Genomic DNA, 41,670 nt, shown 5'->3' on the forward strand with positions numbered 1-41,670 from the left:
CTCGTACCTCCCAAGGCCGAATAGTCAATTTCAGCGCGCGCGCCGCGGCGGGGAAAACCTCTTTCACGTCGAATGCATCGAACGGAGAGGCCGGATCGTAGAGAACCGCGACACGGGCAACTTTGGGAACGGCTTCTTTGAGCAGCTCCACTCAGGGAGGCGATCGAGTTTTCCCTCCGCATATCGGTACTCGAAATTAATGTTTTTTCCATCTATGTAGCCAAGCTCGCGCAGAGCCAGCCGAATTGGCTCGGAACGGATGGACTCACCGGCTGGATCGGACCCCGATAGATATCCTATCCGAGGGACCTTCTTCGCCTGCTGCGCGTGGGCGGGGACGCAAAGCGCAAAGGCATGGCACAGAGAGCAAGGCGAAAAATTTTGTTCCTCATGTGTCGGCCCTCACCCTAACCCTCTCCCAGAGGGCGAGGGAATCGGCTTTGAATCCAAAATCTAGAACCGCAATCCAAAATTCTCTGTCGCCTCATTGTCCGCCCGGTACAGCATCGACTGCGGTATCGTGACGCCGATCTGCTTCGCCGTTTTGAGGTTAATCACCAGCTCGAACTTCGTCGGCTGCTCCACCGGCAGGTCGGCGGGCTTGGCGCCTTTCAGGATCTTATCGACGTAAGTAGCGGCGCGGCGGAACAAATCCGGGAGGTTCGGTCCATAGGACACGAGGCCGCCGGCATTGACGAAATCGCTGTACGGGTACATCGCGGGCAGCCGGTTACTTGTCGCAAAGGAAATGATCCGGCTTCGGTTGGCGATGTTGTTGAACATCGGGGAGGCTATAACGAGCAGGGCGTCAGTACGCCCTTTCTTTATCGCAGAAAACGCGCCATCAAATTCGTTGGGGTCTCGCACATTCTGGGGTTGAAGTTGAACTCCGAGCGAGCGGGCCGCCAGTTTGGCCTCCGTTAAAAAGCCCGAAGTAGGTATATTCGCCGTATCGGCGAGCGCTGCCACAGACCTAAGTTTGGGCAGCGACTCCTTGAGCAACTCTAACTGTTTGCCGATAATCTCGAGGCCTGGAACCAGACTTAGCCCCGTAATGTTTCCCCCAGGTCGCGCAAGACTAGCCACTAGCCCCGACCCCAAAGGATCGGAAGCTCCCGCAAAGACAATAGGTATTGTTTGGGTCGCTTTCTTGGCCGCCAAGGCTGGCGGTGTCGATCCCGCGAAGATGACGTCAACCTCGAGCTGCACCAGCTCAGCGGCAAGCTCCGCGAGCCGATCCGGCTTCCCCTCCGCGTATCGATACTCGACGAAAATATTTTTTCCTTGCACGTACCCCAGCTCGCGCAACCCCTGGATAAAGGGTTCGTAGACCGCCGCCGTCGAGCCTGTTGATGGGATCCCAATTGTCGGGACTTTCTTCGCCTGCTGCGCCTCGGCGGGATGGAGAGAGGCGAGAATTAGAGTCGCCAGGACGAAGGCAAAGGTCTTTTTAATCATGTGCTCTTTTCGCAACCCAAAATCGCTTTACCCTTTAACCCTTCGACCCTCACCTTGAACCCTCTCCCTTCGAGGGAGAGGGAAGGGTGAGGGCGCGTTGACAAGACAGAACTCATTCGGTAGTTTCCGCTCATGGCCGACCATATCAAAATGACGCCCGAGGAAGCAAAAGCAAAAGTCGCCGCGCTCAGACAGATCGTTCTCGACACGTACGAGAAGGAGATCAAGAACCATCCGTACTTCCGGGAGCTGAGAGCCGGGACACTCGAGAAGGACCATTTGAAATTCTGGATCAAGAACTGGCACGCCTTCGCCGTCGAGGTCAACACCGGGATGGCGACGGTCTATCATCAGTTCGTCGGCTTCTTCAAAAGACATCCCGAGCTGGAAGACATGGTCGCGCAGAAGATCGGCGAAGAATTCACCACGCCGGGTCTCGGCGGCCACGCGCGCGTGCTGCTGAAACTGGGAAAGGCGTTGGGCGTGGAGCCCAAAGAGATGATCGAGGCCGAGCTGATTCCCGAAGCGCGCGGCCTGGTCGATTTCTTCGTGCGCTCCTGGATCGACGTGCCGCTGGCGGAATGTTACGCGATTCATTTGGAGGAGGAGATCTTCGGATACATCGCCCAGGATTACCGCCTCGCGCTGCCCAAGTACGGCTTGTCGAAGGAAGACATGGCCTACTTCAGGATTCACGAAGAGGCCGACCTGAGCGAGGAGCACGGCGGCACCAACCAGCGGATTCTCGAAGCGGCGCTGATGGAGGGCTACGGCCAGGAGCGCGCCGGCTGGCCGCTGGAATATTGCGCCAAGGTCGCCGTCCAGATGATGACGACTTTTTACGACGGGATTTATCGCAGGTACAAAAATATACCGCTGGGATGAGCGCGTTTTTCATCCTTCACACGTCCGCCTTCATCCTTTATACTAGAGGTGTCTTATGAAAGCGGAATCCAAAACCGAATCCCATTCTCCTCAAAACAATGCACGCGAAGCCAATCAAATAGACGAGCTGGACCGGCTGCTGGCAAAAAAGTGGCTCTCGGGAATCTGGCGCCTCAATCGCGAAGAGCGTCCGAAGGATCCCAAGACCGCCGTGCAGCCGCATCTGTGGAAGTGGGCGGATGTCTACGACAGCCTGCTTCAGGCGCGCGACCGCATCGGCATCACCCAAGGAAACGTCGAGCGGCGAACCATCCGCCTGGTAAACCCGGGATTGGAGAAGAGCGAGCTGACGACTCACACGATGCTGTTTTCCTTCCAGCTCATCCAGCCGGGAGAGATCGCGCCGGCGCATCGCCACACGATGGCCGCGATCCGCTTTATCCTGCAGGGCAAAGGCGCCTACACCACGGTCGACGGACACAAGATGGTGATGGAGGCGGGCGATCTGATTCTCACGCCGCAGTGGACCTGGCACGAGCACGCGCACGAGGGCAGCGAGCCGATGGTCTGGATCGACGGTTTGGACGTGCCGTTCGTCCAGGCGCTGCAGGTGATCTCCTTCGAGCCTTATAAGACAAATCCCCGCCTCCCGGTCACGAGCACTTCCGATGCTGCGCCCGATTACGGCATGACGCGTCCGGTGGCTTCCGGAGAGAGCGAGACTCCGCGTCCGCTGCACTACCGCTGGCGCGATACTTACCCGGCGCTGAAGCGTCTCGCGCAATCGAAACCTGACGTCTATGACGGCGTCGCGCTCGACTATATCAATCCGCTGACCAACGGCTCGACCTTGCCGACGCTCTCGCTCCGGCTCCAGACGCTTCTTCCCGCCATGCGGACGCGCGCGCACCGCCACACGAGCACGAGCATCTACCACGTTTTTCGCGGCAGCGGGACCACCGTCATCGACGGCAAGCCGTTCAACTGGGAGAAGGGCGACACGTTCGTCGTGCCGCTGTGGAACTGGCACGAGCACGCCAACCGCTCGGCCAAAGACGACGCGATTCTTTTTTCCATGCACGACGCGCCGATCCTGCAGGCGTTCGGACTCTACCGCGAAGAAGGACAGGGCGGGTTGTAAGGAGGAACACGATGGACAATCTCGCCGGCACGGTCATACCCCTTCCCACTCCTTTCGACGAGCGCGGCGAAGTGGACGAAAAAGTTTTTCGCCAGGTCATCGACTTCGAGATCGATGCCGGCGCCGACGGCGTCATGGCCTGTGGCTCTTACGGACAGGGTCCGGTGATGAGAGCGGACCAGAGACGACGCGTGGCCGAGATCGCGCGCGATCAAGTGAAGGGACGCGTGCCGGTCGTCGTTCACGTCGGCGCGCCGGATATCCAGACCGTGCTGGAACTGGCGGAACACAGCGGAGGAATCGGCGTGGACGCGCTGCTGATCGTGCCGCCATACTATTATACGGACCACAACGAATACGAAATCACCGAGCACTACAAAGCGGTGGCGAAAAAAGTTTCGCTGCCGGTCTACATCTACAACAACAAGCGCTACGCCGGCATCGACATCACGCCGGACTACGCCCGTCGTCTGGTCGAGGCCGTTCCGACGATCCGCGGGGTCAAGCTCGCCTGGGGCACGCTGCAGGAGTCGACAAGCTATATCGAGGCGCTGAAGGGACACGACTTCGGAGTTTTTCCCGGCACGCCGACGGAAACCGTCGCGGGCGTCGGCGCCGGCGTGCGCGGCACGATCGCGCCGCTGGCGAGCGTCTTTCCCGAAGTGTGCGTAGAAACCTGGCGCGCCGCGCAAACAAAAGATCAAGCGAAGGCTTTGTCGCTCCAGGACAAAGTCAAGAAAATCTACGCCGTTGTCGCCGACCTGACGAAAAAAGTCGGTCGAACGGCTTACAAAGAGCTCTACCGCATGCGCGGCATTCAGATGAAGATGTATCCGCGCTGGCCCGCGAAGCAGTTGAATGACGTGGACCGCGACGAGCTGCGCGCGAAGCTCGCCGAGGCCGGCTGGCCTCCGGAACGCTGATCCGCTCACCCATGTAAAAATCGCAGGAAGCCCTCAAGCGCGAGCCGCTCCGGGCAAGCTCGATATTTTTCTGCCTAGAGGGCCGCCTCGCCTTCCACCCCTACGGTGCTTACTCCGCTGATCAGGGCCTGCCGTGTCGCAGTACGTCTCTGCGACCTCGCCCTCCGAACTCGCACTCTCGGGCTTCTTGCCTCCACGCGGGCAGGTTTCCGCAGGGGGCGAGATTGAAAGCCGCAGGCACAGGGACGCGGAGGGTCAATGACCCGTTCGGTCCTTGGCATTCCGTGACATGTAATATCGGCGTTTGCTTCCCAGCGAATGGTTAAATGGAAATATCGAGCCACCGAAACTATTGCCTGCGGCTGGAAGGCTCGCCCCCGAGGAACCGCGGAAATGACGCTCCGCCGATGTGATCGGCGTGAAATGCATGACGCAACCTACGGCTTCCAGCCTTTGGACCTGAGCTCGTTGTTCACCTTCCGCGCAACTGCAAAATCAAAAACCCTTTCCAGCGGCGGCGGCTCTTTGACGCCCACCCTTTCGATGACGTGCTCGATCGATTTTCTCTGTAGCGCTTCGTTGATCGTCCCGTCCGGCGTCATTCCGGGCTTGAAGAGATCGTAGATCTTCGCCACCATGTCTTCCTTGAGTCTGAGAAATTTCATTAAGACCTGGACCGTCGCGGCGCGATTGTCGCGAAACGTGAGGAATCCCTTGAGCGAACCGCGAACGAAGTTTTCCGTCAGCGCTGGCTCGGACTCCAGAAGTTGGTTGGTCGTCAAAATGCTTCCCTGCAGCTCCACGAGGTCCTGCTCGACAAATGACACCAGCTCGCGAAACCCCGCGTCCTGCGCCATGAAAATGGCCGGGATCGAAAGCATGGCGGCGTCCACGGAGCCGGCCTGCAACGCGTAGAAGCGCGCGGTGCCCGAGCCCACCGGCAGGATCGCCACGTCACGTCCTCCATCGAGCCCGTGTTTTTTGAGCAGGTCGCGCAGGATCGAATCCGGACCGCTGCCGAAACTGGATATTCCGACCTTCTTTCCTTTGAGATCCCCGATCGAGCGAATCTCCGGCTTGGCAAAGAGCCAGAACATGGGACGGCTGAACGTCGTGAACAGAAACCGCATCGGCGCGCCACGCAGTATCGGCGGCAGGCTGGCGCCGCCTAGAGTGGAGAATTTCACGTTGCCGCCGATCAGCGCCTGCGTGCCCACTCCGGAAGGCATCGCGACGAGCTCGACGTCGAGTCCTTCCTCGCGGTAGTAACCTTTGTCTTTGGCAATCGCGAACGTCGCCACCGCGGGCGTCACCGCGGGAATCGCGACGTGAACTTTTCTCAGCTCCTGCGCTTCGGTGCGCGCCAAGAACGCGAAGAAGGCAAACCACAAAATCAGGCGACAAAGAATAGCCAACGCTCTTCCTTCTATGGTAGTACTCGCAGACACCGTATCCATGTAAGATTCGATGGTCAAGATGTGATGCGCGGGGCTTTCCCTCACTCCTTCCCTCTCCCAGAGGGAGAGGGAAGGGGTGAGGGTCCAAGAAGAGGTAAACCCACATGAAGTTCGGAGTTTTTTTACCCATCTCCGGCCGCGCCGCCGGGCCGGAAACTTTGATGGACGCGGCGCGCCAGGCCGAAACTCTCGGCTACGATTCCGTCTGGTGCGCGGACCGGATCATCATCCCGTGGGAAATCAAAACCCCTTACCCGTACAGCGAAGGACGAAGCTTTATCGTTCCTCCCGACCGGCCTTTCTTCGAGCCGCTCACCTGCCTGGCATTTCTGGCAGGTTGCACGGAAAATATCAGCCTCGGCATCAGCGTGCTGGTACTCCCCTACCGCCAGCCGCTTTACTGGGCGAAGATCGCAACCACGATCGATCATCTGTCGAAAGGCCGGTTGATTCTCGGCGTCGGCGTGGGCTGGATGGTCGAAGAGTTCGAGGCGCTCGGCGCCAATTTCGCCGAGCGCGGCGAGCTGTCGGATGAACAGCTCGATCTGCTCGCTGTGTTATGGAGAGATGAGCGCGCTAAATTCTCCGGCCGTCACTACCGTTTCGACGACATCGCCTTTTATCCCAAGCCGCTGCAAAAACCGCGCATCCCGATCTGGGTCGGCGGCGAAGGCGCCCGCGCGCAGCGCCGCGCCGGCGAGCACGGCGACGCCTGGTTTCCCTACTTCGTGCGCATGACGCCGGCAGAATTGGCCAGGCGCTTCGACAACGTTCGGCGCGCGGCGGAAAAGGCCGGCAGAGATCCCGATCGGATACGGCTCAACTGCTGCCTGCCGATCGACCTCGGCCGCGAGGCGCTGACGCCGGAGAAAGATCAGCTGGGCGGCTCCGCCGAGCAGGTCCGTGAAGCTTTAGAAGGTTACGAGAGAATCGGCGTGGAGCACCTCGCGCTTCAGTTCATGGTGCCGCACTATCCCGAGCGCGTCGAACAGATCGAGCGTTTCGCCCGCGAAGTCATACCGGCCTTTAAGAATTCACCGAATGGATAGACATGTCACTTCCGCTCCGCGCTTCTCAAGAATTCAATAAAAGTTCGAGTCAACAGAGAGCTTTGCCGTTTTCTGTGAACTACGAGATACATCGTCCTCTTTAACTTTAGAGCCGGCGCTTTCAGCAGCTCGAGTTTTCCCGCTTCTATATCGGAGATAACGTGGCACTTGGTGATGAATCCGATTCCGAGACCGCTGGCCACGGCGCTTTTGATCGCCTCGCCGCTCATATGGTCAGTCACTTCCATCACCGGCGTAAAAGGAATCCCGATTTCAGAAAACCTTTTTTCCACTTGCTTGCGAACGTACGATTCCGTGCCGTTGGCGATCAACGGCTGCTTCGCGATCAGGCTCAATGGCACCGAACGCTTGCCGGCAAGGGCATGCTTGGGCGGCGCGATGGCGACGATTTCCTCCTCGCGATACCTGTGCGCCTTCAATAGAGCGGAGCGAGGAGCCTGGCCCATGACGGCGACATCGAGTTCTCCCTCGAGGAGCTTCCGTTCCAGGACTTCACTCCGTTCTATCTTCAAGATGACTTCGATGCCCAGGTGCTGTTTTTTAAAGGCCTGGACGGCGACGGGAAGAAAAGAAGAAGCGGCGCTCGACGAGCCGCCGACTAAAATTTTTCCCCTCTTGAGCCCGCTCACCTCCGTCATCCTCCGCTTTGCCTCTTCCACCTTCCCCAGAATCTCCTCGGAAATTTCGAGCCATTCTTCGCCGAACGTCGTCAGACGAGACTTGACGCCGAATTTTTCGAACAGCTTCACGCCCAACTCGTGCGACAAAGAGGTCACCAGGGCGGTGACGGACGGTTGTCCGATCTGGAGCGTTTTTCCCGCTTCGGTAAAACTCCCCAGCTTCGCCACCGTCGTGAATACCTTCAACTGATGCAATGTCATCGGCAATAGCTCCCTAATGGGTAGACTACATGAGAACCTCTACGGGAAAAAGCGATTGGCTATCCCGCGTCATTTAGCGGGCGGAGAGTAACCGAAAAGCGGCGTTGCGTCAACTTAACGCCCGTTCGAATTTCCGCGATGGACATTTATTTGACATTGAGATAATAAAAAATCCCGCGCGGAACATGAAAGCGTCCGCGCGGTCTGCAATCTCTTGCGAAAGGAAAAGGAAGGAATGAGCGAGCTGCCGCGAGTCGCGCTGATCATAACCGGAGGGACGATCGATTCGGTCGGCAAGGATCGTCTGGACCTGGCCTGGTACATCGAAGCGGGAAAACGCTTGAACACCGGAGAGCTGCTGGACCAGCTCCCCGAGCTGAAGTCGATCGCCGAGGTCGAGGAGGTGCCTTTCCGCAGACTTCCGAGTCATGCCCTCGTCGATAAAGACTGGCTCGACCTCGTGCGGACCATCCATCAAATTTTCGACGGCGACAAAGCCGACGGCGTCGTCATCACCCACGGGACCAACACCATCGAAGAGACGGCGTACTTTCTAAATCTGGTTCTCAAGACCGAGAAGCCGGCGGTTGTCGTCGGCTCCATGCGCCCCGCCTCGGCGCTGAGCGCCGACGGATTCTTGAATCTCGTGAACGCGATCAAGGTCGCCGGCGATCCCAACTCGCGCGGACGCGGCGCGCTGCTGGTGATGAACGATGCGATCTACAGCGGCCGTGACGTGACCAAGAATTCGACCTACCGCGTGCAGGCGTTCCAGAGCCGTGACTTGGGACCGCTCGGCTACGCCGACGCCGACGGCAGGATCGTGTACTATCATCGGAGCGCGAAGAAACACACGGTCGAGACCGAGTTCGACGTTCGCGCGTTGCAGTCGCTGCCGCGCGTCGATGTGGTCGTCTCGTATGTCGGCGCAGACGGCAAGATGATCGAAGCGGCCGCAGCGGCGGGCGCCAAGGGAATCGTCAGCGCGGCGACCGGCGCCGGACGGCCGACGCCGGCGGAAGACGAAGCCTTCGACCGGGTCTACAAGGAAAAGGGAGTGATCATGTGCCTCTCAAGCCGCGTCGCCTCCGGGCGCGTCGTGCGAAGCCCGGGACTGGCCAAGCGCGGCTTCGTCGCCGGCGACAATCTCCAGCCCTGGAAGGCGCGCGCTCTCTTGGCGCTGGCGCTCACGAAAACTAACAACGCCGACGAGATCCAGCGCATGTTCGATACGTACTGAGACGATTGATTGACGGAACGAGGGTCGGAAATCGTTTTCGGCGACTATTTCGTTATCGCGTAGCAGTAGCAATCGCGCGGCTCGTCGCTGATCGTCGGGTGAACGGACCAGCGGCGCAAAAGCCCTTCGCGCTTCAGCCCGGCTTTCTCCATCACCCGCGCGGACGCCGGATTATCAACATCGCAGACCGCCCAGACCCGATAGATATCGTTCTCTGTTAGCGCCCACTCGACGACCGCCTTGACCGCTTCGGTCATGTAACCCTTGCGCCAAAATTTTTTCGCCAGGACATATCCCAACTCGAGTTTGTGGCCGTCGATCCTGGCGCCGACGGCTCCCAAGAGCCCCCGGTCTTCCTTCTCTAAAATCACCCATTGAAACGCCCTGCCCTCTTCCCACGCGAGATAGGACGCGCGCAAGTGCGCGCGGGTGTCCTCTACGTCACCGGTGGGTTTCCACGCGAGATACTTGGTGACCTCGGGATCGCGCGCATAGGTCGCAAAAATCGCCGCGGCGTCCTCCACGAGCGCCCGGCGCAAACACAACCGATCCGTCTGTAAGATTTCCGGTGGCCGCATAATTTAGAACCGACTCATGGTAGAGATCGGATTGAATTCTGAGGAGTCGCTAGCCCGCGTAGGTTCCGCTAAGCGCCCTTTTAAATTTTTCCATATCAAGTTAGAGGCTCGCTGTCTAATCGAGAATGGAACCAGGAGCCTGGCTTGCTCTTTGTCGGGACTTCTTTTGCCCTTGCAGTCCCGCCTTAAGCTTCAATACAATGGCGCGAACTCAATCCCCGGGAGGAGAAGCGATGAAGATCATCTATTTTTTTATCGCGGCGCTCTTGCTGTTCGACGTCCCGCAAGCATTTCCTCAAAATCAACTCACCGCCTTGCAGGTGGACCTGCTGATCGACGGATCGGGCAAAGATCCCATCCGCGACGCCGTGGTTCTCATCGAAGGCAAGCGGGTCAAGACTGTGGGCGCGAGAGGACAGGTCGAAGTGCCCAAGACCGCCAAAGTGATTCAGGTCAAGCACGGCACGGCCTATCCGGGGCTGATCGATTCTCACGCCCACTATAAAGACTGGCAAGGCGAGATTTATCTCAACCACGGCGTCACGACCGCGCTCGTCATCGGCAGCGACCGTCTCGACTGGATGGTCGCGCAGCGGGACGGCATCGCCAAGGGGAAGATCACCGGACCGAGACTCTTCGTCGCCGGACCGCATTTCAACAGTCCGCGCCCCGGCGAGCGCGAGCGATCGATTCGCGATCTTCAGGCCCAAAGGCGGGAAGAAATCTCGGTCGCCACTCCGGAGGAGGCGAGAAAAGCCGTCCAGGAGCTTCTCGCTTCAGGCGCAGACATCGTCAAGATTTACGAATACGCCACGCCCGAAGTGATTAAAGTCCTCACCGAAGAGGCCCACAAGCAGGGCAAGCCGGCCGGCGGCCACAGCGAAGATATTTTTATGTCCGTCAACAACGGCTTCGATTTCGTCGAGCACAACTACGCGGTGATCGCCTCCACGATCAAGGACCCGAAGAAAAAAGAAGAGCTGTTCAAAAGAAGGGCGGCGTTCAGAAACCGCATGACCACGGTGGAGTTTCATTACTACGCCGAGGAGGCGAACTTCGACGAGCTCGTCCGCTTCATGGTCGAGCACAAGACGACCTGGACGCCTACCATGGCCACGTTCTGGCGCTTTTATTCGCCCAAGCGGGAGCAGTTCAAAGAGTACGACATGAAGCTCCTTTCAACGCCGAATCTCAATTACATCCCGCCTTACTTCAGGGCCAACGTTCTTCACAATCACGAGGGCGTCGAGAAACTCACCGACCAGGAGCTTCTTGGCCGGATTCGTACCGGCTATGGTAAGCTGCAAGAATTTATCCGCCGCTACGTCAAAGCCGGCGGGAAGATCCGCTCCGGCTCCGATCCCAACTCCGTCCTGCCCGCGTGGGGCGTTCACGTGGAAATGCAACTGCTGACCGAAACGGGCCTCACACCGATGGAAGCGATCCTCACGGCCACGCGCAACCCCGCCGAGCTGGTCCGGCGCGAGAACGAGATCGGCGTCATCAAGCCGGGCGCCTTCGCCGACATCGTCGTCGTCGAAGGCAATCCGCTGGAAGACATCGCCAAAACGCGCAATATCAAGATGGTCTTCAAGGAAGGCGCGCCGGTGAAGCTCGGCTACACGAAGAACTACAAAAATCCCATCCCGCTCCTCGAAGGGGATCGGCCGCGGCCGGAAGTGGATAAACTCGCCCCTTCTTCCGTACGGCAGGGCTCGGGGCCGGTGAAGCTCACGGTGGAGGGCGCGAACTTCATGATCACCTCGGTCGCGATGTTCGACGGCAAACCGCTGCCGACCGAGGTGAACCTCGCGCCCAGACCCTATCCGCAGAACTTCGACCGCGCGACGAAGCTGACGGCGACGATCGATCCCAAGCTGATCCAAAAACCCGGCATGTACGCGGTCACGGTAACCGAGCCGGGGCCGGGCGGGGTGACGTCGAATCCCGTCTATCTCATTGTGAGATTTCCCTAGGAGAGGCATGGAAAAGATCCGGCTGGGCTACGACAACGCCGAAGGCCCGAAGATCATTTTGTTCCTGGCTGACGACGAGGGGCTGTACGAGAAACAAGGCCTGAATGTTTCTTTCGAGCGCGTGAGTCCGGTGAAGCTCGGGACGCCGAAGCTTCTCGGCGGCGAGCTCGACGTCCTGGTCGGCAATTCAGGTCCGATCGTCGAGGCCATCCTGCTGGAGAAAAAACCGCTTGCCGTGATCGGCAGCCTGGGACCGGCCAAGTTCGCGATTTTCACGCGCAGCGAGATAAAAAAAGCTCACGACTTGAAAGGCCGGCGCTTCGGCGTCAGCACGCCCGGCGCGAGCCAGGACAGGATCGCCCGCCGCGCGTTGAAACGGCTCGGCCTCGAGCCGGAAAAGGATCTTGAGATCGTTTACACCGGGTTCAACGACTCCTCGCACAGGCTCAAAGCCCTCGCGCGCGGCGAGGTCGATGCGGTCATCGGAGGAATGGAGCATGACCCCAATTTCCCCGACCTCGATGCTGCGGAGAAAATGCGCGTGAGAAAAATGATCGAGCTGACCGAGCTGGGAATTTACATCAGCGGCTCGGACATCGCCGCGTCGCGCGATTACATCAAAACTCACTCAGAAACCGTCAGACGGTTTTTGCGCGCGTTGAAAGAAGGTTTGAAACTGGCAAAAGGCCGGACCGATCTCGTCGAGGAAGCTTTCCGAAAACACCTGAGCGTGAATCCGGAGACGGCGAAAAGCAAAGCGGAGGAATTCCAGCGCCTGCCGCCGCCGGAAAAACCCTCGGTGGACAGGCGCGCCGTTCAAAGCAACCTCGACGAGCTGCGGGAGAAATATTCCGACTTGAAGTCCGTCGATGTCGCCGCCTGCATCGATGAGAGCCTCGTGTGACTATCCGAATTCCACAGCGATTGGATAACGCCGTCCTACCCCCTCTTAATCTCCCCCTTGCTAAGGGGGAGACAGAGAGGGGGTCTGCTTTTTCGCGTGCATTCAGCATCTTCGTCGTCGCACTATTTGTCTTAGCCACTGCCGCCGCCGGCGCGGAAATCAAGCTGGATCGCCTCACCGCCTCCTACCCTTCGGTCACCGGCAACATGGCGCCGCTCTGGGTCGCGCAAGACTTCCGCCTGTTCGAAAAACACGGCCTCGACGTCACCCTGGTCAATATCGCCTCCGGTTTCGTTTCGATCAACGCGCTGATCTCCGGCGACATTCAAATCGCCGCCGCTTCGAGCTCCTCCGCCATATCAGCGGCGCTCCGCGGCCATCCCGTGGTCATCGTGGCCACCTTGGGCCCGACGCCGTACAAGCTCGTCGCTCACCCGTCGATAACTTCCTTGCAGGAGCTGAAGGGCAGAACCGTCGGCAGCAGCCGTCCCGGCTCCGGCTCGGATTTCGCGCTGCGCAGATTTCTCGCCAAGGCGGGATTTTCTCCCGGCAAGGATGTGGCGATTTTACCCACGGGCTTGAGCGAGTCGGATAAGCGGGTCATGTCCATGTTGCAGGGAAAAATGGACGCGACGCTGGCGACGGCGGACACCATCGCCAACTTCGAATTGAAAGGACAGAAGATAAACGTTTTGGCCGATCTCCTGTCGATGGGAATTCACACCAGCGGCAGCGTGATCGCCATGAGCCGGCGCTTCCTGGAAGCCCAGCGCAGGCAGGCGAAGGCTTTTCTCATGTCGTTTTCCGAGGGCATCGCGACGGCAAAGCGCGATAAGGAGACAGCGTTTCAAATCTACCGTAAGCACCTGCGGGTGCAGGACCCGAAGCTGTTGGAAGTTATCTACCGCACCTCGGTCACGGAGCGCCTGCCGCTGAAGCCTTACCCCGAAGAAGAAGCGGTCAAGTTCGATCTCGAGCTTTTGGCCGCCACCAATGCCGATCTGCGCGAGAAGATTCTCGCCTCCAAACCTTCGCAGTTCGCCGATGCTTCGCTTTTAAAGGAGCTGGAAGCCGAAGGCTTCTTTGCTTCTCCGCTACGCTAATTGTTGCCATCACAGCATGGAAACCCGCGTAACCGCCCACATGGGGGTTTCTCGAAGGGCCGATGCGTGGGACGAGGAGGCACAAGCGTACTTCAGTTTTACTATTATAAGTCCCGTGCCGCGTAGCACAGCCGTATCGCATCGGCCCGGAGAGAGACCCACAGGCGGGCGGATGGTAGAACTCTGCTAGAAAAGTGTGGCGTCCATGTAAAGACTCGCGTCCTTGGGCGCATTGGGATATTGAGGCAGAAGCTCTTCGATGTACGCCTCGATCACTCTCGGGTCGGGCGCCGGTCTCCCTGTAACCTTGGCGTCCACGTATTCTTCGACCATCTTGTCGAGCGTCAGCGGGTTGGAAAGCTGGAGATGTTTTTCATAGGTGCGCCGGACAAGCTCGGGCCGGCTTCGCGCCAGCCGGAAAGATTCTTGCAGAGCGCGGGCGAAATTCCTGAGCGCATCGCGCTTTTTATCCAGCAAATCTCGCGACACGCTGATATCCGCGCCGCTAATGGCGATGCCGATATCGATGAGTTCGAGCAGCTTGTGAACTTTCACGACCTCCGCTCCCAACTCCGGCAACGCATCGGCCCCCGCCACGGTCGCGTCCACTTCGCCTCTGGCCAGGACTTTGAGGCGATCGAACGAATTCTGAAACCCCGTGTAGACGATCGTCACGTCCTTCGCCGGATCGAGGCCGAGCTTTCTCAGCGCCTTTTTGGTGTTGCGGTCGACGCTCGCGCCGTCGACGCTGCTGCCGATTTTTTTGCCGCGCAGCTCTTCAATCTTGGAAATCCCCGGACGGCTGAAGAACGTGACGGTATCGGGGCCGAGGTTGGCGATCACGGCGAGTTTTTTCCCCTCAGCGCCGATGGCGCGCACCACGGGCTCCGAATTCCCTAGGAAAAGATCGATCTCCCCCGCCAGCAGCTTGGGAACGCCGAGCGTGCCGGGACTCACCGGAACCAGCTTGAGCGCGATGCCATGCCGGGCAAAGATTCCCTCATCGATGCCCAGCGGCACCGGCACCTTCTGCCCTCTGAGATTCGTGTAGCCGAGCGTAAACGTCTCCGCCGCAAACGAAGCTGACGCCGTTACGAGTAATAAAAAAGTCGCTGCAAGAATGAGTCCCCGACTTCTTCTCTTCATCTTTCCTCGCGCCTCACGCCGGAGCCTGCCCTGAGCTAGTCGAAGGGCCTCTCACCTATTTGAACTTCACCATCAACGGCTGCGGGTTCGACACAGCGCCGCCCAATCCGTCGTGAACGACGTTGATGCGGTACGTCCCGGCGCGCTGGATCAGCTTGGGATCGATCGTCGCCGTGACTTCCCGGAACCGCTCGAAGTTGTCGGGAAAAGAGCCGGGCTTCGACTCAATTTTTGACGGCAGACGCTTGCCGTCGAGCGTGACGACGGCGGTGCTGAGAAAGTTCTCGCCGGTGACCTTGAGCGTGACGGGACCCGCGCCTTCTGTCACTATCTTCGGATTGATCTCGTCGATCTCCGGCGCCGGACGATCGGGGTCGGGCCGCGGCACCGGATTTTTGAAATCTTTATTGTAGCCGAGCCGGACGGCCTGGCCGTCTTTGAAAACCATTTTGATGTTCCGAGTTTTGGCGATGTCTTCGAGGGGATTTCCCTCGACGACGACGATATCGGCGAAGCTCCCTTCCCGGATGGCGCCCAATTCCTTTTCTCGATGGACCATCGCGGCGGGATTTTTTGTCGACGCCAGAATCGCCTGCATCGGCGTCAGGCCCATGTCGACCAGCAACTCCATCTCGGTGTGGATCGATTCCGCCGGGAGCACCGAATTGGGATCAGAGCCGGTGTGGATTTTTCCGCCTGCTGTGGCGAAGCGCCGGACGAAGTCCGATAGCTTTTCATAGCCCACCTGTATGCGCTTGAGAAGCTCCTGGTCTTTTATTTTTTCGATTCCGTCGAAATAATTCTCCATGTTGGCGGTGAAATACGGCGGGACGTAAACCAGGCCGGGGGTCTTGAGCAGCTTGACCTCGCGCGCGCGGAACTGCGCGCGCTTGGATGTCACTCCGCGCCAGGTGGTGGCGAGCGTCGGCCCCCAATGGATTTGCTTCCCGACCATGAAGCCGACGATCTCGTCGAAGTTCTCCGGCTCGGCGTAAAAGTGAAACTCGGGCGTGGACATGCCGCCGCGCCGGGCGGTTCTGCGCTTGTGCAGCTCCATTCTCTTGTTCCCGTCTTTGATCGAGCTCGCCACGATCGCGTGCGAATGCTCGACGAAGTTGAAGCCGTTCCCTCCCGACATGAAGATGTCGATCGAGTGGCCGCCGGCGGGAAGTCCCAGCCGGTTCGCCTCTTCGGACGCGCCTTTGATGACCTCGGGCGTGGACTCTTCGTAGATCTTGATGATGTCGGCGCCCAGCGCGTGCAGCTCGCGCACGACCTTTTTCGCCTCCTCGGCGGTGTTCACCTCGATCTCCGAGCGCCGGCGCGAGAGCACGTCTCTGACGTTTCTCGTCGCCCTTTCTCCGGGCGCCGGCGAATTGAGATGCGGCCCCGCCGCCAGGATTCTGGGGCCGACGATCTTGCCCTTGGCCGTGCCCTCTTTCTGCGCCACGATCCATTCGATCGTATCGCTGCCGATGGCGAGCGCCGTCGTCACGCCGTGGTTGAGATAAAGTTCTCCCTGCCATTCTTTGTAGTGGACATGCGAATCAATGAGCCCCGGGAACGCCGTCTTGTCGCGCGCCGAAATCACCTTGGCACCCGCGGGAATTTTGACCTCTCCCCTCTTCCCGGCCGCTTTGACCTTTTTTCCTTCGATGACGACGACGGCGTCTTTGACCGGCGCGCCGCCGCTGCCGTCGATCAAAAGGCCGACTTCGAGAACCGTCGCTTTTTCCTGCGCCCGAGCGCCGGGTACGAAAGCCACCCAGCCTGCAATCAAGATCGAAATTAAAAACCGCATGCTATTCCTCCTGCCGTCTGGCGAAGTATGCGAACTTCTAACATAGAGGAAGAGACGGTGACAAGAACGGCGGCAGCATATTGGATGCGCGCGATTAGGTGCTAGGCTTAAAGCCGGCGGAAGGACTCGCCGCAAAGATGATCAGGAAGCTTCCATCAGGCGGTTACCGGCTTTATTCGCGGAAGAAAGATCCCAAGACCGGAAAACACAGAAACCTGGGAACCTTCAAAACTCTCCAAGCGGCAAAGAGGCACGAGCGAGCCGTCCAGTTCTTTAAGAGACACTGACTTCCAGGTTTTCGAAATTCCGTAAACGTGATAAATGGGATAGAGTCATCGCGGTAACGACCTTATTTCGGAGGTCATCATGCGTACTTTCGCTCTACTCGTTGCCCTAGTCGTCGCCCCCACCATCGTTTCCGCCGCGTCGCCAGCGTCCGCGGCGTCAACGGATGCGCCCAAGCGCAAGTCCGGTTTGTGGGAAATCAAAGTATCGAGCCCGCAGATGCAGGGCGGGCACACCATGCAGCAGTGCGTCGATCAGAAGAGCGACGACCTCACCTCCGGCGATAAGCCGGGGATGGAGAAGATGTCGTGCACAAAGAACGAGGTGCGCAAGGAGGGCGACCGGATCATCAGCGAATCGGTTTGCACAATGGAAGGCACGACGGTGACCACGCGCTCGGTGATGACGGGCCGGTTCGACTCGGCTTACAAGGCGGCCGTTAAAAGCACGTTCGAGCCGCCGATGCACGGCATGCGCGAAAGTTCATCAACTATAGAGGCGAGATGGCTGGGTCCGTGCAAGCCCGGACAGAAGCCCGGCGACATATCGATGCCCGGAATGCCCGAGGGCATGCCGAACATCGAGGAGCTCATGAAAAAAATGCCGGGTAGACAATAATCGGGCAGGAAGCAACTACCAGTCGGTTATTTTCCTGTCGCCATCCGCTCCACCTCTCCAATCGTCGGCCCGCTCAGCCGGAAGGCCCGGTGCGCGCGCCACTCTAGAACTTCCATCGTGCGAATGCCTCTCACATGGTGCGGATCTTTAGCCGCGACCCGCTCGGCCTCGCTCCGGCTCGACGCCAGCATGATATAAATTCCGTACGCCCGATCCGAAGTCGGCCCCGAAAAAAGCAGCCGTCCCAAGCGGTGCTGCTCCTCCAGCCATCGACGATGCTCCTCGACCTGGATCTGCTTGCTCTCCTCTTGGTCCGGCAATTGGCGTGAAAGCACGATGTACCACATGGACGGTTCTCCTCTTCCCGTCCTTGTATCCGCTCGCGTTCGTTTGCGTCAAGCTATTTCTGTTCTCAGGTAAAAACCCATCCTCGATTAAGTGAAATCCCCATTGATGGCGACCGCCGCTCGCCGTAAATTAGGAGCAGTAAACGGAGTGGAGGTATGGCCGCTGCCGTCTGCAAACATCAAGTTCGCTTTGAGAAATGCTCCAGTCTCCAGACGCGCCGTCTTGCTGCTTTCGGCACTCCTGACCGTTAGTTGCGCCAGGGTTCTCCCGGTCTACAAAATTCCGGAAATCACGCTCGGCGAGCCGTCGTTCTTTCCTACCATCGAGGCCCACACCGACGCGCCCATCGTCGGCGGGAACCGCGTCGATATCCTGCTCAACGGCGATGGAACGTTTCCGGTGATGCTGCGCGATATTAAGAGCGCCAAGCGGACCATCACTTTCGCCCAGTACCTTTACGAAGACGGCACGATCGCCTACGACCTGGCGCGGGCGTTCGCCGAGCGCTGCCGCGCCGGCGTCGCCGCCAATATCCTGCTGGACAGCCATGGCACCAACACCCCCGCGGAAATTCCCGATATGATGCGCGAGGCCGGCTGTCACGTGGAGATTTTTCGTCGAGTCGAAGCGCCGCAGGTGATCTTCCTATGGAAATTGCTGCGCTACAACTACCGCAACCACCGGCGCATCCTGGTGATCGACGGCAAGATCGGCTTCACCGGCGGTTATGGAATCAAAGACACCTGGCTGGGAGACGGGCGCACGGAGGGACACTGGAGAGAAACCAACGCGCGGATCGAAGGCCCGCTGGTGAAATACCTGCAAGCGGGCTTTACGGATAGCTGGCTCGAGGCCACCGGAGAGCTGCTCGGCGGCGAAGGCTACTTCCCTCCCCTCGAGCCGCGCGGAAAAATGCCGGCCCAAATCGTTAAAAGCTCGCCCGTCGGCGGCAGCTTTGAAAACTATCTCCTCTTCCTCCTCTCGATCACGTCGGCGAAAAAATCCATCCTCATCACCAATCCTTACTTCATTCCCGACGGCCGCATGGTGGACGCCCTGCTCGCGGCCGCCGCGCGCGGCGTCCGGGTCATCGTGCTCGTGCCCGGCAAGATCGACCATAAGATTACCTACCGCGCCAGCCGCAGCAATTACGGCCGCATGCTCCTCGGCGGCATTCAAATCTTCGAATACATGCCGGCGCTCATGCACACGAAAACCATGGTCGTGGACGGCGTCTGGTCAACGGTCGGGAGCACCAACTTCGACAATCGATCTTTCGCTCTGAACGAAGAGCTGAACCTGACGGTGTACGATCGCGGGCTGGCGGGACGCATGGAAGAGATCTTTTACCAAGACCTCAAATTGTCGAAGAACATAAGCTACGAAGACTGGAAGGCCCGCGGATTCAATGAAAAGTTCTTCGAGCTTTTCGCCTATCCCATCAGAGATCTGCTGTGATTCAGCCCGGACCGGAGCGTCAACTTTGAGTCTTGGACGAAGCGCGCCCGTCGCCGGAAGCGAACCGCTTGGCCAACCAAGCGGTCACGAGAGGAATGAGCACGAGCGCGAGCCCGATAAGAACGAAACGGCCGAGCTCGGGACTTCGCAGCGCGTATTCCAGTTGAACGCCGGCAAGACTCAGGATCACGAGGCCGGGAATCCTCCCGACGATGCTGGCGGCGAAAAAATCCCAAAAGCGGATGCCAGAACCGCCGACGAAGAGATTCACCAAGGTGAACGGCGCCAAGGGCAACACGCGCATCGTCAGCACGGCGATGAAGCCCCGGCGTCCGGCTTGCGCGACGAGCCGGCGTAGGCGCGGACCGGCCATTCTATGGAGCAGATCCCAGCCGAGGCCGCGCCCGATGCCGTAGCCCATGGCGGCGCTTGCAAGCCATCCCGCAAGCGCGTATCCGTTTCCGAGGATCGGACCGAAAGTGAAAACCGTCGCGACGTTTAGAATCGTTACGGGAAAGAGCGCGAGACTTCCCAGAAGATAAGCGCCCAGGACGAGAAAAAACGCGCCCGGATAGCTTTGCACCGATTCCTGCCACAAGATGATGCGCTCGAAATTGATCCACTGATTGAGCGGCGTCCAGCGCCAGGCCGCGGGCAGAGCGAGGAGCAAGAGAAAAACGACTAGGCCTTTTAGCAGCGCGCGTTGACGCGCCTCGGGCTGGGTTTTGGCCTCACGCCCGGCGTGCGGTTCCGCAATTCGTTTCTCCACGCTAAAAGAGTAAAGGTCAAAACATCTTTAGGCAACACCGGCTCTGAAGTTCAGCGCTCGTCGGTGCGGACAACGTCGGCCGTCTTTTTTATTCTCTTCTTTCCGGTAAACTAGACGGGATGAGACATGCTTACAGGAACCGCTGCGCGCGCATCGTTTTGATTCTCGCTATAATGGCTGCGGGATGGGGCGCCGCGCCGGCCCTGGCCGTTCCGCCGGCGCGCGAAGTCAGCCTTAAACAGCTCATCCCGCTCGCCAGCTCGCGGAGGGAGTTCAAGATTATCGACGGCAAGGACCGCGGCAAGATGGTGCCGCTGATTTTCCAGTCCGATCCCGCCGACGAGAAAAGATGGAAGCTCATCTTCGGCGACTACGGGCGCATTTTCCTCGTGAGCGCGCCGGGCGGCGCACTGATGATGGAGCGCATGGATTTGTTCAAAAGCAAAAGCACCATCGTTTACGAGCCGGCGCTGGCGATCCTGCTGCCGGGCGAAACCGATTCCTCGGGCGCCCTCCAGCGCGAGACGCGATACAAAATGTACCGCGCCGACACCGGCAAGCTCAGACGCTCGGGCCGAGTGACTCACCTGGTGAAGCGCATTTCAAATTCGCTGTTCGAAACTCCCGCCGGCCGGATCGACGGCTACCACATCGAGATCGAGCACAGGATGGACATGGAATATTACAGCGAGCTGTTCCTCACCGTCGGTCTCGGCTGCCGTTTGGACGAAGGCATAATTTACGGCTCCGTGCAGTCCAAGCTGAAAAAACTCGGCGGGATTGTGACTGAAACGAAAACGGCCACCGCTGCGCTGGCATCAACGGTCCGGTGAAAACGCCCTACCCGACCCGGATGAATCATTCATCTTCGTCCCTCAGCCCTCATTCTTCAAGATCAGTCGGCTACCTTGATGACGATCTTGCCGCGGCGGTGCGGCGCGCCTTCGAGCATCTCATGCCCCTTTCGAGCCTCTTCGAGCCACAGCACTTCGCCCACCTCGGTTTTTAGCTCGCCTGCGTCGATCAACGCGGCAATCTTTTTCAATCGCTCCGTCGCGACCTGAACGGACAAGAAGAACGCCTCAACGCCGCGCTGCCGGGCGCTTTCCTCGGAGGGGCGGTCTGCCGACGATACCAGAACGCCGCCGCGCTTCAGAATTCGAAAAGACCGCTCCAGCGTTTCGCCTCCGACCGTATCGATCACGACATCGACGTCCTTGACCCGTTCTTCGAATCGCGTCGCGCGGTAATCGATGACTCCAAAAGCGCCGAGAGAGCGCGCATAGGTTGCATCGTCGCGGGATACGGTAGCGATCACCATGGCCAAGGCCTGCTTCGCAAATTGAACGGCGTAGCCGCCGACGTTGCCGGCGCCGCCGTGGATAAGCACGGTCTGCTGCGCGGATAGCCGCGCACAATCGAACAGCATCTGCCACGCGGCCGTCGCCGCGATGGGAACCGATGCCGCATGGACGTGATTGAGCCGCTTCGGCTTGGGCGCGATCATCGCCGCTTTCGCGACGGCATATTCGGCGTAGGCGCCGGTGAAGCCTTTATTCGACACGCCGAAAACTTCGTCGCCGGGCTTCAGCTCGCGCACGCTCGGACCGATCGAATCGACGACGCCGGAGATCTCCGCCCCTAGAATCAAAGGAAGCGGAAGAGATCTCTTGCCGCTGCGAATCCACGCGTCCCACGGCCCGACACCGGCGGCCTTCACCTCCACGACGACTTCCCCTTCGCCTGCTACGGGCTTGGGCACATGCTCAAGCGTGATCGCTTCCGGCGGGCCAAACCTATGGGCTCGAACAGCTTTCATCGCGCTTCATGAGACCAGATCGCGCTTTAAAATTCCAGCCGCTACTCAATCATTCCATTCGCATGGCCGCCGTACGGCGTGAAAGGGTCAACGAGCGAGGCGGCTTCAAGGACTCTACCATTGACAGCCATCTCGTTCCTTACTACTAAAGAGGACTGCACCGACAGCGCGTAAAAAAGAAAAGGAGAACAACATGGTCATCGACATTCATAACCACATCGTCGCCGGCGGCGAGCTCAACGCCTACCAGGCCGGCTTGATCAACAGCCGCGGATTTCACGGCAAAGGCCACCTCGAATTGACCGAGGAAAAAATCAAGAAGGCGCGCTGGCGCGGCGTGAGCCACAGCGACGCGCTCAAACAAGTCGGCACCGACTGGGCGTTTATATCGCCGCGGCCCTACACCATGATGCATTCGGAAAAGCCCGAGAAGATCGTCCGCTGGTATTGCGAAGCGGTCAACGACGCCATCGCGCTGCAGGTGAAGGTCGAGCCGAACATGTTCCGCGGCATCGGCGGTCTGCCGCAGAATGCCGGCGTGAGCCCGAAAAACACCCTGGATGAAATCGACCGCTGCGTCAAAGACCTGGGCTTCGTCGGCATCATGATCAACCCCGATCCGGGCGAGGGCGACGGCCAGACGCCGGGCATGGGCGACGAGTACTGGTATCCTTTATATGAGAAGATGGTGCAGCTCGACCTTCCCGCCATATTGCACCCGGCGAGTTGCCGGAATCCCCGCGAGTCTTTTCACGGCCACTTCATCACCGAAGAGTCGATCGCCGTGCTTTCGATCGTCAACTCGCGCGTGTTCGAAGATTTTCCCAAGTTGAAGCTCATCGTCTGTCACGGCGGCGGCTCGATCCCCTATCAGGTCGGACGCTGGCGCTCGCAGCTCCGCGGCCGCAACGATACGGAAACGTTCGACGAGCGGTTGAAGCAATTTTACTTCGACACGGCGCTCTACAACGTCGAATCGCTCGAGCTTTTGTTCAAGATCGTGGGCACGGACCGCTGCATGTTCGGCACCGAGCGGCCCGGCGCGGGATCGAAAAAGGACCCGCGCAGCGGCCAGTGGTACGACGACATCAAGCCCAAGATCGAAAGCATCCCGTGGCTGTCCAAAGAGGACAAAGAAAAAGTTTTCCAGAAAAACGCCGAGAAGGTTTACTCGAGATTCAAAGCTTCGGCCTGAGCTTGGTACTTGATCGATAACTTCCACATCCGAAGGAGGACGATACCATGCGTAAAATAATTCTTGCGTTTGTCATGACGGGGCTGCTGCCGGTCATGGATTTTATCCCCGCTTACGCCGACCGCGGCGGTGTGGTGCGCTTTGCCACGCTGCCGGCAGGCGGTCCCGGCCATCCCGAGGGAATCGCCGCCGACGCGAAGGGCAATATTTACGTCGCGACGTTCGATTTTACCACCACGAACGTGATCCATATCTTCCGCTCCGGCAGCGGGCATCTGCTGGATACGATTCCCCTGCCGGGCGCGGCTCCGCTCGGCCTCGCGTTCGATAAGAACGGCAATCTCTACGTCGCCGATTTTCTGAACGGCGATATCATCAAATTCGCGCCCCCGTTTAACTCCAGCAGCACCCCGGCGACAACTTATGACGTCTGCGGCGGAGTGGCTGTCAGCTGCGGCCTCAACGCCATTACGTTCGATGATGCCGGCGACCTGTACGTTTCGGATTCATTTGGCGGAAGGATTTTCAAAATCGACCTTCCCGGCGGAGCCGTATCGACGTTCTTTAGCGATCCTCTCTTGCAGCCGGGCAGCCACGCCTTCCCTCCGTTCGGCGCCAACGGGCTTGCGTTCAATGCCGCGGGAACCGCCCTCTACATCGCCAACACCGGAGATGATCGGATTCTGAAATTGGACCTTGGAACGGTGACGCTCAGCACTTTCGCCGAGAGCGTCAACGGCGCCGACGGAATTCTGTTTGACGGCAAGGGCCGGCTGTGGGTGGCGGCCAATCAAGCCGACGAGATCGTCGCACTAGACTCCGACGGCCGGGTCACCGATCGGCGCGGCTCGTTCGAAGGCATAGGGAACGACGGGGCGGTCAAGGGCCTGCTGTTCCCGGCGAGCATCGTTCTCAGCAGAGGAAGCCTGTTCGTCACGAACACGGCGCTGGCGCTGACGGGAGGACCATCGGAACCTGAGGCGGACGTTACGACTTTTACCGTGTCGAGAATCCCGCTCGGCGGCCATTAAACCGCTCGATCCCTGCACAACCGTGGAGAGCAGTGGGATCGCGCCTCCCACTGCTCTTATTTTCCTCCCTGCAATTCCTTTAGCGCCTGCCGCGCCCAGGTGAAATCCCTGACTTCGTCCAGCGGCCGCTTCTTGTCGCCGAGTCTGTCGATCAAGGCTTCGGTCTCGGCGTCCGTCATCTGCCCGTCCCGCGATAGGGTCTTGAGCTCGAGATCGTAGGAGTGAGATGCGATATCCGCGGCCTGCGGCAGCCATTTCATCATGATCGGAATCGTCTCTTGTTTGTTTTCGAGAATAAATTGATGGGCCCGGAGCAAAGCTTTCAGCGTCCGTCTGACGACCGAGGGATTTTCCCGCAAGAGACGGTCCGAAACGAACATTCCCGCCACGGGAAGACCGGTCTCCGGAGGACCGGCCAGCGCTTTGAAACCCATCCGTTGGAGCATCAGATCATGCGGCTGCGCTACTGAGATCGCGTCGACCGCTCCGCTGACCAGCGCTTGCATTCGAACGGGGCCGTCGCCGATGGCGACCGCCTGTATCTGGTTTGGGTTAAAACCTTTGGCCTGCAGCATCTCTTCGGCGACCAACTGATCGGCGCCGCGAATCGTCGACACGCCGAGTTTTTTGCCCTTCAATTGCTGAACGTCCTTGATCTCCGGCCGTACCATGACGAAATACGGCCCTTTCTTGAGATGGACGAACACCACTTTCATCGGGAAGCCCTGGAGGATAGCGCGGAACGTGCTGACGAACGGAGTGGCGAAAGTCACGTCGCCGTTGACGACCGCCGTCGCGCCCAGACGCGGGTTCATTTGAATCAACTCCGCCTCCAGTCCTTCCTCCTTGAAGAACCCTTTGGTGTGAGCCAGATATTGCGGCGTGGCCGAGTTGCTGCGGCTCGCGTAGGCAATTCTCACGCGCTGCGCTTCGGCGGCGAGCGCATCGTTCGGCGGAACCGGGAATTGTCCGACGGCGAGAACCAACGAGAGATGAAAGATCGCCGCGACTTTCATAACCACCTCCTGAATTTCTGGCCTGGGTACCTTCACATTATTCGATGCTCCGGTTAGAATCTAGCTCAAAGGAGAGCGCGTGACGGATAAGAGCCATCTCATCTTGACCGCGGTGGGTCCCGACCGCGTGGGGCTGGTCGAAAAGATTTCGGAATTCATCACCCGCCTCGGCTGCAACATCGAAGACAGCAAGATGGCGGTTTTCTGCGGCGAGTTCGCCGTGATCATTCTGATCACCGGCGAGAGCGGGAATCTCGTCAGGGTCGCCAACTCGTGCCGCGAGCTGGAATCCCAGACCGGGCTCACGTTCTCGATCAAGACGCCCGCCGTGCGCAAGCCGGCCGAATCGCCGCTGGCCTACAAGCTCACGGCTTCTTGCATGGACCATCCGGGCATCGTCCACAAACTGAGCCAGGCGCTCAGCAAAGCGGGGATCAACATCGAATCGATGGAGACCAAGACCTATGCGGCGCCGGACAGCGGCACGCCGATCTTTCGCCTGGTCGCTCTGGTCTCCGTCCCCGCGAAGAGCAGCATCGATGCGCTCACGCAGCGCCTCGCCGAAATCCAGCGTGAAGAAAATATCGACATCGACTTTTCGCCGGTGGATAAGTCTGAGTAGCCCGAGGTTTTCACCCGTCCCACCCCATGATATAGAAAAGGATCGTTCCCACCGCGGCTTGAGGACATCGAGAACGATGCCCGCGTCGCCGGCTCTGGAGATTGCTCTGCGTCCACCATCGAACCAAAAAGAAACAGCCGCAGCGACACCAAGCGACTCCGCCCAAACTCTCGGTGTTCCCCGATTGTGGAATCCTTTCCGGGCATTGATTCGGCTGCGCGCTTTCGAGGTGCTGAGACACCGCCAGTATCGCTTGCTCTGGCTCGGCCAGGCGTGCTCGGGGATGGCGGTATGGATGGACCAGGTCACGCGCGGTTGGCTCATCTATGAGTTGACGGACTCGGCGCTCCAACTCGGCCTGGTGCGCGGCATTCAAGCCATTCCCTTTCTCTTGCTGTCGCCGGTGGCGGGCAGCGCCGCCGACCGCTATTCGCGAAAGACGCAAGTGATCGTCGCCCAATCCGCCAACGGGCTTGTTTTCGCCGCCACCGCACTTTTGATTTTCACCGGACAGATCCAGCCGTGGCACGTCTACGTGACCTCCTTGTTGATGGCGGTCGCCCAGGTTTTTCAGCAACCCGCCCGCGCTTCGATGGTCGCCGACGCCGTCCCGCCGGAAAGCCTGACCAACGCGATCGGCCTCAACGCGGTGGTCTTCAACGTGGCGCGCAGCACGGGCCCGGCGCTGGCCGGCATTATCATCGCCGCGATCGGCACCGGCGGCTCGTATTCCGCTCAAGCGATCTTTTTCTTGCTCGCGACCGTTTGGACCGTGCAATTGCGCCCGGCTCGCGCCTCCGCGCGCGCCGGCCGGCATTCGGCCGGCGGCGAATCCTTCGCCCGCAGCATCCTCGAAGGATGGAAGTTCAGTTGGCGGAACGAGGCGGTGCGCACCGGACTGCTCATCGTATTTTTTGCGTCTCTGTTCATCGTGCCGTTCACGACGCTCTTGCCGGTGTTCGCGCGCGACCTCCTCGGCGTCGGGGCGACCGGGCAAGGGCTGCTTCTCACCTCGATGGGCATCGGCGCGCTGGCGAGCGCGATGATGATCGCGTCCGTCGGCGACCGCTTGCCGCGCGGCATTCTCATGCTGGCGGGCGTCATGGTTTACGGGCTTGTCATCGTGCTCTTCGCCGCGTCGTCCTGGTTCAATCTTTCCATGGCGCTGATGGCCGTCGTCGGCCTCTGCCACGTGAGCGCGCACGCGCTGATCCAGACGGTGATTCAATCCTACTCTCCTTCCGAATTGCGCGGACGCACGACGGCGATCTTTCATATGAGCCAAGTGGTGATGACGGTAGGAAGCATGGTCTTCGGCGCGCTGGCGGCGCTTTGGGGCGCGCAACGGGCCGTGACGGTTATGGGCGCGGCCGGCTCGCTGGCGATGGTCGCGATCTACGTCGCTCTCCCCCGCGCGCGGGATATCCGGTAACACCTGTTTTCGTGTTCGTTGGCGGATTTTGATCCCCCCCGCGGGAAATTTGTTTTAGGACGGTCAGAAAGGTCCCATCACAAGGCGCGCGTCAAATCGACGAGCGCAGGCGTACTCTTTTCAGTACGTCGCATAGCTCGCCACCGGCGTAACGCCCGCCCGGGGGTTTCTTGAAGGGCCGATGCGTGGGAGGAGGAGCATCCAAGCGTACGGAAAATCTTCTCTTAAGATTCTCGTGCCGCGTAACACCGGACCTATCGCATCGGCCCGGAGAGAGACCCGCGGGCGGGCTACGGTAGAGATGGGCCTTTATGCCCGCCCTAATAGGTCTTGAAAACTTCATCGAACATCGCGCATAATCGGAAAGGATGTTTGGGAGGGCAACGCCATGCTGACTAAACAAGAAAACGAGATGATGACCCGCGTAGGACCCGGCACTCCGGCCGGCGAGTTGCTGCGCCGCTATTGGCACCCGATCGCCGTCGTCAAGGAACTCACCGAAGAGCAGCCGACCAAATTCGTCCGTGTCCTGGGCGAAGATTTGGTTCTGTTTCGCGACCAGAGCGGCCAATTGGGCCTGCTCGCCGACCGCTGCTCCCATCGCGGCGCGTCGCTTTCGTATGGCCGCGTAGAAGAGCGCGGCATCGCCTGCGGCTATCATGGCTGGCTCTACGACGTGGAGGGGAATTGTCTCGATTGTCCGGCGGAGCCCGAAGGCAGCAAGTTTCACCTCACCATCAAGCAAAAAGCCTATCCGGTCCGGGAGCACCTGAATCTCGTCTGGGCCTACATGGGCCCCGCTCCCGCGCCTGTGTTCACGCGCTACGACACGCTCTTTCGCAAAGACGGCCACCGAAAAATCATCGTCCATCCGCAGCTCGATTGTAACTGGTTCCAGGCAATGGAGAACTCGGTCGATCCCGCGCATTTGCAGATTTTGCACCAGGAATACTATGGGCGCGGCGAACGCAAGCCGGTCAACACGACGCGCGGATTTACCGACGACGTCAAGCAAGCCGAGTTCTACCTCACGGATCACGGCGTCATGAAGAAGCGGACGTACGCCAACGGCATTGTCGACGAGCACCCGCTGCTGTTCCCGACTATTCTCCGCCAGGGGCCGAGCACGCAATGCCGAACGCCGATCGACGACGAGCATACGCTGCACATTCACGTGCTGTTCTTCCCGACGGAAGACGGCAGCGAGCCGGAGGACACCTATAATCCGCCGATCAAGTACACCGAGCCCTACAAAGATCCGCCCGATAAACTTCATCCCTTCACGCGCTACACTCTGCAGCACATCATCCCGCAGGATCACATGGCGTGGGAGACGCAAGGCCCGATCGCCGACCGGAGCCGCGAGCGCCTCGCGACCTCCGACAGAGGCGTCACCATGTTGCGCGAGCTGATGAAAAGAGAGCTGGCCAAAGTGGCGCGCGGCGAGGACCCGATCTGCGTCTACCGCGATCCGAACCATCCGATGATCGACACCAACGTCGATGAAGGCGTGAAGCAGATGAAGAGCGACGCGCGCGCTCACGCTCAAGGGTCGTACGAGAATGATTTATCCGCTCTGTATCACGGCCAAAAAAATCAACGGCCCTGAGCGTCGTATGTTGCAAGGCTGATGGCGTATGGCCCTCAAGATCGACTGCGACTCTCATTTTCTGCCGCATGACGCCTTCGACGACGTGGACCCGAAGTTCTCCGGCCGGGCGCCGCGCTTCGTCTTCGACGGCTCGGGCAGAGATGCCGTCGTCTACAAGACCAGAACCGAAAAGCTCCCCTCCTTCATGTCGAACTACCCGACCTGTTTTCGCATGGGAAAAAGGCTTCGCGGCGTGTCGGACGCCGATGCGCGCGCCGGGGACCTTGCCAAGATCGGCTTCGACCGGCAGGTGCTCGTGCCCAATAACGGTCCCTTCGGTTACGACGTGGATCCCGAACTCGGCCTGAGCATCTGCCGCTCCTACAATAACGCCGTAAGCCGCGCCCTCAAGAAACGGCCCGAGTTCATCGGCCTCGCCGTCCTTCCCATGCAGGATATCGGCCTCGCCCTTCGGGAGCTGGATCGGGCGATCCTCGAGCTCGGACTTCACGCCCCGCAGGTTCAAACCAACATCCTGGATAAGAACCTCGACGAATACGAGTTCTGGCCGCTTTACAAACGGGTCGAAGAACTGAACGTGCCCTTGATCGTGCATTGCTCCCATCTGGCCGTCACCGGCGGCGCGCATCGCTATCAAAGGTATCGCTTCGGCAACGCGCTGCAGTTTCCGGCGGAGGTTTCGCTCGCGATCGGCTCGCTCGTCTGCGGCGGCGTTCTCGACGCCTTTCCCAAGCTCAGAGTGGCTTTTCTCGAAGCCGGCGCGGGATTCGTTCCCTATCTTGTCGACCGTCTCGACGAGGTGGCGGTGGAAGAGCCGCAGTATGCCAAGGTCTCGATCAAGAAAATGCCGCACGAATATCTCGGGCAGCTCTGGTTTTCGTTCAACATCAAGGTCGAGGCGAAGTCGATCCCCTACGTGATCGAGCGGATCGGAGCGGACCGGCTGATGATATCGAGCGATTACCCGCATGCCCTGGCCGGCTCCGGGCCGAACACAATTCAGTTTTTGCAGGCGCTGGAGACGGTGTCCGAAGAGGACAAGAAAAAGCTCATGGGGCTGAACGCGGCGCGCCTCTTCGATCTCAGGCTCTAACCCGGCTTCTGAAAAACCGTCCGTTCACCCTTCGACCCTTCGGCCTGGCTCAGGACAGGCAAGGCTCAGGGCGAACGGAGGAATCGCCGATATCGCCGAGAAAATTTCCGTTCGTGCTGAGCCCAGTCGAAGCACGAAACCATTTCTCACCAAGACACCAGCCGGTAAAAAATTCTACTTCAAAATCGTCTCGGCGAATTTCGACGCCGGATCTCTCACCTTCACGCAGCGGTCTTCCATGGAGTTTTGCAGCTTCAAGAACTGCTCTACCGTCAAAGTATCCTTGGCCGGATCGATCCCTCTTTCGAGCAGCCATTTCGTGTCTACGTCCGCGCGCCGGGTCGGCTGTTCCATCACTTTGGTCCACAACTCCTGTCCTTCTTTGCCGAGGAACCAGTTGATGAAGACCTTGGTGGCATTAGGATGCGGCGGCGCCTTCACGATGCCGACGTTGCCGGCGCCGCTGCTGGCGGGCTCCCCTTCCTTAAACGAAGGCAGCTTTCTGACCGGCAGCCCGGCCTTCACGAAAGGTTGATACTCGTAAACGCTCACGCCGAAAGTTACCGCGACCTTCCCATGCGCCAAAGCCTCGGCCAGTTGGCGCCGGTTCCGGCTCATGAAAAGTTCCTGCTTGACCAGTTTTCTAAGAAAATCTTCGCCTTTGATGCGCCACAGGTGGGCCCATGTGCCCTGGCCGCCGCCGGGCGTCCGTGGGTCGAGAAACCCGATTTTTCCACGCAGCTTTGGGCTCAGCAGCTCATCATAGGAGCGAAGCTCTTCAGGCTTGAGCAGGCCTGAATTGTACCAAACGCTGCTCTGGCCGCCGTCGGCGACGAAAGAATAAAAATATCGCCGCGTGCTGACATTATCCATCCACATATGCCCGCCCCACCAGTACTTAGGGTCCGCCACTTCAGGGAGAATCATGTATTCGGCGAGGGGCTCCAGGACGCCTTCGTGGATCAATGTTACACCGCCGCAGCCGCCGAAGAAATAAACGTCAATATAATGGACGCCGGCACCGACCTCTTTGACGATGCGGGCGCCGGTCTCGGGACCTCTGCCGGAGAGCACCTCCAAGGTGATCCCGAACTTTTGTTTTAATGTCGACTCCAATTCTTTCCTGAGCTCCGGATTAGCCGACATCGCCACGACCAGTTGCCCTTCCCGGCGCGCGCCTTGAAGGGCCTTCTGCCATTCGGCTTGCCAGTCCGCCGCTTCAACTCCAACCCGAGAGAGTAGAAGGAGCAGCGAACATGAGAAAAGTTGGAATATGTTCTTAGGCCTCATCACTGGTTTTTTTCCGTGGACGCGAAACGGCGCGTCGCAAGCTACGCGGGATAGGGCCTCGCGCATCTCTGAGCCAGCGGCGTTCCTTTGAGCGGTCTCAAGGTGTATGCGGAGATGGCGCCCTCGATATCGTAGACATCCGGCGCCCGGTTGCGCGCTTTTTTTGTGTAGCCCCTGCCTCCGCCATGGTCCACGCCGTGGGGCGTAAATAAAAAATTTCCCAACCGCGGACCCGAGGGCGTATATCTCAGCTCGTCCCCGTCGGGGTCTCTGTGAACCGGCGCGCCGCCCACGCCGCCGCCCGATAGGTGCATGGTCCAGGCCACGTTGTTCTTGCTCTCCAGATAAGCGGCCCCGAGAAACGCCACCGGAGTAGAGCCCAGCTTTTCTATGTCGTCGATGCGAAACTTGAATACCGGCACATAACCGTCGACGATCTCCGCGTCCAGGGGATAGAAATCGTAATCGATCGTCGTCTGCTCGCCGAGAAAATCCGAGAAAGCGCCGTTGTACTTTACGCGCACCTCGAACCTTCCCTCCGGCCCTGGTTCCCCGGGAAGCTCAGGGTGCTTGAGGCTCTCCGGCTTCAGCGCCGGCCTGCCCTTGCCGTAGAGATGATCGACCATCTCCGCTGGGACCACGAAGATTTCGGGTCCCGATTCAAAAATCACCCGGATCGTTTCCTGCGGTTGCTTCAATAGCGCGCGATACGTCACCCCTTTGGGCAGGAGCAGAAACTCCCTCTCTCCGACCTCTATATTGCCGAAGTCCGTCTCATAGATCATCTCGCCGCGATTAATCAGGTGCAGCTCGTCCGCGTCGCAGTTGCGAAAGAAGTACCGCATCGACTCTTTTCTGCGGGAAAACCAAACCGTCATGTCCTCGCTGTAAAAGAGCTTCGCCGCCTCTCCCCAGGAGGATTCCGCGTCGCCGGGGGAAATCTCCGTGGTATCGATCTCCCAGTTTTGGTAATTCCCCGCGACCCTTTTCCACAGCATGGGGTGGTTTTTGCGATAGAGCACCGTTTCCGTGCCCCACTGCACCCTTCGGCCATAGTGATGCCGAACCAGATCGTATTGGTCCATCGGTTTATGCGTCAGCCGCTGGGGTTTACTCATTTTTTGCTCCTTCCTCTCCTTTACTAAAGACCTTCCCCACCCCAATTCTTGCTAACAATATACCGCCTAAATCAATAGGACAAACCTGTCAAGAAAAAAGTCTCGGAAGCCCGAGCCCGCGCCGGTTCCGCCGCTTTCGACTTCGTCATTCTATCCCATTCTCCGGGATCTACCTGATTCAAAACCAGGTCAAATCCCACTGGGTTTTTCCCTCTACGGAACTATATTGATGTGTCTCCTGCGGCTGTTATTGCTTTTAGGGAGACATGTTTTTATTTTGTACGACCCGAGCCGAGCTTGGCCAAGGCAACCACCACTTCCGCCGTATTTCTTCTCCTGATTTTCCTGCTATCCAGGCCGGCGCTCGGCCTGCCGGTCGAGTCTTTGGATGCTTCGCGAGAGTGGCTGGTGAAAGATTTGACCATCAGCGGAAACAAGCAAGTTTCGGATGGAGATCTGGAAGAAGTTTTGCTGACCAAGACGCGTCCCTGGTACACGCCGTGGCGCGACCGGCCGCGTTTCGATCCGGAAGTGTTCGCGGCGGACTTGCAACGCATCGAGCGGTTTTACCAGTCGCAAGGCTATTACGAGGTCAAGGTCGCGCACGATTTAGAGGTCGATAACGAGCGCAGCCTGGTGACGGCGAAAATTCTTATCGACGAAAGCGCGCCGGTGATCGTCAAACAAATTTCCATCGAGGTCGTGGACCGGCCCGAGTTGAAAGAAATCGTCGAGCCGCTCAAGCCGAACCTGGCTCTGAAAGAGGGCAAAGTCTTCACGGAAGAGGCGTACCAGGGGACAGAGACGGCGATCAAGGAGTTCTTCTACGACCGGGGACGCGCGCGGGTGGAAGTCCGGCGCAGAGCCGAGATTCTTCCCGACGAGCGGCAAGCGAATATTTTCTACACGGTCAACGCGGGGCCTCAAGCCGTGTTCGGAGAAACCAGGATCGAAGGGCTTCAAGACGTCACGCCGGACGTGGTCGCGCGCGAGCTGACCTACAAGCCGGGGGAACTGTTTTCCGGAAAGGCGCTGAGAGACTCAAGGCGCAACTTGCTGCAACTGGACTTGTTCAGCGAGATCGAAATTCAGCCCCAGCTCGCGGCTTCCGACCCCGTCGTTGTCCCTCTCGTGGCGCGGTTGAAGGAAAAACCGCCGCGCGAAATCAGAATCGGCATCGGTTACGGCACGGAGGATCAACTGCGCGGGCAGGCGCGCTGGCGCCACAACAACTGGCTCGGCGGGGCGCGGCAACTGGAGCTGGGCGCCAAGGCGTCTTTCATCGCGCGCGAGCTGGACGTGCGCTTCGTGCAGCCGCATTTCCTGGGACAGAACAACCGATTTTCTCTGACGGCCGGCCCCCGGCAATTCGAAGAGCCGGGATACACGTTGAATATGGCGCGGGTGCAACCGCGGTTCGAGCGAAAATTCTCCGAGCGGTTTTCGGCGTTCGTGGGGTATCGCGGCGAATACGACCGGCTCGAGGACGTCCCGCGCGCCACCTTCCGTGCGCTCGAGCCCTTCAAGCATAAGGGCTGGCTCTCCGCCCTCGCCGTTGGTTCGGTGTGGAATACGACGGACGACCGGTCGAATCCGACGACCAGCTCGAATTATTCCGTGCTGGTGGAGCAGGCGGGCGGACCCTGGAGCGGGAGCTACGATTTCGTCAAGCTCCAGGGCGAGGGCAAGTGGTATGTTCCGCTGACTTTGAAAACAGTTTTGGCGTCGAGGTTGAAGCTCGGTTTCGCCGAGCCCATTGCAGGTGGCAAGGAGGTGCCGCTCTTCGAGAGATTTTTTGCCGGCGGCGGCAGCAGCGTGCGCGGATTCGAGCGCCGCATGCTGGGGCCTCTGTCGCGCCGCGACGATCCCCTCGGCGGCAGAAGCTTGCTGGAGGGGTCGTTGGAGCTGCGCCAGCAGTTGACGAAGTCGCTGGGCGGAGTTTTGTTTCTCGACTTCGGCCAGGTTTCGGTTCGCTCGTTCGATCCGCCGATCGGACACCTCAAGTTTGCGGGCGGCTTCGGCGTTCGCTACGCCACGCCGATCGGACCTTTGCGCCTCGATTTCGGCTTCCCGTTCCAGCGCCGCGAAAACGATCGCGGCTGGCAGATTTTTTTCGACATCGGGCAATCCTTTTAGCAGGCCTGATTAAGAGGTATTCTTACCACAGAGGCGCAGAGTTCCGCATGGTTCGACAAGCTGACCACGAGCGGAACTCTTCAACGCCGCGCATCCTGAGCCTTGTCGAAGGACGCGTCCTCCGTGTCTCGGCGGTGAATAATCCGAGCCAGGTACGTCATGAAACCGGGAATCAAACGCGCGCTTCTTTGGGCTGGAACGGGGCTCGTCTCGCTGATCGTCGTAGTTTTGGCCGGCGCCTGGCTCTACAGCCAGACGGAATCGTTTCGCTCGCTGGTGCGCGAGCACGCGCTGGCGGCGCTGCGCGAGTCGATCGATGGAGAGGTCACCTTCGAGCGATTGACCGGCTCCGTCTGGCGCGCCGTGCAGGTGCACGGCCTCTCGGTGCGCCGGGACGGCCAGGAGGTCGTCTCCGCCAAGGTCGTGACGATCAAAATCAGTTTGCTCCGCCAGGCCCTCGCCTTCTTGTATTCCAGGCAGCTTCATATTTCCGAAATCGATATCAACGACCCCGCCATTCTTGCGGTCGAGAGCGCGGACCGGGAGTGGAATCTTGCTTCTCTCTTGAGAAAGAAAAAGCCGGACGAGCCGGAGCCGCGCGCGATCACCATTTTTCTCGATCGGATGAAGATCGACGGCGGCCGGATCGAAGCGCGTCTTTCCAACGGCCGCGTAGCGCGCGTCAACGCGTTGTCGGTGGACGGCAACGTGGCGCTTTTGCCGGCGGGCGTGAAAGCCGACATCGCCGCGCTCGATTTTCTGCTCTCCAGCAAAGGATTCCCCGATTTGCGCTGGCAGAGCGCGCTCTCTTTCGACGCCAGCGGCTCGTCGCCCGCGATCGACGTGCGCCGGCTCGCCCTGAGAACGGCGAAATCGCACATCGAAGCTTCGGGCACGGTCAAAGATTTTGCCGAGACGGTCACAAAACTGAAACTAGAACTTAAAAAGGTGGCGGCGGACGAACTCAGGACGATCCTCCCTTCCCTGCCGTTGAGAGAGGATTTTTCGGGCGCCTTCACGGTCGAAGGCCCGCGCTCGGCATTAAAAATCGCCGGCGCTCTCACCGCGCCGGACGGGCGGCTCCGAAGCTCGATGGTCGTCGATTGGAGCCGCGCCGAGCCGCGCTTTCGCGGCGATGTCGAGGCCGAGCGCTTCGTCCTGGAAAAAGTTCTCGACGCTGGACAATCCGGCGGCACGATCAGCGGGCGCGGCTCTTTCAGCGGCGCCGGTGGGGAAAATCTCCAGGCTTCGACTCAGGCTCAGGTGGCGGATTTCAAACTGCAGGGCTGGCGGATGGGATCGGTCAATCTTTCCGGAAATTTGAAAAACCAAAAGCTCGTGTTCACGGCGGACTCGCACGGAAAGGCCGGCCAAACTCAATTGCAGGGAACGGCCGATTTGTCTGGGCCTAAGTCGTACGAGCTCACGCTCAAAGCGCGCGACTTTGATCTTCAAAAGACGGCGGACGGTCAGGGCGCGATTCCCGTGGCCGCGCGCGTGAGCGCGGACCTTTGGCTGAAAGGCCGTGGGACGGATCCCAAGAAAGCGCAGGTGGAGGCCCGGATGAACCTTTTGCCTTCGCGCATTGGAGACGTGTCGGTCGCCAAAGGAGAGGCGGTCGTCCATCTCCGCGACGGCGTGCTGGCGCTGGAGCCGTTGAGAGTCGACGCGAAAGACACGACCGTGACGGCGCGGGGAAAAATCGGCTTGTTCGAGCCCAAGGCGACGAATCAGTTGACCTACACCGTGCGCGCCAAAGAAATCCGTCCATGGCTGGCGTTGGCCGGACTCGAAGGCGGCGGCAGCGTCAACGTGGATGGAACCGCGGCGGGCGCGCTCCAAAATCCCCGCCTGGAAGGCAAAGCTCAATTCGCCAATCTTTACGTCGCCGGAAACTCCTTCCAGTCGGGATCGCTCGTCTGGACGCTCGCCGAGGTTTCCAGTCCGAAAATCAGCGGACAGTTGAAGGCTGCGGCAAAGGGAGTAGATGCCGGCGTCCCGCTGCGGACGCTGGAGGTTAACGTAGGGCTGAAAGGAAAAGAACCGACCACCGCCGAGGTGGAACTTTTGGCCCAGGACCGCGAGCAGCACAACCATCGGATCAAGACCGAGGTGCGCTATTTTCCCGACCGGATCGAGTCGTCGATTCAGGAATTGTCGTTTCAACTCACGACCGGCGTCTGGCGCAACGCCAAGCCGGTCCAGGTCGTCGCCCGCGGCAAAACCGTCACCGTCGACGATCTTCTGCTGCAGCGCGGCGCGCAGAGCGTTCGAGCGCAGGGAGTTTTCGGCCTGCAAGGAAATCAGGATTTTAATCTGCAAGTGAACCAGCTCCCGCTCGAAGAGTTTCACGCCTTTTCGCCGCTGGGCCGCGACGTGCGCGGGCAACTGACCGGAGATTTAAAAGTGCGCGGCACGGCGCAAAGCCCGGTCCTCGACGGAAAGATCCGCGTGGAGCGTCTTACAGTCGGGGGACAACCGTACGCGGGATTGGAAGCAACGACGGCATATGCCGGCCGCCGGGCGCGGCTTCAGTTGCAATTGCGCCAGGATGCCACGCACGCTTTGAACGCGACGGGAGAAATGCCCATCGACATAAACTGGAGCGGGAATCGCGCCGCGAATGTTCCCGGCGAGGCCGACGTGCGATTGTATTCGAACGGACTCAGCATCGCCTTCCTGGGAGCTTTTTCGAAAGACATCGAAAAGCTTCAGGGCAACGTCAGCATGGATATTCGTTTGCGCGGCCCCATGAAGGCTCTGGTGCCGAGCGGGCAGTTGCAGTTGGAGCGGGCGCAAGCCCGCATCCCGGCGCTTGGCGTGACCGTCAGCGATGTCGATCTCCAGACGACGCTCGCAGCCGGAAAGGCGTCCATCACTCGTCTCTCAGCCCGGTCCGGCCAAGGCCGGCTCGCCGGCAGCGGTCAGCTAGGGATCACCGAATACAAACTCAAGAGCGTCAACGTCACGCTTCAGGCGGAAGATTTCTCGGTGATGAATACGCGGGAATACAAGGCGGGCGTTTCGGGAAAGTTGACGATGTCCGGATCGTTGCAGGAACCTTTCGTGCGGGGAGATTTGACCTTGGTTCGGACCAACCTGCAACCGGATCTCACCCGATTTCAGAAAAAGGGACCTCCGCCGCCCGATCCTACCATTACCGTCGTCAAGACGAGCCAGGAGCTTACGGCTTCGCAACAGACGGCTGAGAACGTCGCGAAGAAATCCGAGACAGCCGAATCGCCGCTCTTTCAGCGGCTGGGAATGGACGTCGTGGTTCGGGTGCCGCGCGGCACTTGGGTCAACCTCGACGAAGGATCGATCGATTTGACGGGCGACATCCGCATCAGGAAACAGCCGGGTGAGCAGCCGATAGTCAGCGGCGCTTTGCAGAGCGTCCGCGGTTGGTACACGTTTCAAGGACGAAAGTTCGAGCTCGAGCGCGGCGAAGTCGTTTTCACCGGCGGCGGGCAATCGATCGAGCCGCGGCTCGATATCGTCGCCCGCTACAAAACGGCCGATCACCTGGTTTACCTCGTCATCGGCGGAACGACGAAAGAGCCGACCTTGAACCTTCGCAGCGAGCCGCCGCTCGAACAGGCGGATATCTTTTCCGTGCTGGTTTTCGGCAAACCCGCGGGCGAGCTTAACCAAAGCCAGCAGAACTTGCTACAGGCGCAGGCGATTCAGGCAACCGCCAGCTTCGTCGCCGGCGGCCTGCGCCAGTCGGTGGCGAGAAAATTAGGCGTGGACTCTTTGGACTTTGCGGTTGGAACCGGCGACAATCCGGGCAAAGTCGGCGTCGGCAAGTACGTGAGGGAGAACGTTTACGTCTCGGCCGCGCAGCAGCTCGGCGGAGAAAAGCAGCAAGAGTATTCGGTTGAATATCAAATCACGCCGCAGTGGCAGCTCAAAGGCTCCACCGAATCCGGCCGCAACAGCGGCGTCGATCTGTTTTGGCATAAGAGGTATTGAGGCGAGCTGCCTTTCAACCTGACGCTGCCCGCTGATTTCCGGCGCGCGCAAAAACACCTACTGGTCCCCTTGACAGACTGTAACTAGGATATGGCATCGGCTAATACAATTCCCTCGATAAATTCCGGAAAGCATCTCACAGTCGAAAAGAGTAGCGATGCGCCCTTGACGCCTCTTTCCGATTTCGACTAGCCTTGGCTAAGCCAAGGCCGGTTGTCCCACCCCCGGGCATCTTTCGTGCCCTGAACACAACCGAAGGCGTTGGCCTACAACGAGGTGCGATATGAAAAAGCTGAGCTTTGCGGTTTTTTGTCTATTGTTGTGGAGCTTCGATGCAAATGCCCAGACTCCCTTTTATCAGGGGAAGACGATCAGGGTTATCATCGGCACTCCGCCGGGAAATCTATACGACCTGTGGGCCCGCCTCATCGGCGCCCACATGGGAAAGCACATTCCGGGAAACCCCGATCTCATATTTCAGAACATGCCCGGCGCCGGACATGTGGTGGCGGCCAATCACCTCTATTCCGTGGCCAAGCCGGACGGTTTGACTCTGATCGGCTCGATTCTCCCGTCGCTTTATCTCAATCAGTTGGTGGGAAGAAAAGAGATCCAGTTTGACTGGGCCAAGTTTACTTGGATCGGCGCCCCCGCTCGCGGCGCGTCCCAGATGTACATGCGCGCCGACACTCCTTACAAGACGATCGAAGATGTCCGCGCCGCCAAGGAGCCGCCCAAATGCGGCGCCACGGGAGTCACCGGCCCGGATTCTTATCTGCCCAAGCTGATGCAGGAGACCGTGGGCGCCAAATTCGCCATCGTCACAGGCTATCCCGGAGGAACCGATATCGATCTCGGAGTCGAACGAGGTGAGGTACACTGCCGCGCCTTCACCATCGAGGCTTTCTTCGGCCGCGAACCTTATCACACGTGGCGCAAAAAGGGGTTTGTTCGGCACCTATTCCAGACGGGCGCAAAGAGGGACCCGAGACTGCCAGAAACTCCCACCGTCGCTGAACTCATGGACCAATACAAAACCAACGAGGCCGGCAGACGCCTCGCCAAGGTGCTGCTCGCGGCGGACTTCATGGGACGACCCATGCTCGGGCCGCCCGGCGTTCCGGACGATCGCCTAAAGGTTCTGCGCGACGCTTACACAAAGACGATGAACGATCCGCTGTTCCAGGAGGAAGTGAAGAAGAGAAACTACGAGTTCGATCCGGTCAAAGGCGAAGAGCTCGAGAGGATGGCCAAAGACGTCACCAGCCAGCCGCCGGAAATCATCGCGCGTTTAACCAGCGTGTTGGGAAACTGAGCGGGGCGCAACGCACCATGGGAAAAGCAGCAGGGCAATTGGGGTCAGACTTCTACGACTCAACAATCCTGACCAACCGAGCGACTCTGCGTTGAAACTCCGCGTCAGATTGCATCCGCGCCCATAGTCGTCCGACGAGTGTCCCTATCGTCGCGATGTCCCTCCGCAAGTAATCCGCCACTTCCCCTAGCGTGTATCCTAATCGGCGAGTCAAAATGTACGCTATCGTGGTACGCGTACTTGACAGTGCCCAGCTCCGATCACGACTCCTGATTGCCGCGAATGATCACGTGGTAGAGCAAACCAGGAGCAAAAAGCCGAGGACGCCGGGCCATGAGCGCGACTTTTAACAAGGTGAAGGAAGATAGTCAAGTCGTAGAAGTCTGACCCCGAGCCTGATCTGACGGAGAAAATCGCCGCGGGAGTCCTTGACAGCACCGTCCCGTTTAGAGATGTCCCTCTTTTCCTCTCTGTTTTCCCCTCTCATTGATCTTTTGGATTACCCGAAGCGTCGAACTCATGTACCTTGAACTCACCATCATTGCTTCTAATTTCAGCACGCATTAGCTTGCCATTTGGATAGTACAAATACCTATGTTCAAAGAGAAGATCTCCGCGGTAAATCTTAGCAACTCGCACCAACTTCTTCCCTGAATCAAATTCTGCTCGATAATAGGCAGCAGTTCCGGTCTCGGCCATTTCCTTCTCTATTTTTTGGCTCAAATTCAATGGGAGGCCAAATCCGGCGAACGAGGCATAATACTCAATAAAATAACTTTCTCCATTTCCAGCCATAATATACTCCCTGCCAAATGGAACGGATGCTACCATGATGCAGAGTCCGGTCAAAAAGCTTTTCAAAAGTTCCATGCTTCACTCTCCAACTGGTCGTACCGTTAGTCCTAATTTCTGCAACATCTGTTGCTGGAACGAATGGCAGTTCTGACCAATCGGCCAGCTCCAGCCACCACGGTATGAATTCGCGAAAGACCTAATTTGCTCAATATAACTCTGAGTCGAAATGGAAGGATCCCCGTAGACATTAAAGACATTGACGCCTGGCCCACGATCACCATGATGAACATCCATGGTTGCCGTACCGCCCCAGTATTTTCCGTTAAGATCACCGTCAGTCCCGAATAGTGTCTCGGATATTCCAACCGGCTTCTTAGGCCACCAACCATAGCTCTCTTTCGGACCTACCTCTATCCACCAGTGACCATATTTATCCTCACCGAAAAGATCAATATCTTTGCGCAATACTGTAACGCCAGCAAGCAGTTTCTCTTCCCGTGGTCCAGGCAGTCCAGCTATCTGATACTGCTAATTGTCTGCGTCTGAAATGATCCCCGTGTCTGCGGCTGCATATTGAATGCCTCCAGGCTCATAATCTCCTGGTGAGACAGGTACCCCCGAGCCGCTAGTTGAGCCAGCCCCACCCCCGAAGAACCCAAACACCTGGCTCGCGAATTGGAACTGAGAATTTTTGATGAAGCTGCTCATACTGCCAGCGATTGACTGTAGACCGCTCAGAATGTTGCCGCCCATCAGCTCCAGCACGCCGCCGGCAAGACGGAATGCCGGAATGACATATTTGATGACCAAGCTAAAGACCTTGAAAATCCCGCCGAAGAGAAAGCTCAGGAACGAATGTCCTGTCGGATCGATGTACTTGACCGGATTATTTCTAACGTAGCTGTAGCGATTATGACTCTGCGGATCGCCTGCCGAGGGAATGATTGAGTCGGGTGAGATAAACCGAGCCAGCTCGGGATCGTAGTACCTGGCGCCGTAGTAATACAGGCCGTTTTCCGGATCGAGCTTCTGGCCGGTAAAGCGGTGCTCGGGGTCTACATTGCCTTCGTTCCTGCTGACTTTTCCCCAAGTCGGAGGATTTTCTGTTTACTTATTTAGGACGAGAGTGTTGGCGTCCGGGTGGCCCCAGGCGGTTGCCCGCCCGAGGCTCCCACAGACC

35 protein-coding genes and 1 pseudogene are annotated in these 41,670 nt (G+C 59.1%); 20 read left to right on the forward strand and 16 right to left on the reverse strand.

Annotated features, from left to right (window positions below; genetic code table 11):
- Positions 1–453: 453 nt before the first annotated feature.
- Positions 454–1,458: an ABC transporter substrate-binding protein gene (locus tag VGL70_20175; GenBank protein HEY3305850.1), complete on the reverse strand. Its 1,005-nt coding sequence runs from the start codon at positions 1,456–1,458 to the stop codon at positions 454–456.
- A 132-nt stretch (positions 1,459–1,590) separates the two neighbouring features.
- Here VGL70_20175 and VGL70_20180 point away from each other — a divergent pair, with 132 nt between their 5' ends.
- The 3 genes from VGL70_20180 to VGL70_20190 are packed head-to-tail and all read left to right on the forward strand — an operon-like array spanning position 1,591 to position 4,407.
- On the forward strand, positions 1,591–2,343 hold the full coding sequence (locus tag VGL70_20180; protein ID HEY3305851.1) for a hypothetical protein: 753 nt from the start codon (positions 1,591–1,593) through the stop codon (positions 2,341–2,343).
- Positions 2,344–2,398: 55 nt separating this feature from the next.
- Positions 2,399–3,484: a cupin domain-containing protein gene (locus VGL70_20185; GenBank protein HEY3305852.1), complete on the forward strand. Its 1,086-nt coding sequence runs from the start codon at positions 2,399–2,401 to the stop codon at positions 3,482–3,484.
- A gap of 11 nt (positions 3,485–3,495) precedes the next feature.
- Positions 3,496–4,407 (forward strand): dihydrodipicolinate synthase family protein, encoded by a 912-nt coding sequence (locus VGL70_20190; protein ID HEY3305853.1) that lies wholly within the window; start codon positions 3,496–3,498, stop codon positions 4,405–4,407.
- 437 nt (positions 4,408–4,844) lie between these two features.
- Here VGL70_20190 and VGL70_20195 read toward each other — a convergent pair whose 3' ends face one another.
- Positions 4,845–5,822 (reverse strand): ABC transporter substrate-binding protein, encoded by a 978-nt coding sequence (locus VGL70_20195; GenBank protein ID HEY3305854.1) that lies wholly within the window; start codon positions 5,820–5,822, stop codon positions 4,845–4,847.
- A 146-nt stretch (positions 5,823–5,968) separates the two neighbouring features.
- Here VGL70_20195 and VGL70_20200 point away from each other — a divergent pair, with 146 nt between their 5' ends.
- On the forward strand, positions 5,969–6,913 hold the full coding sequence (locus VGL70_20200; GenBank protein ID HEY3305855.1) for an LLM class F420-dependent oxidoreductase: 945 nt from the start codon (positions 5,969–5,971) through the stop codon (positions 6,911–6,913).
- Between the two features lie 5 nt (positions 6,914–6,918).
- Here VGL70_20200 and VGL70_20205 read toward each other — a convergent pair whose 3' ends face one another.
- On the reverse strand, positions 6,919–7,815 hold the full coding sequence (locus VGL70_20205) for a LysR family transcriptional regulator (GenBank protein HEY3305856.1): 897 nt from the start codon (positions 7,813–7,815) through the stop codon (positions 6,919–6,921).
- Positions 7,816–8,029: 214 nt separating this feature from the next.
- On the opposite strand from VGL70_20205, the gene VGL70_20210 reads away from it, so the two are divergent.
- Positions 8,030–9,055 (forward strand): asparaginase, encoded by a 1,026-nt coding sequence (locus VGL70_20210; protein HEY3305857.1) that lies wholly within the window; start codon positions 8,030–8,032, stop codon positions 9,053–9,055.
- A 44-nt stretch (positions 9,056–9,099) separates the two neighbouring features.
- Here VGL70_20210 and VGL70_20215 read toward each other — a convergent pair whose 3' ends face one another.
- Positions 9,100–9,633, reverse strand: coding sequence for a GNAT family N-acetyltransferase (locus tag VGL70_20215; protein ID HEY3305858.1), 534 nt, complete (start codon positions 9,631–9,633; stop codon positions 9,100–9,102).
- Positions 9,634–9,866: 233 nt separating this feature from the next.
- Between VGL70_20215 and VGL70_20220 the strand changes: the two genes are divergently transcribed.
- The 3 genes from VGL70_20220 (at position 9,867) to VGL70_20230 (ending at position 13,616) form a co-directional block, all read left to right on the forward strand.
- Positions 9,867–11,609 (forward strand): amidohydrolase family protein, encoded by a 1,743-nt coding sequence (locus VGL70_20220; protein ID HEY3305859.1) that lies wholly within the window; start codon positions 9,867–9,869, stop codon positions 11,607–11,609.
- A gap of 7 nt (positions 11,610–11,616) precedes the next feature.
- A complete protein-coding gene (locus tag VGL70_20225) occupies positions 11,617–12,513 on the forward strand; it encodes an ABC transporter substrate-binding protein (protein ID HEY3305860.1) in 897 nt (298 codons plus the stop codon).
- 206 nt (positions 12,514–12,719) lie between these two features.
- Positions 12,720–13,616 carry an ABC transporter substrate-binding protein gene (locus tag VGL70_20230; GenBank protein ID HEY3305861.1) on the forward strand — a complete coding sequence of 299 codons (897 nt, stop codon included), beginning with the start codon at positions 12,720–12,722 and terminating at the stop codon, positions 13,614–13,616.
- Positions 13,617–13,802: 186 nt separating this feature from the next.
- Here VGL70_20230 and VGL70_20235 read toward each other — a convergent pair whose 3' ends face one another.
- Entirely contained in the window at positions 13,803–14,762 is a 960-nt protein-coding gene (locus VGL70_20235; GenBank protein ID HEY3305862.1) for an ABC transporter substrate-binding protein, read from the reverse strand.
- A gap of 55 nt (positions 14,763–14,817) precedes the next feature.
- Positions 14,818–16,563 carry an amidohydrolase family protein gene (locus VGL70_20240; protein HEY3305863.1) on the reverse strand — a complete coding sequence of 582 codons (1,746 nt, stop codon included), beginning with the start codon at positions 16,561–16,563 and terminating at the stop codon, positions 14,818–14,820.
- A gap of 366 nt (positions 16,564–16,929) precedes the next feature.
- Between VGL70_20240 and VGL70_20245 the strand changes: the two genes are divergently transcribed.
- Positions 16,930–17,466 carry a DUF3617 family protein gene (locus VGL70_20245; protein HEY3305864.1) on the forward strand — a complete coding sequence of 179 codons (537 nt, stop codon included), beginning with the start codon at positions 16,930–16,932 and terminating at the stop codon, positions 17,464–17,466.
- 26 nt (positions 17,467–17,492) lie between these two features.
- Here VGL70_20245 and VGL70_20250 read toward each other — a convergent pair whose 3' ends face one another.
- Entirely contained in the window at positions 17,493–17,813 is a 321-nt protein-coding gene (locus VGL70_20250; GenBank protein ID HEY3305865.1) for a YciI family protein, read from the reverse strand.
- Between the two features lie 148 nt (positions 17,814–17,961).
- On the opposite strand from VGL70_20250, the gene VGL70_20255 reads away from it, so the two are divergent.
- A complete protein-coding gene (locus VGL70_20255) occupies positions 17,962–19,272 on the forward strand; it encodes a phospholipase D-like domain-containing protein (GenBank protein HEY3305866.1) in 1,311 nt (436 codons plus the stop codon).
- A 19-nt stretch (positions 19,273–19,291) separates the two neighbouring features.
- Here VGL70_20255 and VGL70_20260 read toward each other — a convergent pair whose 3' ends face one another.
- Positions 19,292–20,041, reverse strand: a complete 750-nt coding sequence (locus tag VGL70_20260; GenBank protein ID HEY3305867.1) for a VTT domain-containing protein — start codon at positions 20,039–20,041, stop codon at positions 19,292–19,294.
- Between the two features lie 119 nt (positions 20,042–20,160).
- Between VGL70_20260 and VGL70_20265 the strand changes: the two genes are divergently transcribed.
- A complete protein-coding gene (locus VGL70_20265; GenBank protein ID HEY3305868.1) occupies positions 20,161–20,874 on the forward strand; it encodes a hypothetical protein in 714 nt (237 codons plus the stop codon).
- Positions 20,875–20,936: 62 nt separating this feature from the next.
- Here the strand turns inward: VGL70_20265 and VGL70_20270 are convergent, their stop codons facing one another.
- Positions 20,937–21,860 carry an NADP-dependent oxidoreductase gene (locus tag VGL70_20270; GenBank protein HEY3305869.1) on the reverse strand — a complete coding sequence of 308 codons (924 nt, stop codon included), beginning with the start codon at positions 21,858–21,860 and terminating at the stop codon, positions 20,937–20,939.
- Positions 21,861–22,053: 193 nt separating this feature from the next.
- Between VGL70_20270 and VGL70_20275 the strand changes: the two genes are divergently transcribed.
- Both VGL70_20275 and VGL70_20280 read left to right on the forward strand, forming a co-directional pair.
- The gene (locus VGL70_20275) at positions 22,054–23,055 is read left to right on the forward strand and encodes an amidohydrolase family protein (protein ID HEY3305870.1); all 1,002 of its coding nucleotides are present in this window, start codon (positions 22,054–22,056) and stop codon (positions 23,053–23,055) included.
- A 47-nt stretch (positions 23,056–23,102) separates the two neighbouring features.
- Complete coding sequence (locus VGL70_20280) at positions 23,103–24,086, forward strand: NHL repeat-containing protein (GenBank protein HEY3305871.1); 984 nt, start codon at positions 23,103–23,105, stop codon at positions 24,084–24,086.
- Positions 24,087–24,142: 56 nt separating this feature from the next.
- Here VGL70_20280 and VGL70_20285 read toward each other — a convergent pair whose 3' ends face one another.
- Positions 24,143–25,102, reverse strand: a complete 960-nt coding sequence (locus VGL70_20285) for an ABC transporter substrate-binding protein (GenBank protein ID HEY3305872.1) — start codon at positions 25,100–25,102, stop codon at positions 24,143–24,145.
- 79 nt (positions 25,103–25,181) lie between these two features.
- Between VGL70_20285 and VGL70_20290 the strand changes: the two genes are divergently transcribed.
- From VGL70_20290 to VGL70_20305, 4 genes are all read left to right on the forward strand, one after another.
- Entirely contained in the window at positions 25,182–25,724 is a 543-nt protein-coding gene (locus VGL70_20290; protein HEY3305873.1) for an ACT domain-containing protein, read from the forward strand.
- Between the two features lie 205 nt (positions 25,725–25,929).
- A complete protein-coding gene (locus VGL70_20295; GenBank protein HEY3305874.1) occupies positions 25,930–27,156 on the forward strand; it encodes an MFS transporter in 1,227 nt (408 codons plus the stop codon).
- Positions 27,157–27,544: 388 nt separating this feature from the next.
- Positions 27,545–28,765 carry a Rieske 2Fe-2S domain-containing protein gene (locus VGL70_20300; GenBank protein ID HEY3305875.1) on the forward strand — a complete coding sequence of 407 codons (1,221 nt, stop codon included), beginning with the start codon at positions 27,545–27,547 and terminating at the stop codon, positions 28,763–28,765.
- A gap of 28 nt (positions 28,766–28,793) precedes the next feature.
- Positions 28,794–29,861, forward strand: a complete 1,068-nt coding sequence (locus VGL70_20305; GenBank protein ID HEY3305876.1) for an amidohydrolase family protein — start codon at positions 28,794–28,796, stop codon at positions 29,859–29,861.
- Between the two features lie 174 nt (positions 29,862–30,035).
- Here VGL70_20305 and VGL70_20310 read toward each other — a convergent pair whose 3' ends face one another.
- Together VGL70_20310 and VGL70_20315 are read right to left on the reverse strand one after the other, a co-directional pair.
- Positions 30,036–31,151: an extracellular solute-binding protein gene (locus tag VGL70_20310; protein HEY3305877.1), complete on the reverse strand. Its 1,116-nt coding sequence runs from the start codon at positions 31,149–31,151 to the stop codon at positions 30,036–30,038.
- Positions 31,152–31,192: 41 nt separating this feature from the next.
- Complete coding sequence (locus VGL70_20315) at positions 31,193–32,269, reverse strand: hypothetical protein (protein ID HEY3305878.1); 1,077 nt, start codon at positions 32,267–32,269, stop codon at positions 31,193–31,195.
- A 297-nt stretch (positions 32,270–32,566) separates the two neighbouring features.
- Here VGL70_20315 and bamA point away from each other — a divergent pair, with 297 nt between their 5' ends.
- From bamA to VGL70_20330, 3 genes are all read left to right on the forward strand, one after another.
- Entirely contained in the window at positions 32,567–34,405 is a 1,839-nt protein-coding gene (gene bamA, locus VGL70_20320; protein ID HEY3305879.1) for an outer membrane protein assembly factor BamA, read from the forward strand.
- A gap of 159 nt (positions 34,406–34,564) precedes the next feature.
- A complete protein-coding gene (locus VGL70_20325; GenBank protein ID HEY3305880.1) occupies positions 34,565–38,380 on the forward strand; it encodes a translocation/assembly module TamB domain-containing protein in 3,816 nt (1,271 codons plus the stop codon).
- 283 nt (positions 38,381–38,663) lie between these two features.
- Complete coding sequence (locus tag VGL70_20330; GenBank protein HEY3305881.1) at positions 38,664–39,695, forward strand: tripartite tricarboxylate transporter substrate-binding protein; 1,032 nt, start codon at positions 38,664–38,666, stop codon at positions 39,693–39,695.
- Positions 39,696–40,178: 483 nt separating this feature from the next.
- Here VGL70_20330 and VGL70_20335 read toward each other — a convergent pair whose 3' ends face one another.
- The 4 genes and pseudogenes from VGL70_20335 to VGL70_20350 all read right to left on the reverse strand — a co-directional run bounded on the left by VGL70_20335 (position 40,179) and on the right by VGL70_20350 (position 41,570).
- Positions 40,179–40,565: a DUF6156 family protein gene (locus VGL70_20335; GenBank protein HEY3305882.1), complete on the reverse strand. Its 387-nt coding sequence runs from the start codon at positions 40,563–40,565 to the stop codon at positions 40,179–40,181.
- A 3-nt stretch (positions 40,566–40,568) separates the two neighbouring features.
- On the reverse strand, positions 40,569–40,955 hold the full coding sequence (locus VGL70_20340; protein ID HEY3305883.1) for a hypothetical protein: 387 nt from the start codon (positions 40,953–40,955) through the stop codon (positions 40,569–40,571).
- Between the two features lie 63 nt (positions 40,956–41,018).
- The gene (locus VGL70_20345) at positions 41,019–41,300 is read right to left on the reverse strand and encodes a hypothetical protein (protein HEY3305884.1); all 282 of its coding nucleotides are present in this window, start codon (positions 41,298–41,300) and stop codon (positions 41,019–41,021) included.
- A 57-nt stretch (positions 41,301–41,357) separates the two neighbouring features.
- Positions 41,358–41,570, reverse strand: a pseudogene (locus tag VGL70_20350) (RHS repeat-associated core domain-containing protein).
- Positions 41,571–41,670 lie beyond the last annotated feature (100 nt).

Source organism: Candidatus Binatia bacterium (genome assembly GCA_036504975.1).
Classification (GTDB): Bacteria; Desulfobacterota; Binatia; order UBA9968; family UBA9968; genus JAJPJQ01.

Coding starts and splice junctions, on each gene's coding strand:
- VGL70_20175 (HEY3305850.1), bottom strand. CDS start 1,458: ATGATTAAAAAGACCTTTGCCTTCGTCCTGGCGACTCTAATTCTCGCC.
- VGL70_20180 (HEY3305851.1), top strand. CDS start 1,591: ATGGCCGACCATATCAAAATGACGCCCGAGGAAGCAAAAGCAAAAGTC.
- VGL70_20185 (HEY3305852.1), top strand. CDS start 2,399: ATGAAAGCGGAATCCAAAACCGAATCCCATTCTCCTCAAAACAATGCA.
- VGL70_20190 (HEY3305853.1), top strand. CDS start 3,496: ATGGACAATCTCGCCGGCACGGTCATACCCCTTCCCACTCCTTTCGAC.
- VGL70_20200 (HEY3305855.1), top strand. CDS start 5,969: ATGAAGTTCGGAGTTTTTTTACCCATCTCCGGCCGCGCCGCCGGGCCG.
- VGL70_20205 (HEY3305856.1), bottom strand. CDS start 7,815: ATGACATTGCATCAGTTGAAGGTATTCACGACGGTGGCGAAGCTGGGG.
- VGL70_20215 (HEY3305858.1), bottom strand. CDS start 9,633: ATGCGGCCACCGGAAATCTTACAGACGGATCGGTTGTGTTTGCGCCGG.
- VGL70_20220 (HEY3305859.1), top strand. CDS start 9,867: ATGAAGATCATCTATTTTTTTATCGCGGCGCTCTTGCTGTTCGACGTC.
- VGL70_20225 (HEY3305860.1), top strand. CDS start 11,617: ATGGAAAAGATCCGGCTGGGCTACGACAACGCCGAAGGCCCGAAGATC.
- VGL70_20230 (HEY3305861.1), top strand. CDS start 12,720: ATGGCGCCGCTCTGGGTCGCGCAAGACTTCCGCCTGTTCGAAAAACAC.
- VGL70_20235 (HEY3305862.1), bottom strand. CDS start 14,762: ATGAAGAGAAGAAGTCGGGGACTCATTCTTGCAGCGACTTTTTTATTA.
- VGL70_20240 (HEY3305863.1), bottom strand. CDS start 16,563: ATGCGGTTTTTAATTTCGATCTTGATTGCAGGCTGGGTGGCTTTCGTA.
- VGL70_20245 (HEY3305864.1), top strand. CDS start 16,930: ATGCGTACTTTCGCTCTACTCGTTGCCCTAGTCGTCGCCCCCACCATC.
- VGL70_20250 (HEY3305865.1), bottom strand. CDS start 17,813: ATGTGGTACATCGTGCTTTCACGCCAATTGCCGGACCAAGAGGAGAGC.
- VGL70_20265 (HEY3305868.1), top strand. CDS start 20,161: ATGAGACATGCTTACAGGAACCGCTGCGCGCGCATCGTTTTGATTCTC.
- VGL70_20270 (HEY3305869.1), bottom strand. CDS start 21,860: ATGAAAGCTGTTCGAGCCCATAGGTTTGGCCCGCCGGAAGCGATCACG.
- VGL70_20275 (HEY3305870.1), top strand. CDS start 22,054: ATGGTCATCGACATTCATAACCACATCGTCGCCGGCGGCGAGCTCAAC.
- VGL70_20280 (HEY3305871.1), top strand. CDS start 23,103: ATGCGTAAAATAATTCTTGCGTTTGTCATGACGGGGCTGCTGCCGGTC.
- VGL70_20285 (HEY3305872.1), bottom strand. CDS start 25,102: ATGAAAGTCGCGGCGATCTTTCATCTCTCGTTGGTTCTCGCCGTCGGA.
- VGL70_20300 (HEY3305875.1), top strand. CDS start 27,545: ATGCTGACTAAACAAGAAAACGAGATGATGACCCGCGTAGGACCCGGC.
- VGL70_20305 (HEY3305876.1), top strand. CDS start 28,794: ATGGCCCTCAAGATCGACTGCGACTCTCATTTTCTGCCGCATGACGCC.
- VGL70_20310 (HEY3305877.1), bottom strand. CDS start 31,151: ATGAGGCCTAAGAACATATTCCAACTTTTCTCATGTTCGCTGCTCCTT.
- VGL70_20315 (HEY3305878.1), bottom strand. CDS start 32,269: ATGAGTAAACCCCAGCGGCTGACGCATAAACCGATGGACCAATACGAT.
- VGL70_20325 (HEY3305880.1), top strand. CDS start 34,565: ATGAAACCGGGAATCAAACGCGCGCTTCTTTGGGCTGGAACGGGGCTC.
- VGL70_20330 (HEY3305881.1), top strand. CDS start 38,664: ATGAAAAAGCTGAGCTTTGCGGTTTTTTGTCTATTGTTGTGGAGCTTC.
- VGL70_20335 (HEY3305882.1), bottom strand. CDS start 40,565: ATGGAACTTTTGAAAAGCTTTTTGACCGGACTCTGCATCATGGTAGCA.